This is a genomic window from Aeromonas sp. WP2-W18-CRE-05, assembly GCF_014168615.1.
Classification (GTDB): Bacteria; Pseudomonadota; Gammaproteobacteria; order Enterobacterales; family Aeromonadaceae; genus Aeromonas; species Aeromonas caviae.
Genome location: NZ_AP021917.1, coordinates 3970589 through 4020000, shown reverse-complemented (window position 1 = coordinate 4020000; position 49412 = coordinate 3970589). Strand labels below are relative to the sequence as shown.

The following is a 49412-nucleotide window of genomic DNA, read 5'->3' as shown; positions in this document are numbered from 1 at the left end:
CCTCCTCGCCGGAAGACCAAGGGTTCCTGTCCAACGTTAATCGGGGCAGGGTGAGTCGACCCCTAAGGTGAGGCCGAAAGGCGTAATCGATGGGAAGCAGGTTAATATTCCTGCACGACTTGTAATTGCGATGGGGGGACGGAGAAGGCTAGGTGGGCCAGGCGACGGTTGTCCTGGTGAAAGTGCGTAGGTGGTGTTTCTAGGCAAATCCGGAGACACAACACTGAGACACGAGACGAACGCACTACGGTGCGGAAGCCATTGATGCCCTGCTTCCAGGAAAAGCCTCTAAGCTTCAGATTACAAGTCATCGTACCCCAAACCGACACAGGTGGTCGGGTAGAGAATACCAAGGCGCTTGAGAGAACTCGGGTGAAGGAACTAGGCAAAATAGAACCGTAACTTCGGGAGAAGGTTCGCTCTTGATGGTGAAGTCCCTTGCGGATGGAGCTGTCGGGAGTCGCAGTGACCAGATGGCTGGGACTGTTTATCAAAAACACAGCACTCTGCAAACACGAAAGTGGACGTATAGGGTGTGACACCTGCCCGGTGCCGGAAGGTTAATTGATGGGGTTAGCGCAAGCGAAGCTCTTGATCGAAGCCCCGGTAAACGGCGGCCGTAACTATAACGGTCCTAAGGTAGCGAAATTCCTTGTCGGGTAAGTTCCGACCTGCACGAATGGTGTAACCATGGCCATGCTGTCTCCACCCGAGACTCAGTGAAATCGAATTCGCCGTGAAGATGCGGTGTACCCGCGGCTAGACGGAAAGACCCCGTGAACCTTTACTACAGCTTGGCACTGAACATTGAACCTACATGTGTAGGATAGGTGGGAGGCTTTGAAGGCGTGACGCCAGTTGCGCTGGAGCCGTCCTTGAAATACCACCCTTGTATGTTTGATGTTCTAACGCAGGGCCCTGAATCGGGCTCGCGGACAGTGCCTGGTGGGTAGTTTGACTGGGGCGGTCTCCTCCCAAAGAGTAACGGAGGAGCACGAAGGTTGGCTAATCCTGGTCGGACATCAGGAGGTTAGTGCAATGGCATAAGCCAGCTTAACTGCGAGACGGACAGGTCGAGCAGGTACGAAAGTAGGTCATAGTGATCCGGTGGTTCTGAATGGAAGGGCCATCGCTCAACGGATAAAAGGTACTCCGGGGATAACAGGCTGATACCGCCCAAGAGTTCATATCGACGGCGGTGTTTGGCACCTCGATGTCGGCTCATCACATCCTGGGGCTGAAGTCGGTCCCAAGGGTATGGCTGTTCGCCATTTAAAGTGGTACGCGAGCTGGGTTCAGAACGTCGTGAGACAGTTCGGTCCCTATCTGCCGTGGGCGTTGGATGATTGAAGGGAGTTGCTCCTAGTACGAGAGGACCGGAGTGAACGAACCTCTGGTGTTCGGGTTGTCACGCCAGTGGCACTGCCCGGTAGCTAAGTTCGGAATCGATAACCGCTGAAAGCATCTAAGCGGGAAGCGAGCCCTGAGATGAGTCATCCCTGACCCCTTGAGGGTCCTAAAGGGCCGTTGGAGACCACAACGTTGATAGGTGGGGTGTGTAAGCGTAGCGATACGTTGAGCTAACCCATACTAATTACCCGTGAGGCTTAACCATACAACACCCAAGAAGTGTTTCTGGCCTTGTAGCGAATGAGCGAACTACTTACGAATTCAGTGGTAATGACAACGCAAACTAGCGAAGTCGTTATACACATCAGCTTTCTGGATTAAGAATTTGCCTGGCGGCAATAGCGCAGTGGAACCACCTGACCCCATGCCGAACTCAGAAGTGAAACGCTGTAGCGCCGATGGTAGTGTGGCATTCGCCATGCGAGAGTAGGACACTGCCAGGCACCCAATACAAGAAACCCCGCTCACTCGAGCGGGGTTTTTTATTTCCTGTAATTTATTTATTAGATAATAAGTCTGGTTAATGCACAAAATCCAGTTTATTACATCGATAAACATTGCTATTCAGCCAGTATCACTGCCTTTCAAACGGCTCAATCTCTCTTTCTCACCAGGTTGAGCGTCAAGTATCTCCGGCTCAAACGCTATTCCCTTCCTTGATAATCACTATCGCCGGAAACGGGAGTGACAAGTACTTCAGGATCCATAGACTGTTTCTTTCATATACAAGGAGCTGTCTATGTTGGGGATCCACGATCTGGCGTTGTTTGTCGTTTCTGGCCTGCTGTTGAACATGATGCCTGGGCCTGACTCCCTGCTCATCATGCTGCGCAGCGGCTCCCAGGGATGGCGTGCAGGGTCCATGGCGGCATTGGGTATCGGGACAGGTACCATGGTGCATGTGTTGGCGGCGGCGCTGGGGCTGTCTGCCCTGTTGAGTGCCTCCGCCGAGCTGTTTGCCGTCATCAAGCTGATGGGGGCGCTCTATCTGGTCTACCTCGGCGTGTCCATGCTCTGGCAGAGGAGTGGCACTTTAACGTCTGTGGATGGGGCTGTGGCGCTGCCTGCGCTCTCTTATGGGCGCATCTTTCGGCAGGGGTTGCTCACCAATGTCCTCAATCCCAAGGTGGCGCTCTTCTTTCTCGCTTTTGTGCCCCAGTTCATCGATCCCGCTTCACCGCAAAAGGCGATGGCATTCATCGTGCTGGGCTGCATCTTCAATCTCAACGGCATGATCTGGTGCCATCTGCTGGCGTTTTCCACCGCGTTTGCAAGCCGCAAGGTGCGACTGCCCGCCCGGGTGGCCACCTGGCTGAATCGTGTGATGGGGGGGCTGTTCGTGGGGCTCGGTATCAAGCTGGCGGTGGAGTGAGCAGGTAAACACCGGGCATAGAAAAAGGCGTATCCCATCGCTGGGATACGCCTTCGTCTGCACTGCAGCAGAATGACCGGGATCAGTTCATGCCGTAACGCTTGAGTTTCTTGCGCAGGGTGCCGCGGTTGATGCCCATCATCACGGCGGCGCGAGTCTGGTTGCCACGGGTGTACTGCATGATCACGTCCAGCATGGGAGCTTCGACTTCGGAGAGAACCATATCGTACAGATCAATCACTTCCTGACCGTTCAACTGGGCCAGGTAGTTACGCAGGGCCTGTTGCACAGAGTCACGCAGGGGGCGTTGGGTCGGCTCGGCAGCGTGATTGTGAGTAGTTGTTACCAATGCATCAGAAGTCAGGGTTTGTTCGAACATATTCGGTCGGCTCTTTAGTTATGCGTTAACCTAATCCATCGAAATACGCTTCGAGTGCCTCGAGTTGTGCGTCTGCACAATCCAGGGCATTGAAGTGCTTACGGAATTCTCGGCCCGCCTCTTCTTCATCCAGATACCAGCCCACGTGTTTACGGGCAATGCGCGCTCCCAGATAGGCACCGTAAAACTGGTGCAGATTGGTGACATGCTCGTTCATCAGGGTGCGAACCTCTTCCCTGTCGGGAGGCGGCAGCTTGGTGCCCGTTTCAAGAAAATGGCGGATTTCCCGGAAAATCCAGGGTCGTCCTTGCGCAGCACGGCCGATCATCACGGCGTCAACACCGGTATAGTCGAGGACATACCGGGCTTTCTCCGGGCTATCGATGTCGCCATTGGCGACAACAGGAATCGATACGGCCTGCTTAATCGCCCTGATAGTGTCGTACTCCGCTTCGCCCTTGTAGAGGCAGGCACGGGTACGACCATGCACGGCAAGGGCCGCGATACCGCAATCTTCGGCGATTCGGGCGATCTCCTCGCCATTGCGGTTATCCGGATCCCATCCTGTGCGGATCTTCAAGGTGACAGGTACTTCCACCGCATCCACCACGGCCCGGCAGATGGAGCTGACCAGGTCTGGCTGACGCAGCAGGGCGGAACCTGCCAGCTTCTTATTCACTTTTTTTGCCGGACATCCCATGTTGATGTCGACGATCTGAGCGCCCTGCTCCACGTTGTAGCGGGCAGCAAACGCCATCATCTCGGGGTCGGCACCGGCAATCTGGACCGATCGCAAGCCGCCTTCAGCAGAGTGATCCATTCTCATCCGGGTTTTCTGGGTATCCCAGACATCCGGGTTGGCCAGCAGCATCTCGGAAACGGCCATACCGGCTCCCAAACGTAAACAAAGTTCACGAAATGGTCGGTCTGTTACACCGGCCATGGGGGCCACGATCAGGGGAGTTTCAAGCGTGTGGGGACCTATCTGCATTCCACGGTTACCATCGGCTTAGGGCGGCGTATATTACGCATTTTTTAGTCAGGAGAAAAGGTTAGTATTTGAGCGTCAGCCATTTTTTTCTGAAAAAAACGTCGCGCCAAGGCTTGCAAATTCAGGAGTGCTTGAAAATCGGACATATTGTCTGTGACCATGGTCAGGGGGGCGCGAGTGAGGGGGATGGTGATTTGTGAGTCTCCCTCTCAAGCCGGTTTAGGCTATGATAGCGGGCCTGAATTGAGCAAAGGCTCTACACAATTTTATTACAAACGGATCGGGGATGTATGACGGCAAAGTTCATCAAATCGCTCTGCCCATGCCTGCTGGGTGTCGTGCTGGGGTCGGCCCAGGCGCAGACGGTCAGCTTTACCGAGGCCTGGAGTCGGGTCATCCAGCAGGATGACGGCTTGGCGGCAGAGCAGGCCGGGGTGGAGAGGGCCCAGCAACTGCGGGAGGCGGCCAAGGCCATGTACCTGCCCAAGGTGGATGTGGGGGCCAGCTATACCCATCTTGATCAGCCGATGGAGCTGGACATGCTGGATCTCAACCCCATCGCCAATCATCCGGAATTCGGCAAGGTGCTGGTGCCCGTGATGCAGGCACTCAACCTCAGCCCGAGCGATTTCGTCACGCCCCTCACCAAGCAGAACGTGGTGACCAGTTCGGTCAAGATGCTATGGCCGCTCTTTACCGGCGGGCGCATCGATGCGGCCCAGGATATTCGTCAGGCCCAGGTGAGCGAGGCTGAGCAGTTGCTGGTGCTCAAACAGCAGTCCACCTTCGAGAGCCTCTCCCAGACCTACTTCGGGGTGGTGCTGGCGGCGCAGGTGGTGCAGACCAAGCAGGAGATCGAGCAGGGACTGGCACACCATCTGGATCATGCCAAGAAGCTCGAAGCCCAGGGGCAGATCGCCAAGGTGGAGCGCCTCTCGGCCCAGTCTGCCTATGACAGGGCACGCATCGATACCCAGAAGGCCAGGCGCAGCCTGGAGATCGCCCAGCTGGCGCTCGGCCACATGCTCAAGCTCAAGCAGGCTGAGCCCAATACCGCCCTCTTCATCAACGAAGGGATGCCAGCCTTGTCTCCCTTCGTGGAGGAGACCCTGTCGGTGCATCCCGGTCTCAAGCTGTTGACGGCCAAGAAGGAGCAGGCCCAGGGGATGATCAAGCTGGAGAAGGGCAAGTACGCCCCCGAGCTCTTCCTGTTCGGCAACTACAACCTCTATGAAGATGATTCCATTGTCTCCAAGACCACACCGGACTGGCTGGTTGGTGTCGGGGTCAGCATGCCGCTGGTGAGTCGTGATGGCCGCTCCGAGACGGTACAGGCGGCCAAGAGCGCTGAACTCCAGGTCAACCTGCTGCAAGCCAAGACCCGCCAGGATCTGGAGCTGCTGGTCGAGAAGACCTGGCGCGAGGCTGCCCAGGGACTGGAGGAGTATCACTCTCTCTCCTCGACCCAGGCGCTGGCCGAGGAGAACGTGCGGTTGCGTGACAAGGCATTCGGTCAGGGGCTCTCCACTTCCCTCGATGTGGTCGATGCCCAGACCCAGCTTGCCGGGGTCAAGACCCAGCGCGCCGCCGCCGCCTATCAATACGTGATCTCTCTGGCCCGCCTGTTGGCACTCTCCGGTCAGATGAACAGTTTCAACCAGTATCAGCATGGCCAGGCGATCGAGGTGAACTCATGATCGCGCGCTCTTCCACTCCGTTATTCATGTCCGTTTCGACCGTCAAGGGTCGCCCGTTTGCCGAGGTGAATTCATGAGTCATCCCCCCATCAAGAAGAAGATGAGCCAGGGCAAGCCCTGGCTGCTGCCACTGGCGCTGGTATTGCTTGTGCTCTGGCTGGGCTGGCGCTTCTGGCTGGCCTATCAGCCGGAGCCGGTGCGTCTGCAGGGGCAGATAGAGGCGCAGCAGTATTCGGTCTCTTCCAAGGTGGCGGGCCGCATCGACGAGGTGCTGGTGAAGAAGGGGGATCAACTGGCCAGGGGCCAACTGGCGTTCACTCTGGCGAGCCCGGAGATCGAGGCCAAGCTGAGTCAGGCCAAGGCCGGGCAGGCCGCGGCGGGTGCCATGGCCGAAGAGGCCGAGAAGGGGGCGCGAGTGCAGCAGATCGCGGCCGCCAAGGATCAGTGGCAACAGGCCAAGGCGGCTGCCCTGCTTCATGGCAAAACCTACGAGCGCATTGCCAGCCTGCATCGGGATGGCGTGATGTCGCTGCAAAAGCGTGACGAGGCCTGGACGGCCTGGCAGGCGGCGAAGTACAGCGAGGGCATGGCCTGGCAGCAATACCAGATGGCGCTGGAAGGGGCGCGGGAAGAGACCAAGATAGCGGCCCGCGAGCAGGCCAAGGTGGCGGCTGGCGGCGTGGCGGAAGTGGAAGCCTATCTGGCCGATACCCGCATCGCCAGCCCACACGAGGGGGAAGTTGCCCAGGTGCTGTTGCGTAGCGGCGAGCTGGCTCCCCAGGGCTTCCCTGTGGTGACCTTGCTCGACATGAAGGATGCCTGGGCCCAGTTCCATGTCCGTGAGGACCTCTTGCCAAGGTTCCCGGTCGGTACCGAGTTTGATGCCCGTATTCCCGGCCTGGGGGATCAGCTGGTGCGCTTCAAGGTGACCCATGTGGCCGTGATGGGGGATTTCGCCACCTGGCGTGCCACCGACACCCGCCAGGGGTTCGACATGAAAAGCTTCCAGGTGGAAGCGCGCCCCTTGCAGCCGGTTGACGGACTGCGGGTCGGCATGAGCGTGCTGGTCGAGCTCTGATGGGACGCGAATGGCGGTTGCTCTGGCAGGACCCGTTCGGCCGGGCGCTGGCGAGCTGGGTCCCCTTGGTGCTGATAGGGATCCTGTGCTGGATCTTTTCAGCCGGCCTGGCGCGGGATCTCAAGGTCGGTCTGGTGGATCTGGATCGCAGCACCCTCTCCCGACAACTGGCGTTCTCTCTCGATGGCTCCGCCGGGCTCAAGATAGCGCAGCAGTTTGATTCCATCGACGCAGGGGCCAGGGCACTGCGTGGGGGAGACATCTATGCCCTGGTGGTGATCCCCCATCATCTGGAGCGGGATGCCCGCGAGGGGACGCAACCCAGGGTGACCGTGTTCAACAATGGCCAGTTCATCCTGATTGCCAAGCTGGTCAACTCCGCACTGGCCCAGGTGGTGGGAACTCTCAATGGCCAGGTGGGCGTGCTCTCGGCCATGGCCGACGGCAAGACGCTGCCCGGTGCCCTGGGACAATCCGTACCCATTGCGAGCCAGGTTACCGCGCTCTACAACATCAATTCCAGCTACGCCCAGTTTCTGCTGAGCGCCCTGCTGCCTGCGGTGTGGCAGATCCTGGTGGTGCTCTATGGCCTGAACGCCCTGGCCCGCACTGATCGCCTCGGGTTGGACTGGACCACTAGAGGGGTCTGGTTCGGCCTCTGGCGAACCCTGCTACCCCACGTGCTCATCGGCTGGGGGTGGGGTCTGGCGTGGAGTCTGCTGCTGTTCAAGGGGCTTGGGTACCCCATGCAAGGCAGTTGGCTGGTGCTGACGGCGGGGCTGGGACTGGCGTCAGCCGCTTGCGTCACCATGGGGGCCTTCTTCTACGCCATCATCCGGGATCCGGCGCGGGCTCTGTCGCTGGCGGGGGCTTACACGGCTCCCGGTTTCGCCTTTATGGGGGTCACCTTTCCGGTCAGCGCCATGGGTGATGTGGCCCAGTTCTGGCGCAGCCTGCTGCCCATCTCCCACTATGTGGAGCTGCAGATCGGGCAAACCAACTACGGTCAACCGTTGACGGCGGCCCTGCCCCAGCTCGGGGCCCTGCTGCTGTTTCTGCTGCCCCTGCTGCTGGTGGTACACCGCTACCGGACGCCGTCGGGCGCGGCCCTGCCCCATGAGGAGTCCAGGCCATGATGGGATTCTGGGATCTGGTGCGCCTTGAGCTGCGCACCCTCTTGGCGGATCGCGCCATCATGCTGACCCTGTTTGGCGGCGTCTTCTTCTACTCCTTCCTCTACCCCCAGCCCTACCTGCACCAATTGCCCAGGGAAGAGCCCGTGGTGGTGGTCAACGAGGATGGCAGCCAGCTCTCCCGCCAGCTGGAGTTCATGGCCGATGCCACGGCGCAGGTGAAACTGGTGGCCCGTGCCGGTTCGCTCGACGAGGCCCGCCAGATGATGCTGACCGGCAAGGCGAGCGGCATCTTGCACATTCCCCGCCACTTCTATCGGGATCTGATGCTGGGCAGGAGCGTGACCCTGGGTTATGCCGGAGATGCCTCCTACTTCCTGGTCTATGGCACCATTGCCGAAGGGCTGGCCCAGGCGGGGGGCACGCTCGCCGCCCAGGTGAAGGTGGCCAGGCTGCTGAGCCAGGGCGAGGCGCTGCCCCAGGCCGCCATGGGCTGGAACGCGGTGGCCCTCAATGTGCTGCCGGTATTCAACCCCACCATGGGCTATGTGAACTACGTGGTGCCTGCGGTATTCGTGCTGATCCTGCATCAGGTGTTGCTGATGGGAACCGGCATCCTGGGGGCGACCCAGAACCAGCGCAGCCGCCGTGGCGAGTCAGGCTACTGGCAACATGCCCCCGTGCCGGCCTTGTTGCTGGCCCGCACCCTGGTGGTGGGGGCTCTTTTCGTCCTTCCGGTGACCTACTTCTTCGGCTTCTGCTTCGATCACTACGGTATTGCCCGCACCGCTGTACCCGGCGAACTCTGGCTCTTTACCCTGCCGTTCCTGTTGGCCACCACCTGGCTCGGGATCGTGCTCGGCGCCCTGTTCACCCGCCGTGATCTACCGACCCAGGTGGTGCTTGTCTCCTCTTTGCCGCTGGTCTTCCTGGCCGGCTTTATCTGGCCCCTTGAGCTCATCCCGGCCCCCCTCAACTGGCTGGCCCAGTGGGCGCCGAGCACGCCGGCCATCGAGGGATTCCTGCGCCTCAATCAGATGGGGGCCGACTTTGCCCAGGTCTCCCGCTACTGGTGGCAGTTGTGGGGGCTTGCACTGTTGTATGGCGCTCTGGCGTGCTGGTTGCTCCGCTGGCGTCAACCGTGCCCTGCAACGCGGCCGGATGATGGGGCGACGGCGTCTTCCACCGACTAGGCCCCTTGCAACAACACGGTCAGCCCTCGGGCTGACCGTGTTGCCATTCACAGGGATCATGGCTGATTCAGACCCGGATCGCCGATGGCATAGATCTGGCCGCACGCCTCCTGGTCGGTGAGCAGTTGCAAACCCCGTATTGCCACATCCTGGCGCCTGACCAGGCCATGCCTCTCTTGCCCCTGGCTCAGGATGGCCTGACCCGTGGGCTCCCCATCCTGCAACCCTGCGGGGCGTAAAATGGTCCATGCCAGGGGGCTTGTCTGCAGCCAGCTTTCCGCCAGACTCTTGAGGCGTACCTCGTGTCCGAAGGCGGCGCGAGCCCGCTCGGGCAGGTATTGCCAGCTGTCGCCACAACCGAGGGAGGTGACCAGCAGCAGGCGGCTGAGCCCGGCGCACTCCATCTCGTCGATCACATGGCGGTTGCCCTGATAATCCACCGGTGCACTCTGGCGAAAGCTGCCGAGGGTGGAGACTACCCGGGCATCCCTGCCCGCCAAGCGGCAAGCCTGGGCCACGGCCAGGGGGGCCAGGGCATCTCCGATGACGACCTCGACTCCCAGGGTATGCAGCTCGCTGGCCATGTCGGCATGGCGCACCAGGGCAACGACCCTGTGACCCAGTTGCAGTGCGTGGTCGGTGAAAGCGCGGCCCAGTCCGCGACTGGCACCGAAGATGAGTGTGGTTGGCATGACAGGCCCTCTCGAACAAAAGAGCAAGCCTAGAGCCTGGATGGCTCTCTGTAAATGAGAGTGGTTTTTATTTGTGAGGTGCAGGGGATATGAAGGGCCGGACATCAGGGACGCCGGCCCGACGGGATCAACCGTTGTAATGGCCGATGCTGGGACGGCGGCTGGGTCCGCTCAGGTGGATGTCCACCGGATTGAACGCCTTGATCGCCTCATAGCTGAAATCACCGATGGCCTGATGCAGGCTCTGGGGGCTGTGGTTGGTGATGATGATGACGCTTTTGGACAGGTTGCGACGACGGCGCAGCAGGTGGCCGAGGAAGCTGGACTGACTCTCGGCCATCTTGGCGCGGTTGGCCGCCACCTCGTCGATGATCAGCAGGTCCACCTCTTCCAGGGCGCGGCGGTACTGGTTGCGCTCCTCCTGATCCTGGATGACGTTGAAGAAGAGCCTGTCCACGATGGAGGCCCACTGCTGGAAGATCACCGACTTCTGGTGGCGCGCGATCAACTCGTGGGCCACGGCACCCGCCAGGGTGGATTTGCCGGTGCCGTAATCGCCGTAGATCAGCATGCAGCCCCCGCCGCTCTTCTCCCAGTGCTCGAAACCGCTGATGAAGTAGCGGGCTGTCTCGATGGGGTATTGCAGGGCCGGGTCACCGGAATCCATCTTGTCGAAGATCCAGTCCGGATTGAGGTCGGCCTGGGCGATCAGCTTCTGGATCCGCTCCTGGCGGGCGGCCTTCTGCAACTCGCGCACTTCGGCATTGGCCTTGGCGTCGTACTCCTTGCGCAGGGTCTCGTAGTCGTACTGGCTGCCGCCGGTTGCGGCCCGCAGTCGGAGAATACGTTCCTGCAGGCTGCTGACGTGACGCTTGAGCTCGGGATCATGAGCCCGTTGCTCCTGTCTGGCCTTGGCGATTTTCTGGCGTTTGGCCTCGATCTCTTCCAGTGCCTGGCGCATCGGGTCGTGCGGATCTGTCATGGAATTCTCCTTCTGCTAGGGCTGTGGCTGGATGGGCAGGGGGTCAATAGTGCACTTCGTGGCCGCCTGGTATCAATCATTCTCCGGCTCCTGAGCTTGTGCCAGCCGTTTGGCCTCATCGATCATCTCTTGCGCCCGGCGGCTCGGGCCAGCCTCTACCGGGGCTGGCGCGACCTGCTGGTACCCGGTGACCACGGTCGCCGGACGGCGGGCGTAGCGCCGACTCTTGAGGGCCCGAATAAATTTCAACATCCACTGGTGCTGGGAGTCGAACACCTCGGGGCGGCCGAGCCAATAGGCGATGAACTCCCCGAGATCCTCTTCGCTGTAGCTGGCATCGATCACCCCGCACAGGCGTGCGAGAGCAGGCAGTTCTTCGTCCGGACGCCACTGCAGGTGCATCTGGAACGGGCGTGCCGGCAGAGGGCTGCGCACCCGCTGGCTCAGCAACGGCAACTGGAAAGGGCACTGGTGGTAGTGCTCACTGTCAGCCTGGGCCTCGACCTGAAGCAGTTCGGCCTCCATCAGCTCGTCGAGCAGTTCGGTCAGCTGGCGAGCGTTGACCTGATAGCTGAAACCACCGGGATTGCCCGGATCGACGACAGCAAGTGCCCTGCCAAGCTCGGGATAGTTGAGTCGGGCCAGCCGATTTTCCAGCACCAAGCGGCGCAGTTGCAGGGTATAGAGGCTGCGGGCCGGATGGGAGAGTCTGGGATGGGCGAGGGCGCTGTATTCGGCTGGCGTCATGGTCTGCTTCACGATCTGGAGTGGAGGGCATTATCCCTCATGGCGGTGCCTCATACAATTCATGGTGCCGACCTGCGAGAGAACGGCTGCCGGGTGACGGTTGCCGACCATCTCTGCGCATGGGGGCGAGCAAAATAGTCGGACCATTTCAAACGCTTGGCAGATACCAAGGCCAGCCCGGCTCGCTGCTCGACAATATTGTGTGGCGGTATCCAGCGCCCATGATCTAGTCTTAATGCTCAAATAACCATTTGACTAATAAGAGCTTTGTCAAGATGTCAAAAGCCGGACTACGGATCTTGGTGGTAGAAGACGAAGCGGTTTTTCGCCACTCACTGGTATCTTATCTCGAGCACGACGGGGCCTGCGTCTTTCAGGCAGAAGACGGGATTGAGGGGCTCTCTGCCGCAGCGCTCTATCATCCCGATGTGGTGTTGTGTGATCTGAACATGCCGAACATGGATGGTCATGAGGTGATTGCCTGCCTCACCGCCCGCTATCCACAGGTGCCCGTCATCGTCATCTCCGGTCAGGATCAGATGGCTGCGATCGAGCGTGCGCTGCGGGCGGGGGCCAGGGACTTCTTCATTAAACCGGTGAATGACTATGAGCAGATCCGCCGCAGCATCGAGCAATGCCTGACAAACCTCGGGCATCAGAGCCAGCAACTGGAGCTGATGGAGCACATCGACTTCTTCCGTGGCCACGATCTGGCGAGCAGCCGGCTGCTCGCCTGGCTGGCCCCCCCTGGCATGCAGGAGTGGGGGCCCTGGCAGGTCACCTTTGCCGGCATGGGCAATCTCTTCATCCCGGATACCTTCAAACTGGACGACAAGCTGCTGGTACTGGTGATGGAATTGCCCATCCTCGGTGTGGATGCGGCCTTCTGTGGTGCCTTGGTGCGATCCCTGATGAACGGCCCCTATCGCCAATACCAGCAACAGGAGAGCCTGCTGTTGACCCAGCCACACCGATTGCTGGATTACCTCAATCTGCAACTGCTGGAGTCGGGCCTGCGTCACTCCTTTGCCATGGCGGCCCTGCTGTTCGATCAGGAAGATGGGCTGCTTTTTGCAAATGCCGGGCTCACCTCACCTCACTGGTTGATGCGTGCAGGGGGGTTGCCGCTCGGCTTGATGCGCAGCAGTCGCTACACGTTGCACAGGCGAAGCTGGCACGAGCCCTTTGATCTGCAGTTTCGCAGTGACAGCGGCAGCGCCCTGACGATGCAGGTTCGTCACCACTGACGCAGTGAAGTGAACCCATGCAAACAGGGCGCCCATGGGCGCCCTGTTTGGTCTCTGCTGTCCTGACCGGTCAAACGGTCGCGGACTGCAGTTTCTGCTCTTGTTCTTCGGGCTCTTTGGCCGGGCCTTCGGCACCGTGCATCCAGTAGACCAGGCGGTTGGCCATGGTCAGCAGGATGAGGGCGCTGATCACGGCGGCCAGTGCGATGCCACCGAAGATGGCCATGGCACCGGACTCGCCGACGAAGGAACCGATGAAGCCGGCGGCATAGTTGGCCAGGGCCACGAAACCGAACCAGGCACCCATCATCAGGGAGGCCAGGCGCAGCGGAGCCAGCTTGGTCACCATGGAGAGACCGATGGGAGAGAGGCAGAGCTCGCCCAGGGTATGGAACAGGTAGGCACCGACCAGCCAGAACATGGAGGTCTTGACGGCCTGATCACCACCTTGCTCCAGCACGGCACCGATCATGAACAGGAAGCCGACGGCCAGGAACAGCAGGCCCATGGCGAATTTCACCGGGGAGTTCGGCTCTTTCTTGCCGAGCTTGATCCAGATGGCGGCCACGACAGGGGCCAGGGTGATGATGAAGAAGGGGTTCAGGGACTGGAACCAGGCGGTCGGCACTTCGAAGCTGCCGATCATGCGGTCGGTATACTCCTGGGCATACAGGTTCATCAGACCACCGGCCTGCTCGAAGCCGGCCCAGAAGATGATGGTGAACAGGCCCAGTACCAGGATCACCTTGATGCGATCCACTTCCTGTTTGGTCAGGGGTGCTTTTTGCTCCTTGGAGCGCTGCAGGGCGGCACGCTGGGCGGCGGGCACACGGCCGATGTCGCCAAGGAAACGCTGGGCCATGGTGGCCTGCACGACCAGGGAGAGCAGCATGCCGATACCGGCGCTGACGAAGGCGGCTTGCCAGCCATAGGCTGTGGCGGCGGCGCCGCAGATCACGCCGGCCAGCAGGGAGCCCAGGTTGATGCCCATGTAGAAGATGGTGAAGGCGCCGTCACGACGGTGATCCCCTTCTTTATACAGGTCACCCACCATGGTGGAGATATTCGGTTTGAACAGGCCGTTGCCCACGATCAGCAAGCCAAGGCCGGCATAGAAGACGGTGTTGACCATGTCAGGGAACATGGCGTGAGGCAGTGCCAGGGTAAACTGGCCGGCGGCCATCAGCACGGCACCGAACAGGATGGCGCGGCGCTGGCCCAGGAAGGTATCGGCGAGCCAGCCGCCGATGATGGGGGTGATGTAGACCAGACCGGTATAGATGCCGTACAGCTTGAGGGCGTCGGCCTGGGTCCAGCCCATGCCACCGTTGGCGGTCAGGTCGGTCAGATAGAGGACGAGCACGGCACGCATGCCGTAATAGGAGAATCTCTCCCACAGTTCGGTACTAAAGAGCAAAAAAAGCCCTTTAGGGTGACCTAAAAAGGTCCCTTTGGACGGGTTATTCATTGGAACTTCCACCTGTGTCTTATATTTTTTTAGAAATTTTATGCAAGGGCTAGGAACAAGCCTTAATCCTTATAGAACAAGCGACTTTAAATTACAATATTATGATTTAGCGATATTTTATCTATCAATGGTTGAATATTTGTTTATAAAATGAAAAAGGGCATCGAATGATGCCCAGTTTTTTATTCTGCTTATCTTGTAAATATTCAGAGATTACAGCTCTTTGGCAAACTGCTTCAGCCAGCTGGTGAATTCTTTGCTGAGTTCCCGATGGCGCACGGCGTATTCCACATTGGCCTTCATATAACCGAGCTTGCTGCCGCAATCGTGGCTGCGTCCCTTCATGAAGTAGGCATTGACCTGCTCCTTTTCCATCAGCATGGCGATGGCATCGGTCAGCTGGATCTCGTCGCCGGCGCCGGCCGGGGTTTTTTCCAGCAAGGGCCAGATATTGGCCGAGAGCACATAGCGACCGACCACGGCCAGGTTGGACGGGGCTTCATCCCGGGGCGGCTTCTCGACGATGGCCTGCATCGGCAGGGACATGCCTTCGCTCAGGGCCTCCCCCTTGATGTCGGCGATGCCGTATTTGTCCACTTCGCTCTCGGGGACGGCTTCCACCATGATCTGGCTGATCTGCTCCTCTTCGAACAGATGCACCATCTCCGCCAGGTTGTCCTGCTTCAGATCGCTGGCCACCTCGTCGATGAGCACATCCGGCAGCAGCACGGCGAAGGGTTGATCCCCGATGAGGGGGCGGGCACACAGTACTGCATGGCCCAGGCCTTTTGCTTCCCCTTGACGCACGTGCATGATGGTCACGTCTTTGGGACAGATGTGCTGAACCTCTTCCAGCAGTTGGCGCTTGACCCGCTTCTCCAGGGTCGCTTCCAGCTCGAAGCTTTTGTCGAAGTGGTTCTCGATGGAGTTCTTGCTTGAATGGGTCACCAGGATGATCTCCTTGATGCCGGCGGCGATGGCTTCGCGCACCACATACTGGATCAGCGGCTTGTCGACCACGGGCAGCATCTCCTTGGGGATGGCCTTGGTGGCGGGCAGCATGCGGGTACCCAGACCGGCAACGGGGAGAACGGCCTTGCGAACAACGAGCGGTGTCTTTTTCATGGAGTGAGTCCGAAGATACAAAGTGGGCTCATGATACCCGAAGAAAAATAGGGCAGCCACAGGCTGCCCTTGGGATGACAGGGATTCAAACCGGTTACTTGACGATAATCATGTCCCGGTTTGCTTCCAGCGTGGCAGGTCCGATGCCACTGACGTCCGCCAGTTGATCGACGGAGGTGAACTTGCCCTGCTTCTCCCTGTGGTCGATGATGGCCTGTGCCTTCTTCTCGCCAATGCCCTTCAGGGCGGTGAGCTCGTCGGCACTGGCGGTATTGAGATTGATCTTGCCGCTCTCCTTGACTTGGGTGGTGGCCACAGGCTTGGTCGCCGCCTTGTCGGCGGCCAGCAGAGGTTGGCTCAACAGGGGGAGGCAGCCCAGCAGCAGTGCGGCGATCAGGGTCTTCTTGTTCATGTTTCACATCCTTATGAATCTGCCTTAGTGGCATATTTATCATTAGCTGTGTTGCGCCACTTTTTGTCTGTCAGTTTTGACACTGTATAAGTCAGTGCAAACGGCTATAAGCCGAAGATACTCACTCGGTTACACTGACCAACCCTTTGAGCGAGAACTCTTTTCCATGTATCTACCCGCCATTTCCGAACTGGAGCCCATCGCCCGCGCCGCCGGTGAGGCCATCATGTCCATCTATAGACAGCCCTTTGCGGTGGAGTACAAGCAGGACGAGAGCCCGCTGACGGCGGCGGACAAGGGGGCCCACGAGGTGATCGTTCAGGCGCTGGCGAGTCTCACTCCCGATATCCCGGTGTTGTCGGAAGAATCCTCCCCCGAGGTGATGGCTGCGCGACTCGGCTGGTCCCGCTACTGGCTGGTGGATCCTTTGGATGGCACCAAGGAGTTTGTCTCCCGCAACGGCGAGTTCACGGTGAATATCGCCCTGATTGAACAGGGGACCCCGCGCTGGGGGCTGGTCTATGCACCGGTACTGGACAAGCTCTGGTATGGGGGCAAGGGGATTGGCGCCTGGCGTGTGGCCGATGGCAGGCACGAGGCCATCCAGACCCGCCCTCATGACGCTGGGCAAGTGTGGCGCGTGGTGGGCAGTCGCAATCACCTGTCGCAGGAAACCCTCGAGTATCTGGCCCGTTTTGGCGAACTGGAGCGAGGCGAGATCGAGCTGGTTTCCATGGGCAGCTCTCTCAAGTTTTGCATCATTGCCGAGGGGGAGGCCGAGCTTTACCCGCGGCTCGCTCCGACCTGCGAGTGGGATACGGGGGCAGCTCAGGCGGTACTGGAAGGGGCGGGGGGCAGCGTCACCCAGCTCGATGGTTCGCCGCTTTGCTACAACAAGCCTGATATCCTCAATCCCTGGTTTGTGGCCAGGGCATGAGTCATCATCGGATACGAAAAGGCCGGACAGTGTCCGGCCTTTTTCTTGTCAGCCTCGATGGGCTCAGAAGACTTTCTTGAACGGTTTGATGGTCACCCTGGCGTAGACCCCTGCCGCGACATAGGGGTCCGCATCGGCCCAGGCCTGGGCGTCGGCCTGGCTGGCAAAGTCGGCGATGACGGTGCTGCCAGTGAAGCCCGCATCGGCCGGATCCTCGGCATCGATGGCCGGGTTGGGGCCGGCCGTCAGCAGGCGGCCCTCATCCTGCAAGGCTTGCAGGCGGGCCAGGTGGGCAGGGCGTGCCAGCTTGCGCTGGGGCAGGCTGCCCGCGACATCTTCGGAGTAGATCAGATACCACATGGAACAATCCCTTTCTGGTTGCGGTTATTTTTTCTGTTCTGCGTTCTGCTCGGCCGGCATGTGGCGATAGAGATAGACGCCACTGAGCAGGGTGAAGACCAGGGTCATGCCCAGCAGGCCGAACACCTTGAAGTTGACCCACATCTCCTGGGAGAGGTTGAAGGCCACGTAGAGGTTGAGCAGACCGCACAGGGTGAAGAAGCTGACCCAGCCGAGATTGACGTTGTCCCAGACCCGGTCGGGGGCTTGGAGCTCCTTGGCCAGCATCTGCTTGATGAGGTTCTTGCCAAAGCCATAGCGGCCGATGAGCAGGGCGAGGGCAAAGAGCATGTTGATGACGGTCACCTTCCACTTGATGAAGGCATCGTCGTGGAAGAAGACGGTGAGGCCGCCGAAGAAACCGACCAGCACGAAGGTGAACAACTGCATCTTCTCGACCCGGCGATAGCGAAGCCAGCTGTACAGGAGTTGCAGGCCGGTGACGACCACCAGGGCGCCAGTGGCGGTGTAGATGTCGTAAAACTTGTAGACCGCGAAGAAGACGATCAGGGGGATGAACTCGATAAACTGCTTCATGCTGGGCTCTAACCTCAAAATTTCACTCAGTGTACCTGCCCGTCAGACAACGGCAAATGAATAAGACCGTCCATTCTGCAGGCAGTTCCTTCCCGGGGCGGCGGGTTACTCGAACAGCTGGCTGGCAATCTGGTTGCCAAGGCGCACCTGATCGTCCAGCAATGCGCGTATGTCTGCTTCCTCGATGAGAGGGTTGAGCAGGACGGCACGCAGCAGTGTGAGCGGTTGCTCGCCATAGCGGGAGACTGCGCGCTGGGTGCGTGAGACGAAGCTGCGCCCTTCGGCGCGCTGGGCTTTTTGCAGGGCGACGTTGAAGAGATTGATCTGTTCGTTGGCCGCCACATCGGGCTCCTGACCTTGCAGGTGGGGCGGAATGCACCGGTAGGAGAGCAGGTTCATGACAGGTGCCGACATCAGCTCGAAGGCGGGGCTGGCGTCGATGAGCGCAGCCATTCGCCGCGCCCTGTCGTAGTTGGCGTCGATGAGTTGGGCATAACCCTGCTGTCCCAGCATCTGGAAGGCGGCATCCAGATAGAGCGCGTTGGCGGGACGGGTCCCCTCCAGAGTGAAGCGCCCCTGATCGAAGGAGGTGGCGCGGATGGCGTAGGGAGCCTCGCGCTTCACCGTCATCATCAGGTCCGGTTGGCGGCAGAGCAGCATGCCGGTACCGAGCGGGACCAGCAACTGCTTGTGACCGTCAAGGGTGACGGTATCGGCGTGCTCTATCCCCGTAAGCAATCCCTGATAGCGGGGCGAGAAGAGGGTCGGACCACCCCAGGCCGCGTCCACGTGGAAGTGGATTTGCTCGCGCCGGGCGATGGCGGCCAGTTCCGGCAGCGGGTCGACGGAGCCAAAATCCGTGCTGCCAGCCACGCCGACCAGCGCCAGCACCTTGAGCTTCTGCTCCCTGCATTGTTGAAGGGCCTGTTCCAGTGCCGCCAGACTGAGCCGGTTGTGCTCGTCGGTGTCGAGACGCCAGACGCTGCGAGCCCCGAGTCCCAGCAGGTCCATCCCCTTGTCGAAGGAGTAGTGCATCAGCCGCGAGCCCAGAATGACGGCGCCGCGATAGCCCTGCTCGGCGAGGGCGAACAGGTTGTCGCCACAGGCCCGGTTGCGGGCCAGCCAGAGAGCGGTGACGTTGGCGATGGTACCGCCACTGGTCATGACGCCGAGGGCCGCATCCTTGGCATGCATCTGGGCTGCATAGAAGGCGTCGTCCTGGCGGTAGACCAGACGGTGCAGTTTGGCCAGCACTTCCCGTTCCAGAAAGCTCAGCAAACGGGAGGACTCCATCTTCATCGGGTTCTGGTTGAGCATCACCAAGAGCCGGGAGAGCTCGGCGGTGAAGGCCGGCAGCGGTGCCGTCATGTGTCCCATGTAGCGGGGAGAGGTGAGGTGCGATGCCCCGGGTACCAGGGTGGCGAGCCGTGCCAGATAGTCCCGGGGAGAGATGCCGGTGGCGGGCATGCACGACTGATCGAGCTGGTGGGTGAAACTGCCCCGCTGATAGGGGGCCTGACTGTCGTCGGAATGATGGAAATGCTCCAGCAGGGCCGTCATGGCCTTGCCGAAATCAGGATCCGGTTGTGTAAACAGTTCAGTGAGCTTCATCGGGTTCTCCAGACCAGATTGTCGGGCAGACGCGGCCATCCGCATGGGCGGCGTCGGCGGCAGAGCATACACCAAAGGGGCGGGGGGCACAGCCATCTCTGGCCCTCCCTCTCCTCGCCCCTTTATTTTCAGCTAACACTTGTAGCCTGAAACGTCGGCCGCTAGAGTGGGCCGGTAATGGATTGGAGGTAATGATGGATGTGACGGGGTACTCCCCACGGGAAGAGTGGGCGAATCGCCTCAGCCATGGGCTGGGGCTGCTGCTGGGCGGACTGGGACTGGTCTTGCTGCTGCACAAGGGGTGGGATCAGGGGCCCAGGGTACTGCTGAGCTACGGCGTCTACGGTGCCAGCCTGGTATTGCTCTATCTCGCCTCGACGCTCTATCACAGCGTGAGCTCGGTGGCGGCCAGACGCTGGAGCAAGCTGTTCGATCACTGCGCCATCTATCTGCTGATCGCCGGCACTTATACCCCCTTCCTGCTGGTGGCGCTCGATACGCCGCTGGCGCAAGGACTGATGGTGGTGATCTGGGGGCTGGCCCTGGCGGGGGTCGTGTTCAAACTGATCTTCATCAATCGCTTCAAGAAGGTGTCGCTATTTACCTATCTGATGCTGGGCTGGCTGTCGCTGGTGGTCATCTACCAGCTCTATCTGCATCTGGATGGTACCGGGCTCCTGCTGCTGGGGCTGGGTGGTCTCATCTACAGCCTGGGAGTGATCTTCTATGTGGCCAAGCGCATTCCCTACAACCACGCCATCTGGCACCTGTTTGTGCTGGGGGGCAGTCTGTGCCACTTCATGGCCATTTATGGCTACATCTGATGGCTAACCCTTAATTGGTATTTTTGTGCTCATGAAAGCCTGAATTCGTGCGGCACCCCACAGTTGCCCCCTTCGTTTGCTGACAAGCTAGTGCCAGTTCAGTTTGGAAAGGATGCAAACGATGAGTGAGATCGCGCTTTCCATCAGCATGCTGTCGCTGGTGGCAGTGCTGGGGCTCTGGCTGGGAAACTGGCGGGTCTATGGCGTGGGTTTGGGTATTGGCGGGGTGCTGTTCGGCGGCATCATAGTGGGCCACTTCGCCGGCTTGTCCGGGTTGAAGCTGGATGAGCAAACACTTCATTTTATTCAGGAATTCGGCCTGATCCTGTTCGTCTACACCATAGGCATCCAGGTCGGTCCCGGCTTCTTCTCCTCCTTGCGCAGTTCGGGCCTCAAGCTCAATGGCTTCGCGGCCCTGCTGGTTCTGCTCGGCTGCCTGGTGGCGGCAGCGTTGCACCAGCTGTTCGATGTACCGTTGCCGGTGATCCTCGGGGTCTTTTCCGGGGCCGTGACCAATACCCCGTCCCTGGGGGCTGGCCAGCAGATCCTGGCGGAGCTCGGGGCGGATCCTGGATCCACCGGCCTGATGGGGATGGGCTATGCGGTGGCCTACCCGTTCGGGATCTGCGGCATCCTGCTCACCATGTGGCTCATCCGGATGTTCTTCCACATCAAGATCGAGGAGGAGGCGGTCGCTTTCGAGCAGCAGGCTGGCAAGACCAAGGAGAGTCTGCAAACCATCAACATTGCCGTGCGCAATCCCAATATGCATGGCCTGATGCTCCGCGAGATCCCGAGTCTGGACGAGGCGGACGTCATCTGCTCCCGACTCAAGCGTGGCGACGAACTGATGGTGCCAAAGCCCGACTCGCGCATCGAACTTGGCGACCTGCTGCACCTGGTGGGGGAGCGCCATGCCCTGCACAAGGTGCTGCTGGTGCTTGGAGAGGAGGTAGACACCTCCCTCTCCACCCGCGGGACCGATCTGCGGGTCGAGCGGGTGGTGGTCACCAATGAGCAGGTGCTCGGCAAGCGGATCCGCGATCTCGACATCAAGCAGAAATACGATGTGGTCATCTCGCGCCTGAATCGGGCCGGCATCGAGCTGGTGCCGACCAGTCAGACCAGTCTGCAGTTCGGTGACATCCTGAACCTGGTGGGGCGGCTCGATGCCATCGAGGCGGTCACCAGCGTGGTGGGCAACGTGCAGCAGAAACTGCAACAGGTGCAGATGCTGCCTGTCTTCATCGGTATCGGGTTGGGGGTATTGCTCGGATCCATTCCCTTCTACCTGCCGGGATTCCCGGCGGCGCTCAAGCTGGGGCTGGCAGGGGGACCGCTGGTGGTGGCGCTCATCCTGTCTCGTATCGGCAGCATCGGCAAGCTCTACTGGTTCATGCCGCCGAGCGCCAACCTGGCGCTGCGGGAAATAGGCATAGTGCTCTTCCTGGCGGTGGTGGGGTTCAAGTCCGGGGCCGGCTTCATCGACACCCTGATCAACGGCGACGGTCCCGCATGGATGATGTACGGTGTGGCAATCACCCTCATCCCGCTGCTGCTGGTGGGTGTGCTGGCACGCCATTATGGCAAGCTCAACTACCTCACGCTGTGCGGTCTGCTGGCCGGCTCGATGACGGATCCTCCCGCTCTGGCATTTGCCAACGGCATGCACCCTACCAGTGGCGCCAGCGCACTCTCTTACGCGACCGTCTACCCCCTGGTGATGTTCCTGCGGATCATCTCGCCCCAACTGCTGGCCATCCTGCTCTGGGCCGGTGTCTGACACCTCACAAGACGGGAGCCGATGAGGCTCCCGTCTTCGTTTTGTCACAATTGATGCTATTGATTTAATTAATTTTATTCATCTTCGACGTCCCTTCGTTTTCACCCCGAAACCCGGCTTCATTTCGGTCTGTTCATTCGATTTTTCTCACTGGTTTATGGCCTGATAAACGGGCACATTGGAGGCTGGAGCAATATGCCCTTCGATATTTCAGGAGAAACCATGAGCAATCAGCGCATCGTATTGGATCAGGATGTCGTCGTTACCCACTTGCAAGGCAAAATGTATCTGGTCGCCGCCGACGGGAGCCAGAGACTCGTTGCAGAAGGCGATGTACTGCCCAAGGATGCGGTATTGCTTGCGCCCGAAGGAGCCAGCTTCCAGGGAGGGGAGACTACGTTCACCCTGGGGTCCGGCGAGCGCCCCGAAGAGGGTGACGCCGTGCTGGCGAACGCGGGTACGCCCGATGACATCGCCGCCTTGCAGCAAGCGATTCTGGACGGAACCGACCCCACCAAGGCATTCGAAGCGTCGGCGGCGGGTGGAGCCCCGGCCGCAGGCAATGCGGGGGGCGTGGCTGGTGCCAGCGGCAATGGCGGTTTCGTCACCATCGATCGTACCGGTGATGCAACCATCTCCAGCGCAGGCTTTGACAGCGCGAACCCGGCTGACGCGGCGCCGCTGGTGGATGCGCAAAGCAGTGAGGATGAGCTGGTCGACCTCACCGCTCCCGTTATCACCGTCTCTGCCCCCGACAACACCAACGATCGGACGCCGACCCTGACCGGTACCACGGATGCCCCCGCTGGCAGCACGGTGACTCTGGTGGTGACCGATGCCAATGGCAATCAGCAGACCCTGACCGCTACGGTGCAACCGGATGGCAGCTTCAGCGTGGATGTCACCACACCTCTGGCCGAAGGGGGCTATCAGGTGACGGCCTCCGTGACCGATCCGGCCGGTAACACCGGCACCGCGACCGATGATGGCAGCGTGGACAGTACCGCGCCCTCGGCGCCACAAGTCGAAATCCAGGACGGCGCGGACAATGTCATCTCCGCCAACGAGCGCGAAAATGGGATGGATGTCATCATCCGGCTGCCGGGCGATGCCAAGGCTGGCGATCGTCTCGATGTGGACTGGAACGGTGATGGCGTGCCTGACTCCAGCAGAATTCTGACGACTGACGACATCGGCCGTACCCAGGTCTCCCTGACCATCCCCACTACGGATCTGCCAGTCAACGGCCCCATCACTGTGGATGCCACCCTGACCGACCTTGCGGGAAACACCTCGCCCAAGGGGACCGACAATAGCGTGGTGAATGCCGCGCCTCTGCCGGGGGACGACCAGTTCACCGTGGCGGAGGATGGCACCGTCACCATCAATGTGCTTGGCAACGACACGGATGTGGATGGTGATCGCCTCACCATTACCGCCATCAACGGCCAGACCATTGCCGAAGGTGGCTCGGTAGCGATCAGCAATGGCTCCGTCACCCTGAGCAATGGCCAGCTGATCTTTACGCCGGCCCCGGATTTCAATGGCAGCATCGCGTTTGAATACACCATCACCGATGGCCTGAACAGCGCCACAGGTGGGGTGACGGGGACTGTTACGCCTGTCAACGATGCGGCTGTCATTACCGGCACCGACACCGGTGGCGTGGTGGAAGACGAAACCAACCCGATCCTGACCGAGACTGGCACCCTGAGCGTGACCGATGTGGACGGCGCCGATGAGGCCAAGTTTGTGGCCGGCAACGGCACCCCGAGTGCGGGTGCATTGGGCAGCCTGACCATCACCGAGACCGGTACCTGGAGCTACAGCGTCGACAACAGCAAGGTGCAGTACCTGGGCGAAGGTGAGACCAAGGTCGAGACCTTCACCGTGCAGAGTATGGATGGCACGCCGCACATTGTGACCATCACCATCAACGGCACCGACGACGTGCCGACGCTGAAACCGGATGTGGGCAGCGTGACCGAAGACCGCAATGTGCAGCCGGGCAACCTGCTGCAAGCCAGCGGCACGCTGGCGGCCGGCACCGGCGGCGACGCCGGTGAAGACAAGTTCATCGCGGGCACGCTCGACGGCAAGTACGGCCAGCTGGTGCTGGGCGCGGACGGCAAGTGGACGTACAGCGCCGACAACGGCCAGGCGGTGATCCAGGGGCTGAAGGCGGGCGAGACGCTGACCGACACCCTCACGGTGACCAACGCGGACGGCAAGACCACCACCACGGTGACCATCACCATCAACGGCACCGACGACGTGCCGACGCTGACGCCGGATGTGGGCAGCGTGACCGAAGACCGCAATGTGCAGCCGGGCAACCTGCTGCAAGCCAGCGGCACGCTGGCGGCCGGCACCGGCGGCGACGCCGGTGAAGACAAGTTCATCGCGGGCACGCTCGACGGCAAGTACGGCCAGCTGGTGCTGGGCGCGGACGGCAAGTGGACGTACAGCGCCGACAACGGCCAGGCGGCGATCCAGGGGCTGAAGGCGGGCGAGACGCTGACCGACACCCTCACGGTGACCAACGCGGACGGCAAGACCACCACCACGGTGACCATCACCATCAACGGTGCCGACGACCAGTCGACCATTACCGTGACCGGCACGGACAAGGACGCTGGCGCGGTGACCGAGGACGTGGACACCAACCCGGCAGAGGCGGGGGTCCAGCTGACCGTGGGTGGTCATCTGACCATCAGCGACGCGGACCAGAACGACAAGCCGGCATTTGACACCACCAAGGTGGGCGCACCGCAGGGCGCGCTGGGCAGCCTGACCATCACCGAGACCGGTACCTGGAGCTACAGCGTCGACAACAGCAAGGTGCAGTACCTGGGCAAAGACGAGAGCAAGGTTGAAGTCTTTACCGTGTACGGCAAGGACGGCAGCAGCCATCAGGTGACGATCACCATCAACGGTGCCGACGACCAGTCGACCATTACCGTGACTGGCACGGACAAGGACGCTGGCGCGGTGACCGAGGACGTGGACACCAACCCGGCAGAGGCGGGGGTCCAGCTGACCGTGGGTGGTCATCTGACCATCAGCGACGCGGACCAGAACGACAAGCCGGCATTTGACACCACCAAGGTGGGCGCACCGCAGGGCGCGCTGGGCAGCCTGACCATCACCGAGACCGGTACCTGGAGCTACAGCGTCGACAACAGCAAGGTGCAGTACCTGGGCAAAGACGAGAGCAAGGTTGAAGTCTTTACCGTGTACGGCAAGGACGGCAGCAGCCATCAGGTGACGATCACCATCAACGGTGCCGACGACCAGTCGACCATTACCGTGACTGGCACGGACAAGGACGCTGGCGCGGTGACCGAGGACGTGGACACCAACCCGGCAGAGGCGGGGGTCCAGCTGACCGTGGGTGGTCATCTGACCATCAGCGACGCGGACCAGAACGACAAGCCGGCATTTGACACCACCAAGGTGGGCGCACCGCAGGGCGCGCTGGGCAGCCTGACCATCACCGAGACCGGTACCTGGAGCTACAGCGTCGACAACAGCAAGGTGCAGTACCTGGGCAAAGACGAGAGCAAGGTTGAAGTCTTTACCGTGTACGGCAAGGACGGCAGCAGCCACCAGGTGACGATCACCATCAACGGCACCGACGATGCACCTACCCTGAGTATCGACAAGGGGGCCGTGGTCTCCGAAGAAGGGCTTGCTGGCGGCATTACCGATACGGCAGGCAGCAGCGATACCACCGACAGAGTGGCCGCCAGCGGCAAGATCACGGTCGGCGATGTTGACAGCCATGATACGCTTACCATCAGCCTGAACGGACCGGCCGGGCTGACGTCCGGTGGGGCCAAGGTCCAGTGGAGCTGGGATGCGGGCAGCAAGACGCTGGTCGGCTACACGGGGGCGATTGACGGCGCCGATTACAAGGCGGTGGTTGAGGTCAAGCTGACGGCACCCAATGCCAGCGGCAAGGGAGAGTGGACCTATGACGTGACCCTCAAGGGCCCCCTCGACCACGGGGATACGACCTCGGAAGACAAGCTGTCGTTCCAGCTGGACGTGGAAGTCTCCGATGGCAGTGGCGTCACCAAGGGCAAGCTGGATGTCAGCGTCGAGGACGACTCCCCCATTGCCGGCAACAGCGATGCCGTTTCCGTGGTGAAGACCGATATTCCGAATGTGCTGACCGGGCTCTTCGACCTGACCAAGTACAGTGGCAACCAGAGCACCCTGAACATGGCGGGCTTTACCATCAGCGCCCTGGGCTTCAAGTCGGCAACCGATTCCTCACTGGTAACGGCGGATGTCAACGGCTCCAGCTCGGGGCTGGGGGTGGCCAGCGGTGCTGCGCCTTACCACAACCTCGCCAACGAGATTGACTTCCGTCACTTTGCCGACGGATCGTCCGCCTCCGAGCAGCTGATCGTCAGGCTGGATGCGGGCAAGGTTGCCTACGGCGCCAACATCAAGTTCAGCAAGATGTTTGGCGGCGAGCTGGAGAGCGGGGTCGTGGAGTTCTATCGCGGTGGTGTGCTGATCAGCACTCTGGTATTCAACTCCAACGCATCGGGTGGGGAGTTCAACCAGAACTTCCAGGTGCAGCAGGGTGGCTTCGATACCATGGTGATCAAGGCGACCAACAACGGCAACACCAATACCTCCGACAACAGCGACTTCACTGTACAGAGCATCGAGTTCCTCGGTGCCAACACGGCGCAGGCCATCGCTTATGGTTCCGGCACCGTGACCCCGCAGTGGGGGGCGGACGGCAAGGGCTCCATCGGGCTGGTGCTGGACCCGGCGACCTTCGAGAATGGTCTGCGGACGGCTTCCGGCTCAGCCATCGCCATCACCGCCAGCGGGGCCAATACCCTGCTCGGGAAGGATGCGGGCGGCAACCTCGTCTTCAAGCTGGAGTTCACGCCAGCCACCGGCAAGTGGGAGTTCTTCCAGTACCAGCGCATGTCCAAACCCCTGGGTGATGGTGACATCGACTTCCAGATCTGGGTGGTGGATGGTGACGGTGACGCCAGCATTGGCTCCTTTGCCACCAAGCCTCTCTTCACGCCGCTGGTTCAGGGTGTCTCCAGCGAGAGCGTGACTGAAGGGGGCAACCTGTTGCACAAGGTCACCTTGTCCGATGCGACCCAGGAAGCGACCGAATACGATTTCGCCATTCGCGGATCGGGCAACAACCCCGCCTCCAACCAGGACTGGGGCAATGCCCAGTTCAGCAACGGCGTGACTTACAACAGCACTACCGGCAAGATCACGGTACCGGCGGGCGTGACAGACTTCACGGTGACCATCCCGACGGTGAACGATCGTCTGGTCGAGACGAACGAGACCCTCTCGGTGACCATCGGTGGTCAGAGCGGGACCGGTACCATAGTGGACAACGATCGGGCGCCGACGGCGGCTGGCGGCCACAGCGTCGGTGCCGAAGATCAGCCCCAGGTCCTGACCTGGGCCCAGTTCGGTGCCAGCGACGATCAGGACGCGACTGATCTCGGGGTGCAGATCAACACCCTGCCGCTGAACGGTACCCTCGAATACCTCAATGCGGCTGGGCAGTGGGTTGCGGTGCAAACCGGATCCCTCATCTCCTATGCCGAGGTGAACGCAGGCCATCTGCGCTTCGTGCCAGGTCTGAACGAATCGAGCATCCATGCCGCCAGCGGCAACGGCGCCGTGGTCGGCAACATGAAGGGCGACTATGCCAGCATCGGCTATCAGATAAGCGACGGTGCCAACCTCAGCAACGGCAGCAAGCTGGTGATCGACGTGGCGGCGGTGGCTGACAAGCCGACCGTCAACCTGAGTCTGGTGGGCAACGGTATTCCCCTTTACAACCTGAGCTTCCCGAGCGCGGGGATCACCACGGGCCAGTTCCAGTCCGGCAGCTTCGACAAGGGGGCTCTCGGGATCACCAAGACCCTGACCGATAGCTCTTCTGGGCAGGATCAGGTCAATGGCACCAGCGGCAACGACTACATCGTGAGCCAGAAGGGAGGCGGCGACAGCCTGGTCGGCAACCAGGGGAATGACATTCTGGTGGGCAGCGATGCCATCCAGGGCGATTCCCTCTACGGCGGTGAAGGCAACGACATCCTGGTCTCCGGTCTTGGCAATGACGGCCTCTATGGCGGGACTGGCACGGATATCGCCGTGCTGCCCGGCAATCGTGCCGACTACTCCATCAAGAAGGGGGAGGGTTATTCGAACAACGACAAGTGGTTCGACTTCGTCGTGTTCGAGCGGGGCGTCGGGGTGACCAAGGCCCTGCACGACATGGAATATGTCCAGTTTGCAGACGGCATCTACCAGATCAACCAGACTACGGGTGAGCTGACCCTGGTTCCGCCGACCAAGGTGGATTACCCGGTCGAGCTGACGGCCTCCCTCACCGACAGGGATGGCAGCGAGGTGTTTGACAGCCTGGTGCTGAGCGGCATGCCCAAAGGCTCCGAGCTCTACAAGGGCAGCCAGCTGCTGGGTACCGTCGGGGACGATGGCAAGCTGACCTTCACCGCGTCGGACAAGCTGTGGAGCAGCAATGCACTGGATCTGAACCTGAGCGGCCTGACTCTGCGGGTACCGGGTGACAAGGCGGGCCTGGTCAATCTCAAGGTCGATGTCATCGCCAAGGAGGTCGGGACCGATCTGACCAGTACCGCGACCGATGACGACAGCATCCGCCTGAGCTACTTCAACGCCACCGAAGGGGAGCCGGGGGACCAGAACCGGACCTATGGCAGCGAGCACAATATCGTGGTGGGGGATCTGGATGGCAGCGTGATGCTGCCGGGCCAGAACTACAACCTCGCCTTTATGGTCGACAGCTCCGGCAGTATCGGCAGTGACGCCATGGCGACCATCAGAACCCAGCTGTCCCAAGTGTTTACCAGCCTCAAGAACTCTGCGGGGGCAGCCGGTGCGGGCAAGGTCAATATCTTCCTGGTGGACTTTGATACGTTGGCCAACAAATCGGTGAGCGTGAACCTCAAGGATTCGGATGCGTTGACCAAGTTGCAGGCGATCCTCGACAGCATGGATGGCAGCAAAGACAGTGGCGGCGGGACCAACTATGAAGATGTGTTCCAGACCACGGCCAACTGGTTCAACAGTTCGACCGCACAAGGTAATACGAATGCCAAGAACCTGACCTATTTCATTACCGATGGCAAGCCGACCTTCTATCTGGACAGTGAGGGAGGCAATCCGATCGTCAATGATAAGTTCTGGGATGATGATGTTCGTCTTAACACGGTGCTTAAGGGCAGCTATGTGGCGGGCAAAATCTATAACAATGATGGGAAGACCATCATTGATGCTCAGGGCAGGGTCTACTCCTACGACTGGCGGGGTACCCAGAGCACCATCGGAGCCATGCGACCAGATGGTAAAGGCGGTTACGTATACTGGTCTCTTGGCGGCAATGGGCAGGACTCCTCTGACACAACCATCACCAACTCGGTAGCTGGCTTCGGCCTGCTGACCGGCATGGGAGTGACCGTCGAGGCGATCGGACTGGGAGCGAATATCTCCTATAACGACCTCAAGTCTTATGACTCCGATGGCGTTATCAAGACAGGGGTCAATGCCTCCGATCTCGCCAATGCCATCCTGGGGACGCCGGTCAGCAACCTGCCCGGCGCTGACAGGCTGGATGGCGGTGCGGGCGACGACATCCTGTTTGGCGACGCGGTACGCTTCACCGGCATCAGCGGGGAAGGGTATGCGGCCATCAAGCAGTATGTGAGCGGCAAGCTGGGGGCCGGGTCGGTGACCGATGCCCAGGTGCACGCCTACATCACGGATCACGCCAGCGAGTTCGATCAGTCGTCGGCCAATGACAAGGGTGACACCCTCCTCGGCGGTGATGGCAATGACATCCTGTTCGGTCAGGGGGGTGATGACTTCCTGTACGGCGGTGCCGGCAACGACACCCTGTTCGGTGGTAGCGGCAACGACACCCTCTATGGGGAGAGCGGCAACGATCGCCTCTATGGTGGCAGTGGCAACGACACCCTCTATGGCGGTACCGGCAACGACATATTGAGCGGCGGGCTGGGCAACGACATCCTGATCGGGGGGGCCGGCAACGACATCCTCATGGGGGATGCAGGTGCCGATACTTTCACCTGGCTGAAGGGGGATACCGAGGCTGGCAAGGTGGCCAAGGACTACATCGTCGATTTCAGCAAGTCGGAAGGGGACAAGCTGGATCTGAGCGACTTGCTCGACAGCGATGGCAGCAAGAGCGAGAGCTCCCTGAAGAGCCTGCTCTCGGTGTTCCAGGACAGCGAAGGGGTGCACCTGCAGGTCAAGGAGAGCAGTGCGGCGCCGGTGACCCAGGAGATAGTGCTGATGAACCACACCTTCGACACCCTGACGGGCGGTTCAGGGACGACTGCCAACCAGGTGATCGACTTCATGTTGCAAAACAACATGTTGGATATCAACAAGTAACAGCCAAGCGGGCTGGACAAAAGCGGCAGAGCAATCTGCCGCTTTTTTTTATGGGGGATTTTCGGGCGGATGGGCGTAGACGAGGGGGAGGGCAATGCAAGGAGAAGGTAAAAAAGGGCGCCCTTCAAGAGAAGGGCGCCCGGGGTAGACGGGATGATTACCAGAGGATCAGGCGTTGACCCCTGCCAGGCGGGAGCCGCGCTGGAAGCAGTTGGCCAGCAGCAGCAAGGTGGTGACACCGACGGTGCCGAGCACCAGCCAGGGCAACCAGGGTTGCCCCTGGGCCATGGCGTAGTCGTGCAGGGCGCCGCCCCCCACGTAACCCGTCATGCCCCCGAGCGCCAGCCCCAGTCGGCTGAAGCCCATGTAGCTGCCCCGCGCCCCCGGTTGTGCCAGCTTGGTCATCAGGGTTTCCCGCGCCGGCTCGGCGATGACGATGCCGAGATAGAAGCAGGCGAGCAGCAGGAAGACGGCGGGCAAGGTGGTGGCAAAGGCCACCAGCCCGATCCCCGTGGTCATCAGCAGCACCCCCGCCATCAGGCGGTTCTCCAGCTTGAAGTGGCGCTCGCCGAACCGGGCAAGGGGGTAGAGCAGGGCCAGGGAGATGGCCGTCTCCAGGGTATACATCCAGCCCACCGCCGTGGTGCTGCCCGCCATCTGTTTGACCAGAATGGGGAAGATCAGCATGACCTGCACCCAGAGCGCGTAGTAGCCGCTCAAGATCAGCACCAGTCGGCAGAAAGCCTTGTCCGCCAGCACCTGGCCGAGGCCGTCCCGGATCGGCGTCGGGCGCACCGAAAGCTTGTAGGGGGGCAGGATCAGCAGGTTGCACAGGGCGGCGCAGACGAAGAGACCGGCACCCAGCAGGCAGACATATTCAAAATCGAAGTTGAGCAGCCAGCTGCCGAGCAGGGCTCCCACCACGGCGCCGGCGCTCTCCAGCATCATCAGCAGGGAGATGTAGCGACCCCGCTCCCGTGGCCGGGTGAACTTGATCACCAGGGCGGCGCGGGGGGGATCGAACAGGCAGCCACCCAGCCCCGAGATGATGCAGGAGAGGATCAGCTCCAATCCGCTCTGGGCATAGGCCAGGCTGGCAAACCCCAGCGCCCGCAGCAGCATGCCGCAGACGATGAGGGGGCGCGCCCCGAACTTGTCGGCGAGGGAGCCGCCAAAGACCCCCAGCCCCTGCTGGGTAAGCTGACGCAGCCCCAGTGCCAGTCCGACCACACCGGCGGCCCAGCCCAGTTGGTCGACGAAGCGCAGGCTGATCATGGGCATCACCACGAAGAAGCCCAGGATCACCAGCAGGGAATCCAATGCCAAGAACCACCGCCCCAACCGCCTCGCCCGATCCACCATGACCCTGATACCTCTGTTTGCTTCGCTGATATTGTTGTCTTTCTTGCCCGAACGGCGCCGTCACCAAACAGAGCCAAGGAGGATGACAACTCCCTGGCTCGGTGGCGTTCAGCCGGTTCATGACGATTGATGCTGCTATTCTGGTGGGGCTCCAGATATAGTGGTAGCCGACAACTGGCTATATTTCATATTGGATTTGGTTATGGCTATGACCCTCGACGATTTGCAACTGCTGCTGGATGTGGCCAACCGTGGCAGCTTCAGCAAGGTGGCCGCCATTCGCGGCTGGTCACAACCCATGGTGAGCCAGCGCATTGCCGTGCTGGAGCAGGAGCTGGGTCAGTCCCTGTTCCGTCGCCATCGTCGGGGGGCCACCCCGACCCCGGCCTGCGAGCAGTTTCTGCCTGCCGCGACTGCGGCCCTGAGCGCACTGGAAGGGGGACGGCTGGCGATGCAGGGAGCGCCTGCATTGCCGCGGATCCGGCTCTCCTGCCTCCCCTCCCTGACCACGGCGGTGTTCGGCCCCCTGCTGCTGGCCCTGGTGGACGAGACCTTCGAGATCCGCTGCAACACGGATCACTCTGGCATCATCATGCAGGAGTTGCTGACCGGCGAGACCGACGTGGGCTTCATTCTCAAGTGCCCTGCCATCGCGGGCATCCAGCTCGAACTGCTTTACCGTTCCCCCATCATCGCCGTGGCCTGCGCCACCCACCCGCTGGCCGGGCGGCAGGGGCTGACCCTGCAGGACATTGCCAACGAGCGGCTGGCGCCCCAGCAGTGGGGGACGGGCTGCGACGAGCTGATCCTGCAGTTGCGTCTGCTGCGCCAGGTGGCGAGCCCGCTGCACGCCATCCAGCCAGCGAGTGCGGCGCGGGAGCTGGCGCTGGAGCACGGCTTCATCACCCTGATGCCGGCGCTCGCCATCACTCGGGATCTGGAGTTCGGTCGCCTGGTGAAGCTGGACGTGGTGGATCTGCCACCGGATCACTGGGACGTGATGATGGCCTGGCGCAGCGGCAAGCGCCCCAATCCCGCCAAGGAGCGGGTGCTGGAGGCGGCCCGTACTCTTGCCCGGCGCTGGTCGGGCAAGCGGACATAAAAAAGCGCCGGACCAGGCCGGCGCTCTTCGCTTATTCCCCTTGATGCCTGCTCAGACTCAGTAGCTGGCCTTGAGGGTGACGCCGGAGAAGGCGCTGAACCCGCTCAGCTGCACGTGCCAGGTCCCCGCCTTGGGGGCGTTCAGGGTACAGGTTTCGGCATTGCCGCTCTTGTAGGGGCGGCAGTCATAGCTGCTGGCGGTCGGTGCGCTGCCGAACTTCACGTAGAGATCCGCATCCCCGCTGCCGCTGCTGCTGGTCACCACCAGCTGGCTTCTGCCGGCGGGCACCTCGACGGTGAAGTTCAGCTTGCCCCCCTTGGCGGCGGTGAGATTGCTCACCGGTACCCCGTTTTGCAGCACGCTGCCCGGTTGGGGCGTGGTGCCGCCGCAGGTGGCATTGACCCCGACGGCGGTGAAGGCGGCTGCCACGTCGCTCACGCTGTAGCCGAGATCCGTGGCGGCCCTGGTTACCCCGCACGCCCCCTGATCGAAGGTGGTATTGGGGCCCCAGTAGAGGCGGTTGGCCAGCACGAACACCTCGAACGCCTTGCGGGTTTGCCAGCCGCTGGTGTTGGCCAGCAGGTAGAAGGCGCGGTTGTAGACCCCGGAACTGTGGTGCACGTCGATGCCGTCATAGTAATCGCTGGCGTGGCCGATGGACTTGCCGTCCCGGGCCGGGTCCTCGAAGTAGCGCAAGGAGCCGTTGCCCTTGAAGATCTGGGCCCCCACCAGCCAGTCGTTGCTGCCCTTCATGTAGTATTCGGCCGCTTCCCCCGCCATGTCGGAGAAGGCCTCGTTGATGCCGCCGGACTGACCGGAGTAGACCAGCCCTGAGTTCTGCTCGGTGAAGCCATGGCTCACCTCGTGGGCCGCCACATCCAGGCTCACCAGTGGATAGAAGGTGGTGGCCCCGTCGCCGAAGGTCATCTGGCTGCCGTCCCAGAAGGCGTTCTCGTAGTTGCGGCTGTAGTGCACCCGCATCTTGAGCTTGAAGCTCAGCGGTGCCGTGTTGTACCAGTTGCGGTACATGTCGAACACCACGTTGCCGAAGTAGTGGGCATCGTTGAGAGGGGAGTAGGCACCGTTGATCTCCTTGACCGTGTTCTCCGGGCAGGTGAACTGGTGGATGGTGCCCCCCGTGGTGCCGTGATTCATGTTGAGGGTGTCCACGTTGGTCCCCGTCATGCGGCAGTTGTCATCCACCTGGAGGGGGCCAAAGTCGGCGCCGTAGAAATACTTGCCGGTCTTGACGTTGCCCCCCGGGCCGGTGGCGTCCTTGTGGTTGATCCCCTCCCAGCGTTTGAGCTCGCTGCCGGTCTGGGCGTCGATCATCACGAAGGGGCGGCTCGGTTCCTTGCTGGCGGCGAGCCAGGAGACCAGATAGACCAGTCTGGCCTGGCCGGTCTCATCCTGCATCACGAACAGCTTGACCTGTTCGTTGCTCCCCTTGGCACCGCTGCGAGCCTGGCGTGCGGCGTCGCTGGCGGAGAGGGCAACGGCCGGGCCCGTCAGGTCGGCATCGATCTTGCGCAGCATGGTGCCGGACACCTGATTGACCTGGCCCCCCAGCGCCTGATCGGCCACCAGGACCTGGCCCCACACCGGAATCCCCTGCCAGGTCTGCTCATAGCGTATCCGCTGCTGGCCATTGGGCAGCGTCACCGCCCGCACCTTGCGAAACTCGCCATCCCCGGCGCCAAGGGCGCCAATCTTGGCGGCGCCACTCACCGCACCGGCCAGGTCGGAGACCTGGTTCACTTCCACCTGTTCTGCCGCCATGGCGGCGCTTCCCCAGCAGGCCAGCATGACGGCCAAATAGACTTTGTTCATCTCGTCTTTCCTTAGTCGATGAAGATTACACGCCGGGTCCGTTGCCCGGCGCTCTTACACTAGTGGGAAGGGGGAAAATAACGGCCTGTCATTTGTCACAGGGCAGCGAAAACAGGTAGCACGATTCACTTTTACAGCGCCAATCATCCACAAATACTGGTAATGGCAGCATGTTGAACCGCTGTGAGGGGTGATTGATGACCTTGGTAGCAAGGTGCCCGCATGGGGATCGCCATATGGGGGTTGCCAGCGGGGAAGCCGGTTGAAAAGTCCTTGGCAAACAAGGGATTGATTGACTACATTGGCTCCCATGACGGCAGATGGCCGGAGCGGAACCGGGGAGGAGTGGCGATGTTTTCATGGCAACTGGATGACGAGCTGGCGCTCCTGTTCCTGCAACCCGACATGGCCAGCGAGCTGTTTCGCCTCTGCCAGCGCAATCGCGACTACCTCTCCCAGTGGCTGCCCTGGGTGCCCCACATCCAGCAGCCCGCCGACAGCGCCACCTTCATTCGCCACGCCATCGAGAAGTTTGCCCGGGGGGAGGGGCTGACCACGGCCATCGAGTATCAGGGGGAGGTGGTCGGCGTCATCGGTTACAACCAGATCGATCAGGATCTCGGCAAGGTGACCATCGGCTACTGGCTGGCGGAGCGCTGGCAGGGGCACGGCATCATCACCCGGGCCTGCCAGGCCCTGATCCATCACGCCTTCGAGGAGATGGGGATGGAGAAGGTGGAGATCAGCGCCGCCCTCGAGAACGAGGCGAGCCGGGCCGTGTGCGAGCGGCTGGGAATGACCCAGGAGGGGATGACCCGGCGGGCGGAGCGGCTGGCGGACAGGGTGGTGGATCATGTGCACTACGGCCTGCTGCGGGACGAGTGGCTGAGGCTGAGGGATCTCTGATGACCCTTCTGTCCGCTTCCAACCTCCTGAGGGCGAGATGACGACGCTGCCCCACATTGTCACCCCCCGTACCCGGCTGACCGTGCTGACCCCGGAGCGGGCCTGCCTGATGGTGGATTTCTATCTGCGTAATCGCGCCCACCTCTCCCCCTGGGAGCCCAGGCGGGAGGAGAGCTTCTACACCCTCGCTCACTGGCAGACCCGCTTGCGCGACGGTTACGGCCACTATTTCGAGGGCAGTGCCGTGCAACTGGTGGCGCTCGATCCCAGGGGGGAGCGGGTGCTCGCCACCTGCAATTTCACGAACATTGTGATGGGCATGTTCAAGGCGTGCCACCTGGGCTATGCCATCGACAAGGAGCACGAGGGGCAGGGCCTGATGCAGGAGGTGGTGGCCGCAGGCATCGATCACCTGTTCCGGGAGCGGGGCCTGCATCGCATCATGGCCAGCTACATGCCCGCGAACCTGCGAAGCGGCGCGCTCCTCGAACGGCTGGGGTTCGAGCAGGAGGGGTACGCTCGGGACTATCTGATGATCAACGGCCGCTGGGAGGACCACGTCCTCACCGCGCTCATCAATCCCGCTGGCTAGCAAAGCCGTTGTCGAAAGGGGGGCTGGCGGGTGACCGCCATCGCTTTTTCACTGCAAGATCGCACTATCTGTACACCTCTCATACCCCTGGGGATAAAAGCGTGTAAAATTGCGCCCTGAATTTTCCCGGCCGGCAGACGCAGGCCGCGACTCCATACATGCAAGGCAGACATTGTGACAGAAGTAGATAGATTCGCGGACATTCGCCCCTATCGCGATGAAGAAGTGCCGGCTGCCATCGAGCGGCTGATCCAGGATGACGAGTTTATCGGCGCCATCGCCAAATACCGCTTCGGTTCCCTGATGAGCTGGCTGGGCTGGGCCATTCGCCCGCTGATCCGCCAGTTCCTGCGCCACAAGTGGGCCAAGGTCAGCACCATCCATCAGGTACAGATGGGGGTGACCCGCTACATGACCAGGATGATCGCCACCTCCACCCAGGGAGTGAGCTTCTCCGGGCTCGAACACCTCAAGAAGGAGCAGGGCTACCTGTTCGTCTCCAACCACAGGGACATCGCCATGGATCCGGCGTTCGTCAACTGGGGACTGCACACCCACGGTTTCGATACCGTGCGCATCGCCATCGGCGACAACCTGCTGCGCAAGCCCTGCGCCACCGAGCTGATGAAGCTCAACAAGAGCTTCATCGTCAAGCGCTCTGCCAAGGGACCGCGGGAGATGATGAAGGCCCTCGGCGAGCTGTCGGCCTACATCGGCCAGTCGGTGCACGAGGGGCACTCCATCTGGATCGCCCAGAAGGAGGGGCGCGCCAAGGACGGGGATGACAAGACGGATCCGGCCATCCTCAAGATGTTCTACGTGGACGGCAAGAAGCAGAAGATCGAGTTCGTCGACTACATGCGCAGCCTCAACATCGTGCCGGTGAGCATCAGCTACGAGCTGGATCCCACCGACAAGGCCAAGGCGCGCGAGCTCTACGAGAAGTCGGTCAACGGCAGCTACGAGAAGGGCGAGTTCGAGGACATCGAGAGTATCGTCGCGGGCATCGTCGGCCAGAAGGGGCGGGTACATGTCTCCTTCGGCGCCCCCATCACCGAGGGCTTCAGCGATCCGGACGAGCTGGCGGCGCTCATCGACAAGGCGATCTGGAGCAGCTATCGCCTCTTCCCGGGCAACTACCTCGCGGCGGATGTGCCCGGCAAGGCCAGCACCATAGAGCAGAGTGCCTTCCTGACTCGCCAGTCCGAGGTGCCACAAGAGCACAAGGCCATCTGGCGCGCCATGTACGCCAAGCCGGTGGAAAACGCCGGCAAGGTTTGAATGGCACCGCTTTGAGCGGGTTATGGAAAAAAAACGGGAGCAGATGCTCCCGTTTTTGCGTCTGGTCAAAGTCGGGGGAGATTGGGTAGTGAATAATATTGTTTCAACTGGTACGATCATCGGGTGAATGGGCGAGTATCTCTTGGCAGGGGCAGACGAGTATGCAACAGTGACTCGGCGCCATCGGCTTGGAAGCGACAGCGCCCCCGTCTGCACGGATGGCAGACGAGACGATAAAAGGACCTTCAATGGTCCTTTTTCATTGGTGCACAAAGATAGACCACAGATATATCTAAGGATGCGAACCTCATGATCACCGGCAGTCTGGATACCTTGCAACGCACCCCCTTGCCTGCACCCCTGAACCGTATCGTGGCCGAGGTGGTGCAAAGCGTCGAACGCTGGCTGCACGCCCCCCTCGGCAAGCAGGAGGTCGACGGCCTCATGCTGTTCTGCCTGGTGAGCGAGGATCTGACAGAGTCGGTGGCGGATCGCCGGGGCGAGTTTCATGAGCAGTATCTGGACATCCAGCTGCTGCTGCGCGGCGAGGAGTGGATCGGCGTAGGCCCTCACGCCTACAGCCGGGACGGTGCCGACCATCCTCACTCCGATCTCTGGTTCGTCGATGACGAGCAGACCAGTTATCTGGCGTTGCAGCCCGGCGACTTCGCCATCTTCTGGCCGGGAGAACTGCATCGCCCCCTCTGTACCCTGACGACCCCAGGTCCGGTCAAGAAGCTGGTCGTCAAGGTTCACCAGTCGCTGCTGACCGGCGCCTGAGTGGCATTCGGGGCCTGGAGTCCCGAGTGATTGGGCCAACAGAGGCCCGTTGCGAATCGCTGATTCGACGCGCGCGCCAGACGAACGGTCTGCGCCCAACGATTTGAAAAATTGGACGCACCCTCCTGCGACCATAAGCCCCCGGCAGGGGAATCCCATCCATCGCTGGATGACACGACACTGTCGGCGTAAAGCCGAAGCACAGGAAGATGTAGAACATGAGCAAGTTGGTATTGATCCTTAACTGCGGTAGCTCTTCCCTGAAATTTGCCGTAATGGACGCTGAAACGGGCGAGGACATGCTGTCCGGCCTGGCCGAATGCTTCAATCTGGATGACGCACGTATCAAATGGAAACTCCACGGGGTCAAGGGCGACGCCATGCTGGGCGCCGGTGCCGCGCACCAGGAAGCCCTCGACCACATCGTGGGCCACATCCTGCCCCAGGATCCCGCCCTGGCCGATCAGCTGGTCGCCATCGGCCATCGCATCGTGCACGGCGGCGAGCAGTTCTCCCGCTCCGTGCGCATCGATGAGGGCGTGATTGCCGGCATCGAGGCCGCCATTCCGTTTGCCCCCCTGCACAACCCGGCGCACCTCATCGGCATCCGTGCCGCCCTCAAGGTGTTCCCGGCCCTGGCCGACAAGAACGTGGCCGTGTTCGACACCGCCTTCCACCAGACCCTGCCAGAGGAAGCCTACCTCTACGCGCTGCCCTACAAGCTCTATCGCGAGAATGGTATCCGTCGTTACGGCGCCCACGGTACCTCCCACCGCTTCATCGCCGAAGAGACCGCCAAGGCGCTGGGCAAACCGCTCCATGAGCTCAACATCATCAACTGCCACCTGGGCAACGGTGCCTCCGTCTGCGCCATCAAGAACGGCGAGTCCGTCGACACCTCCATGGGGCTGACCCCGCTGGAAGGGCTGGCGATGGGCACTCGCTCCGGTGACATCGACCCTGCCATCGTCTTCTTCATGCACGACAACCTGGGTTACAGCGTGGACAAGATCAACCAGGTGCTGACCCGCGAATCCGGCCTGCTGGGCATGACCGAGGAGAGCAGCGACTGCCGCTACGTCACCGGCAACTACGCCACCGACGCCGGTGCCAAGCGTGCGCTGGACGTCTTCACCTATCGCGTTGCCAAGTACGTCGGTGCCTATGCTGCCGCCATGGATGGTCGCCTGGACGCCCTGGTGTTCACCGGCGGCATCGGCGAGAACGCCGCCATGGTGCGCGAGATGGTGCTGGCCCGACTGGCCCTGCTCGGCTTCAAGATCGACAAGGAGGCCAACAACGCAGCCGTACTGGGCGGTGAAGGCCCCATCACCGTCGAAGGCAGCCGTCTGGCCCTGGTGATGCCCACCAACGAAGAGCTGGTGATCGCCCGTGATGCCCTGAGCCTGGTCGGCTAAGGCACCCTCTGGTGACGACAACGCCCGGCCCCTGCCGGGCGTTGTCGTTTCGGCAATAGTGATCGGCCTGTCATTTGACATGGGGGACCAGATGCGTACCCTGACCGCTGTGTGATATTGCGGAGGTAACGATGAAAGAGATGTTTTTCAACTGGTTGTCAGGCCTGGGGGTCGATGTAACCCCCATGATGGCCCTGGTGATTGCCCTGGGGTTCATCGTGCTGACCGCCATGGTGCTGCACCTGGTGCTGCACCGCATCCTGCTGGTGCGCCTGGTGGGGCTGCTTGGCAAGACCAAGCAGATGTGGCTGCCTCCCCAGTTGCAGCAACGCCTCTTCTACCGGCTCGCCTTCGTGTTCCAGGGCGCCGTGCTGCTCGGTCAGGCGGAGATCTGGCTGCCCAAAGCGTCCGAGAGCCTGGCGCTTATCGAGTTGCTGGCCCAGCTCTGGATCCTGCTGTTCCTGCTGCTGGCCCTGTTCGCCCTGCTCGACTGCCTGCTCTCCCTGAGCCGCCATACCCGGCTTGGGCGGGATCTGCCCCTGCGCGGCATCTTCCAGGGGGTGAAACTGGTGGCCAGCATCCTGGTGGGCATCCTGATGATCGCCCTGCTGCTCGGCAAGTCGCCGCTCTTCCTGTTCAGCGGCCTGGGGGCCATGACCGCGGTCCTGATGCTGGTGTTCAAGGACCCCATCCTCGGCCTGGTGGCGGGTATCCAGCTCTCCGCCAACCGCATGCTGAGCGTCGGTGACTGGCTGCAGATGGACAAGTACGGCGCGGACGGCGAGGTGACCGACATCGGCCTCACCACGGTCAAGGTGTCGAACTGGGACAAGACCATCACTACCATCCCTACCTATGCCCTCATCTCCGACTCCTTCAAGAACTGGCAGGGGATGACCGAATCCGGCGGGCGCCGCATCAAGCGCAGCGTCAACATCGATATGACCAGCGTGCGCTTCCTCACCTCGCAGGAGCAGTTGCAGCTCAAGCAGGCCAGGTTGCTGGCGCCCTACCTCAGCCGCAAGGAGCAGGAGCTCAGCAGCTACAACCAGCAGCTCAGCGATGCCATCAGCTGCCCCATCAATGGTCGCCACCTCACCAACCTCGGCACCCTGCGCGCCTATCTGGACGCCTACCTGCGGGCTCATGCGGGCATTCGCAAGGACATGACCCTGATGGTGCGCCAGTTGGCACCGACCACGGACGGCCTGCCGCTGGAGATCTACTGCTTCACGGCGACCACCGCCTGGGCCGAGTATGAAGGGATACAGGCTGATATTTTCGACCACATATTTGCGATAATTGAGCAATTCCATCTGCGTTTGCATCAGTCACCAACCGGTTATGATATGCACAGTTGGAAAAACGGCTGATCCCGCTTATGACAAGGTGCCGTGGCGCAGCGCGGCACCGTATTTAATCACCGACCCGTCAGCACGTGGCGGTTGAAATTTGCATGGCAGAGGAGAAAAATGGCGGCCTTCTCTTCGCCCCGGGCGCGCCTGTCGCCTCCGCGCTGGCCAGAGTGCTGAACCACCCCCTTTATCACAGGAAAGTTATGAAGCTCCTCCACAACACGGCGGCCGCACTGTGCTGCTCCCTGATCCTGGCCGCCATGCCCGCCCTCGCCATCGAATATGCCCTGCCCGCAGCCAACAGCCGCCTGGTGGGGGAGAACCTGGACTACGTGGTGTCCCCGGAAGAGGCGGGCCAACCCCTGGAAGCGGCAGCGGCCAGATTCCAGCTCGGCTTGACCAACATGCTGGAAGCCAACCCCAAGGCAGACCCCCTGCTGCTGCAGGCGGGCGAGAAGCTGGTCGTGCCGCATCAGCTGATCCTGCCGGATGCCCCCCGTGAAGGCATCGTGCTGAACGTCGCCGAGATGCGCCTCTACTACTACCCCAAAGGCAAGAAGGTGGTGGAAGTGCTGCCGATTGGCATCGGCCAGCTCGGCACCGACACCCCGGAAGACTGGGTGACCAGCGTGCAGCGCAAAAAGGCGGGCCCGACCTGGACCCCGACCGCGAAGATGCACGCCGAGTACGCCGCCCGTGGCGAGACCCTGCCTGCGGTCTGGCCGGCCGGTCCGGACAACCCCATGGGGCTGTTCGCGCTCTACATTGGCAAGATGTACGCCATCCACGGCACCAACGCCCAGTTCGGCATCGGCCTGCGGGTGAGCCACGGCTGCGTGCGTCTGCGCAACGACGACATCGAGTACCTGTTCAAGCAGGTCCCGGTCGGTACCCGCGTCCAGTTCGTGAACCAGCCCATCAAGGCCTCTGTCGAGCCGGATGGCCGCCGCTATCTGGAAGTGCACCAGCCTCTCTCCCGCAACCAGGAGGAGTTCAACTCCAGCCTGCCGGCCCCGCTGCCCATGTCCACCGCCGTGACCCGCTTCATCGCCCACGCGGACAGCGACTCCCAGCTGGTCAAGCAGGCCCTGGAGCAGCGCAGCGGCATGCCCATCGCCATCAACCGCTGATCCCGCCCGTCGGTATTCCGAGCCCCGGCCACTGTCGGGGCTTTTTTATGGCGCGGGGGAGGGGATCATCAGGGTAAACCCTTGGCAGGTCGGGATAAAATCCGGCCTTATTGCAATTGAGTGGTTGCTTGGTTAGGTGTTAAACGTTTTCCATGTGTTTTTTATTTGTTAAAAGTGGTTGTGGTCCGGCGATCTGCTGATTACTCTAGGCCGGTTTTTTTAAGGAAGAGTCCGTCGCAAGAACGGGCACAGACGTCACATAACGGAGTTTTGAATGACAGCTAGCACCCCCATGCTCATCACCTTTCTGGTGTACATCCTCGGGATGGTGTTGATCGGCTTCATCGCCTATCGCGCCACACGTAACTTTGACGACTACATTCTCGGCGGCCGCCGGATGGGGAGCTGGGTGACCGCCCTCTCCGCCGGTGCCTCCGACATGAGTGGCTGGCTCCTGATGGGCCTGCCTGGCGCCGTCTTCATCGGCGGCATCTCCGAGAGCTGGATCGCCATCGGCCTCATCGTCGGCGCCTACTTCAACTGGCGCTGGGTGGCCGGTCGGCTGCGGGTTCACACCGAGAAGAACCGCAACGCCCTGACCCTGCCGGACTACTTCACCTACCGCTTCGAAGACAAGAGCCGGGTGCTGCGCATCCTCTCCGCCCTGGTGATCCTGCTGTTCTTCACCATCTACTGCGCCTCCGGCGTGGTGGCCGGTGCCCGCCTGTTCGAGAGCACCTTCGGCATGAGTTATGACACCGCCCTCTGGATCGGTGCCGCGGCCACCATCACCTACACCTTCTTCGGCGGCTTCCTCGCGGTAAGCTGGACCGACACCGTGCAGGCGACCCTGATGATCTTCGCCCTCATCCTCACCCCGGTGTTCGTCATCATCGCCGTGGGCGGCATCGACACCGCCATGGTGCAGGTGGCGGCGCAGAACGCCAGCAACCTCGACATGTTCAAGAACCTGGACTTCATCGCCATCATCTCCCTGATGGCCTGGGGCCTGGGCTACTTCGGCCAGCCCCACATCCTGGCGCGCTTCATGGCGGCGGACTCCCACCACTCCATGGCCAGCGCCCGTCGCATCAGCATGACCTGGATGGTGCTGTGCCTGGGCGGCGCCGTGGCCATCGGTTTCTTCGGCCTCTCCTACTTCTCCACCTTCACCGAGCAGGCGGGCGGCGTGACCACCAACCCGGAGCGCGTCTTCATCGAGCTCTCCAAGATCCTGTTCAACCCCTGGATTGCCGGCGTGCTGCTCTCCGCCATCCTGGCGGCGGTGATGAGTACCCTCAGTTGCCAGCTGCTGGTCTGCTCCAGCGCCATCACCGAGGATCTCTACAAGCCCTTCCTGCGCAAGAACGCCTCCCAGAAAGAGCTGGTGTGGGTCGGCCGCGCCATGGTGCTGCTCATATCCCTCATCGCCATCGCCGTGGCCGTGAACCCGGAGAACCGGGTGCTGGGGCTGGTAAGCTACGCCTGGGCCGGCTTCGGTGCCGCCTTCGGTCCCGTGGTGCTGCTCTCCGTGCTCTGGTCCCGCATGACCCGCAACGGCGCCCTGGCGGGCATGCTGACCGGTGCCCTGACCGTCATCATCTGGAAGCAGTTCGGCTGGCTGGGTCTGTACGAAATCATCCCGGGCTTCCTGTTTGCCACCCTGGCTATCGTGCTGTTCAGCTTGTTGGACAAGGCCCCCTCCAAGGCCATGCAGGATCGCTTCGCAGAAGCCGAGCAGGAGTTCCAGAGCCCCATGGCCGACGCCATTGCGGCAAAATAACCCCCGCCTCGACGACAAAAGCCCCGCAACTGCGGGGCTTTTTAATGGGTAAAACATGCCCATGGCAGGGATTAGGCGGGGTGCCTGCCCAGCCGCCGCACATCCTGGCGGGCGGCGGCTCCGGCCTGGCTGAGCCAGCGCTGGCGGGCCCCCTCATCCGAGGTGTGGACGGGCCCCAGATGCTGGCGGTGGGTCAGCCGGATGCCGCACAGCCCCAGCACCGGCTTGTCCAGGGTGCGCTCCAGGGGGGCACCCTGCCACCAGCGGTAATACCAGGGGGGGCTGTCCATGGTGAGCAGCAGGCGCGCCGTCTTGCCGGCGAGCAACTGCTCCGGGTGCGCCTTCCCCGGCTGGTAGCGAAAGGCGAAACCCGGCAGCAGGGTGCGATCCAGCAGCCCCTTGAGCCGGGCTGGCAGGTGGCCCCACCAGACGGGGGCGACGATCACCAGATGGTGGGCTTGCGTCAGGCTCTGCTGCACCGCCTGCAGATCCGGTTCGAGGGGTTGCACCTCGTCATAGCCATGGTGAAGATCCGGCGCGAAGGCGAGCTCCCCCACGTGATGCAGGGTGACGCGCGCGCCCCCTTGCTCGGCACTGCGGGCATACTCTCGGGCGAGGGCGTGGCAGAGGCTGTCGGGTTTGGGATTGCCGTTGAGAACAAGCAGGTTGGGGGTCATGGTATGGCTCCTTGAAGTGAGCCCCCATTACACCCCTTGTCCCATGGGACAGAGTCAAGCCACCTTTTGTCCCCGATCCGCGGCGGCGGGATGATCCCGCCCGTCGGGGGATTGCAGCGCCGGGGCGCCATAGCGGCAGGGGTGCTGCGCCAGCAGCGTGGCGCACTGGCTCAAGCCCTGATGCTGGCGTTGCAGCCTGGCGACCTCCGCCTCGATCTGCGCCAGCTTGTCCGCGATAAGCTGCTCCACCTTCTGCCAGGGGAAGTGGTCGAGGCTGGTGACGCCCGCGAGCAGGGGAACCAGCTCCCCGAGCTTGCAGCCAAGCCGCTGGGCCTCGCGAATAAAGCCGACCCACTCCAGATCCTCGGCCCGGTAGACGCGATACTTGCCGCGCCGCCTGGGCTCGGGCAGCAGCCCGAGCTGCTCGTAGAGGCGGACTGCCTTTGGGGTCGTGCCCGCCAGCCGGGCAAATTCGCCGATATACATGGTGCTGCTCGCAAAGGTTGTTCGAGTAGGGGCTCACTATAGGTTAGTGGCAGGGGGGAATGCATCCCCACGGAGGAGGGCGAGCAGTCGGCGCGGCGCAGGGAGGATAGCTGACGGTATCGCCACCCCTCTGGAACGGCGCAGAGGCAGGCTCAGTGCATTGCGCCGACTGCACTCTGGATATGGCGTTGTCCCATCGAATGGGAGGACACTGCCCTCGGGTCGCCAACCCGTCCGGCCGGGGCGGGAAATGGCCGCTTTGACCCCTGGTGGGGCCAGAACAGCCGTCAATGGACAGGTGAACGCTACTATAAGCAAATATGTGGTCATTGTCGGAAAACCAATAAATTCAGCTCATACTGGCTCTGGAACGCCAGACAGAGCCATCAGGTGGCCGAAAAGGGCACTCCAAGGGGATTTCCCGATCCTGGTTTATGTCGTGGCTGGGTTATATGCGATGGTATGAATGCGCTTCTCTCATCACATCTACGGGCTGACACTTGAGCACTTTTTGATGGCTAGTTGCTAACACCCGCCTAAGGAACTGACAACGCCACGCGAAGACAGTCCCTCTTGAGGCCTTTGTTATTAATTTTCATCTACAAACTCTAATAACTTATAAACGGTTCGCTCTGGACGGCGCAATGGTTTTATTGATTTTGTCAACAAGTTAACTCTAACCTGCTTACCGATTAACTCTGATCTAAACTGTTCAGCGGCTAGCCTAGTTGTTGAACCATAGATAATGTTTCCTTCTCTTGTTACAGCCTCAAACTTACAGTGCTCCGGAAGCAAACCTAAAACTTTCAGCTCCACCAGTTCTTCATCTTCATCAATTTCTGTTGCCTCTGTTCTTTGTCTTGCTCGATGAATCCAGTTGGAATCGAGGGAATATTCTTGAGTATCACCAACTAAACGCATTGTTGAATGGGCTTTATCAAGGGTAATGAAAAAATCTTTCAGCGACTGTAATACTCTCTTATCAAGTGATTCAATCAGTTTTTCAAAAGTTTCATCGTCTGGCTGAGCTGATGCGTTAATTAAATCTAAAACATAATCAACAGTATGCTTAAGAGCAGTTTCTGTGATTTCTAATTGATCTGAAACTTCATCAAGAATAAATCCAAATGAGCCTTTGGCTACTTGTGTAACCATAAGGTTCGAATTGGCTTTTAACGGGATCTTACCCCGCTCACCTAGGCTACCATTTTCTTTACTTGCAAAAGCTTTATTTATTAATTCTTGGAAGTTTTCTAAAACATTGCCCGCAAAGCTAGCAAGTATTCCTTGAGAACCTAATACTGGTTCGCCACCAAAAAATAGGGCGACACTGGCATTAGTTTCATTGGCATTTTTTAGCAAGGAAATTTCTCTATCAAGTTTCTCTAACTTTTCACGATACTGTAGCTCCCCGACGATATCTCCATACTCAATGGTTTCAGAGATCAACTGCTGTACTGCGTGCTGATCAGACGTCAAACTATTCAGTTTCAATTTACGAGGCATTGTAACCTCCGTTTATCAGCTTATTAAGAATATCTGTTTCATTATAGGAAAGATCTATTTCAAGCATTCCTTTCCACAAACTTGTTTCTCTTTGATGAGAAAACAAACCAAACCAGTATTTTGTATGGGAAACAATAGCCTTAGTGGGCAAGTCTAAGTCTACAAAATATGCATCACATTTATATGATGCTTTCGCCATTTCAGGAGAAAACAAGCCTATATTGGCTTCTACAAAATTTTTCCAATCATCAAGAATAAAACCTACAGGTCTATGAGCGAATGTTACTAAATCAATATCATTGGGTGCTCTTCCTCTGGTTTTTTCAACATTCTCAACAAAGCTACCATCAAGCCATTGAAAACCATTTTTAATACCTAAGCATCTCAAATCATAGCGGTACTTAAGAAACCCAATTAAAATTTCAATTCTTTCCTTACTTGTTGCAAAGTGCTCGACAAAAGCCTCCAAAGAAACTTTGTAAGGAGCTTGATTTGCTGATTTGGTTGGACAAGCTCCAATGAAAGGAGGAAGCACTCCTGACTCTTCAAAGTTTGGAATCAAATCCCGTCTCCTTTAGAATTTATTACAGTGATTAGATGGAGGATGATACTAATACTCTAATATTGCTTTCTATTTAACCCTGCTTCACCTTAATTAAGGGAATTGTAAATGATATTTTAAATAAATGGTTTACTTTCTTGCCTCTGAAGTGGACGATATTCGCTTGCCCTCTTCTTTTGCACAACTTTTTCGATTGCATAGAAAAGTCGTGTGACATAGGCATGGCAAATTCCGGGATGGCTACCGCACTGGATCTCAGCCTCCAGTCTGCTGCGCGTTACCCGGGAATTCAGATAATAAGTGCGACACTCATGGATGAATGGCGAGAGGTGGCCAACTGCTGATTGGTGGTACCCTTCTGCTCGCCAAAGTAAAAGCAGTATCACCATGAGCTATCAGCAGTTGACCGAGGGGCAACGATACCAGTTATCGGTGCTTCGCGCACAGGGGATGTCCATCCTTGCCACCGCACGCGCCATTGGCGTTCATCGCTCCACCCTCTACCGGGAGCTGCGTCGTAACGCCGGGCCGCAGGGCTACCAGCCAGACAATGCGCATCAGCACGCCACCCACCGACGGGCCAGTGCGGCCAAATCTCGGCTATCTGCCGATGTCATCCAGTTTGTCGAGCTGACACTCGCCTGGTGGTGGAGCCCGGAGCAGATAAGCGCGGTGGGCAAGCAGATAGGCCTCATGGTGAGTCACGAGTGGATATACCGCCATGTGGCCGCCGACAAAGCCCGGGGTGGCCAGTTGTACCGCCATCTGCGCCAGGGCCACAAGCGCTACCGCAAGGGGGCGAGCAGCCTGCGTTCTCCCATCAAGGAAGCCCGCTCTATTGATGAACGGCCGGCTATCGTCGATAGCCGGGAGCGGCTCGGTGATTGGGAGGCGGACACGGTGCTGGGCAAGCAAGGCACAGGTGCACTGGTCACCCTGGTGGAGCGCAAGAGCCGGCTCTATCTGGTCAAGCGGGTCGCGAGCAAACAGGCTGGGGTGGTGCGGGATGCGATAATCGAGATGTTAACGCCCTACATCGAGCAGGTGCATACCATCACCTTTGACAACGGCGGCGAGTTTGCCGAACACAAGGCGATAGAGGAAGCGCTGGGTGCCGAGACTTACTTTGCGCACCCTTACTCTTCGTGGGAGCGCGGTCTGAACGAGAACAGCAATGGGCTGTTGAGGCAGTTTATCCCAAAGGGAACAGACCTGAGAGAGGTCACGGACGAGGATGTCAGGAGAGCGGAGCAGTGGCTCAACCTACGACCTCGGAAATGTCTCGGATTCAGGCAGCCTGTCAAGGTATTCGAAGAGTACCGTCAGGCGGCATAGGCGAGTGTCGCACTTCGAAGTTGAATTCGCGACCTGCGTGAGGGTTGGCATGGCTCATGGGAGACTCCGACGAGGCGTGTGTTGCCAATTGGCTATATTAACGGCCCGCGAGCGAAGGGAAAGGAGGAAATGGCGAATTGCCGGGCAAGATCAACAAATGGAGGCCAGCCCGAAAGCCTGGCGCCCGGGCTGGATTGGCGAGAGGGGGCTGGGCATAGGTAAAAGGGGGCGAGTGGTCATCTGTTGGTGGCCCTCTTGCTGCCTGTACGGGAGTGGTTGCCCGGCCTCTGGCCGGGCGGGGGATCAGTTGCCCGGGATCTCGATGCAGTTAAGGGTGGGCTGACCGTAGCGCTCCAGCATGGCGTCGCTCCCCTTGGTCCAGAAGGTGAGGTTTTGTCCCTCGTACCGGGCGCCGCTGGCGCTGGGGGTCTCATAGGCGAGCACCTGCTGCTGGTCGTTCCCCTCGCTCAAATTGATCATGGCGGCGGGCCGCTTGGCCTCGTTGTAGAAGTAGGTGGAGAGGGTGAGGCTCTTGCCGCACTGGTAATCAATCGGCGTCGGCACCCTCAGTTGGCCGCCTTTTATCTGCAACTCGGTGATCCGCAACTGGTAGCTCTCTTCCACGCACTGGCGCAGGTCGCCCGCCTTCCAGCAGTCGTTACGCCCCTTGATCCAGCCGCGCTGGATGGCGCGCTCGCTCTTCTGCTGCTCGGGGGAGAACCCGGCAATCGCCTTGGGATAGAGGGCTGACAGCTCGTTATCCAGCGCAGCCAGTCCGGCATCCTTGCAGATGAGGGTTTCGGCGGCGCCTTTCGCCTTGGCGCACT

The 49412-nt window shown here is 60.6% G+C and carries 38 protein-coding genes and 2 rRNA genes (2 of these 40 running past the window's edge); 22 read left to right on the top strand and 18 right to left on the bottom strand.

Translation table 11 applies throughout. From position 1 onward, the window contains the following. From H7R73_RS18690 to H7R73_RS18680, 3 genes are all read left to right on the top strand, one after another. A 23S ribosomal RNA gene (locus H7R73_RS18690) occupies nt 1-1615 on the top strand (it extends 1274 nt beyond the left edge of the window). Between the two features lie 123 nt (nt 1616-1738). Further along, a 5S ribosomal RNA gene (rrf, locus tag H7R73_RS18685) occupies nt 1739-1853 on the top strand. 296 nt (nt 1854-2149) lie between these two features. Next, nucleotides 2150-2782 carry a LysE family translocator gene (locus H7R73_RS18680; protein ID WP_103259585.1) on the top strand — a complete coding sequence of 211 codons (633 nt, stop codon included), beginning with the start codon at nt 2150-2152 and terminating at the stop codon, nt 2780-2782. Nucleotides 2783-2864: 82 nt separating this feature from the next. Here H7R73_RS18680 and fis read toward each other — a convergent pair whose 3' ends face one another. Together fis and dusB are read right to left on the bottom strand one after the other, a co-directional pair. Further along, nucleotides 2865-3161, bottom strand: coding sequence for a DNA-binding transcriptional regulator Fis (gene fis, locus H7R73_RS18675; protein ID WP_005309538.1), 297 nt, complete (start codon nt 3159-3161; stop codon nt 2865-2867). Nucleotides 3162-3186: 25 nt separating this feature from the next. Next, nucleotides 3187-4152 (bottom strand): tRNA dihydrouridine synthase DusB, encoded by a 966-nt coding sequence (gene dusB, locus H7R73_RS18670; protein WP_103259586.1) that lies wholly within the window; start codon nt 4150-4152, stop codon nt 3187-3189. A 290-nt stretch (nt 4153-4442) separates the two neighbouring features. On the opposite strand from dusB, the gene H7R73_RS18665 reads away from it, so the two are divergent. From H7R73_RS18665 to H7R73_RS18650, 4 genes are all read left to right on the top strand, one after another. Then, nucleotides 4443-5849, top strand: coding sequence for a TolC family protein (locus H7R73_RS18665; protein ID WP_182951362.1), 1407 nt, complete (start codon nt 4443-4445; stop codon nt 5847-5849). Nucleotides 5850-5922: 73 nt separating this feature from the next. Further along, entirely contained in the window at nt 5923-6927 is a 1005-nt protein-coding gene (locus H7R73_RS18660; RefSeq protein WP_109112327.1) for an HlyD family secretion protein, read from the top strand. After that, complete coding sequence (locus tag H7R73_RS18655; RefSeq protein WP_182951361.1) at nt 6927-8063, top strand: ABC transporter permease; 1137 nt, start codon at nt 6927-6929, stop codon at nt 8061-8063. Before H7R73_RS18660 ends, H7R73_RS18655 begins: the two co-directional genes overlap by 1 nt. Next, entirely contained in the window at nt 8060-9253 is a 1194-nt protein-coding gene (locus H7R73_RS18650) for an ABC transporter permease (RefSeq protein ID WP_103259588.1), read from the top strand. Before H7R73_RS18655 ends, H7R73_RS18650 begins: the two co-directional genes overlap by 4 nt. Before the next feature lie 56 nt (nt 9254-9309). Here H7R73_RS18650 and H7R73_RS18645 read toward each other — a convergent pair whose 3' ends face one another. The 3 genes from H7R73_RS18645 to H7R73_RS18635 form a co-directional block, all read right to left on the bottom strand. Continuing rightward, nucleotides 9310-9945 carry an SDR family oxidoreductase gene (locus H7R73_RS18645; protein WP_103259589.1) on the bottom strand — a complete coding sequence of 212 codons (636 nt, stop codon included), beginning with the start codon at nt 9943-9945 and terminating at the stop codon, nt 9310-9312. A gap of 127 nt (nt 9946-10072) precedes the next feature. After that, a complete protein-coding gene (locus tag H7R73_RS18640; protein ID WP_103243669.1) occupies nt 10073-10927 on the bottom strand; it encodes a DnaA ATPase domain-containing protein in 855 nt (284 codons plus the stop codon). Nucleotides 10928-10999: 72 nt separating this feature from the next. Continuing rightward, entirely contained in the window at nt 11000-11674 is a 675-nt protein-coding gene (locus H7R73_RS18635) for a DnaT-like ssDNA-binding domain-containing protein (RefSeq protein WP_039041329.1), read from the bottom strand. A 275-nt stretch (nt 11675-11949) separates the two neighbouring features. Here H7R73_RS18635 and H7R73_RS18630 point away from each other — a divergent pair, with 275 nt between their 5' ends. After that, nucleotides 11950-12921, top strand: coding sequence for a response regulator (locus tag H7R73_RS18630; RefSeq protein WP_029314797.1), 972 nt, complete (start codon nt 11950-11952; stop codon nt 12919-12921). A 70-nt stretch (nt 12922-12991) separates the two neighbouring features. On the opposite strand, the gene H7R73_RS18625 is transcribed toward H7R73_RS18630, so the two are convergent. From H7R73_RS18625 to H7R73_RS18615, 3 genes are all read right to left on the bottom strand, one after another. After that, nucleotides 12992-14389 carry a peptide MFS transporter gene (locus H7R73_RS18625; RefSeq protein WP_041212400.1) on the bottom strand — a complete coding sequence of 466 codons (1398 nt, stop codon included), beginning with the start codon at nt 14387-14389 and terminating at the stop codon, nt 12992-12994. A 213-nt stretch (nt 14390-14602) separates the two neighbouring features. Further along, the gene (galU, locus tag H7R73_RS18620) at nt 14603-15514 is read right to left on the bottom strand and encodes a UTP--glucose-1-phosphate uridylyltransferase GalU (RefSeq protein WP_010675542.1); all 912 of its coding nucleotides are present in this window, start codon (nt 15512-15514) and stop codon (nt 14603-14605) included. Nucleotides 15515-15608: 94 nt separating this feature from the next. Continuing rightward, nucleotides 15609-15926 (bottom strand): ComEA family DNA-binding protein, encoded by a 318-nt coding sequence (locus tag H7R73_RS18615; protein ID WP_103259590.1) that lies wholly within the window; start codon nt 15924-15926, stop codon nt 15609-15611. A 166-nt stretch (nt 15927-16092) separates the two neighbouring features. Between H7R73_RS18615 and cysQ the strand changes: the two genes are divergently transcribed. Beyond that, nucleotides 16093-16863, top strand: a complete 771-nt coding sequence (gene cysQ, locus H7R73_RS18610) for a 3'(2'),5'-bisphosphate nucleotidase CysQ (protein ID WP_103259591.1) — start codon at nt 16093-16095, stop codon at nt 16861-16863. A gap of 63 nt (nt 16864-16926) precedes the next feature. Here cysQ and H7R73_RS18605 read toward each other — a convergent pair whose 3' ends face one another. The 3 genes from H7R73_RS18605 to H7R73_RS18595 all read right to left on the bottom strand — a co-directional run bounded on the left by H7R73_RS18605 (nt 16927) and on the right by H7R73_RS18595 (nt 19410). Then, a complete protein-coding gene (locus tag H7R73_RS18605; RefSeq protein ID WP_010675539.1) occupies nt 16927-17223 on the bottom strand; it encodes a YciI family protein in 297 nt (98 codons plus the stop codon). A gap of 24 nt (nt 17224-17247) precedes the next feature. Next, a complete protein-coding gene (locus H7R73_RS18600; RefSeq protein ID WP_103259592.1) occupies nt 17248-17799 on the bottom strand; it encodes a septation protein A in 552 nt (183 codons plus the stop codon). A gap of 105 nt (nt 17800-17904) precedes the next feature. Then, on the bottom strand, nt 17905-19410 hold the full coding sequence (locus H7R73_RS18595) for an aminotransferase class V-fold PLP-dependent enzyme (RefSeq protein ID WP_103259593.1): 1506 nt from the start codon (nt 19408-19410) through the stop codon (nt 17905-17907). Between the two features lie 191 nt (nt 19411-19601). Here H7R73_RS18595 and trhA point away from each other — a divergent pair, with 191 nt between their 5' ends. The 3 genes from trhA (at nt 19602) to H7R73_RS18580 (ending at nt 30480) form a co-directional block, all read left to right on the top strand. After that, the gene (gene trhA / locus H7R73_RS18590) at nt 19602-20234 is read left to right on the top strand and encodes a PAQR family membrane homeostasis protein TrhA (protein ID WP_039041319.1); all 633 of its coding nucleotides are present in this window, start codon (nt 19602-19604) and stop codon (nt 20232-20234) included. A gap of 121 nt (nt 20235-20355) precedes the next feature. Next, complete coding sequence (locus H7R73_RS18585) at nt 20356-22017, top strand: putative transporter (RefSeq protein ID WP_010675535.1); 1662 nt, start codon at nt 20356-20358, stop codon at nt 22015-22017. A gap of 222 nt (nt 22018-22239) precedes the next feature. Then, nucleotides 22240-30480 (top strand): retention module-containing protein, encoded by an 8241-nt coding sequence (locus tag H7R73_RS18580; RefSeq protein ID WP_103259594.1) that lies wholly within the window; start codon nt 22240-22242, stop codon nt 30478-30480. Between the two features lie 168 nt (nt 30481-30648). Here the strand turns inward: H7R73_RS18580 and mdtH are convergent, their stop codons facing one another. Further along, nucleotides 30649-31842 carry a multidrug efflux MFS transporter MdtH gene (mdtH, locus tag H7R73_RS18575; protein WP_029314794.1) on the bottom strand — a complete coding sequence of 398 codons (1194 nt, stop codon included), beginning with the start codon at nt 31840-31842 and terminating at the stop codon, nt 30649-30651. Nucleotides 31843-32044: 202 nt separating this feature from the next. On the opposite strand from mdtH, the gene H7R73_RS18570 reads away from it, so the two are divergent. Next, nucleotides 32045-32944 carry a LysR family transcriptional regulator gene (locus tag H7R73_RS18570; protein ID WP_029314793.1) on the top strand — a complete coding sequence of 300 codons (900 nt, stop codon included), beginning with the start codon at nt 32045-32047 and terminating at the stop codon, nt 32942-32944. Nucleotides 32945-33001: 57 nt separating this feature from the next. Here H7R73_RS18570 and H7R73_RS18565 read toward each other — a convergent pair whose 3' ends face one another. After that, nucleotides 33002-34774 (bottom strand): M4 family metallopeptidase, encoded by a 1773-nt coding sequence (locus tag H7R73_RS18565; protein ID WP_103259595.1) that lies wholly within the window; start codon nt 34772-34774, stop codon nt 33002-33004. A gap of 351 nt (nt 34775-35125) precedes the next feature. Between H7R73_RS18565 and H7R73_RS18560 the strand changes: the two genes are divergently transcribed. The 8 genes from H7R73_RS18560 (at nt 35126) to putP (ending at nt 44019) form a co-directional block, all read left to right on the top strand. Then, on the top strand, nt 35126-35680 hold the full coding sequence (locus H7R73_RS18560) for a GNAT family N-acetyltransferase (protein WP_042016040.1): 555 nt from the start codon (nt 35126-35128) through the stop codon (nt 35678-35680). Between the two features lie 37 nt (nt 35681-35717). Continuing rightward, on the top strand, nt 35718-36272 hold the full coding sequence (locus tag H7R73_RS18555; protein ID WP_042016041.1) for a GNAT family N-acetyltransferase: 555 nt from the start codon (nt 35718-35720) through the stop codon (nt 36270-36272). Between the two features lie 174 nt (nt 36273-36446). Beyond that, nucleotides 36447-37553: a 1-acyl-sn-glycerol-3-phosphate acyltransferase gene (locus H7R73_RS18550; RefSeq protein ID WP_010675527.1), complete on the top strand. Its 1107-nt coding sequence runs from the start codon at nt 36447-36449 to the stop codon at nt 37551-37553. 309 nt (nt 37554-37862) lie between these two features. Continuing rightward, entirely contained in the window at nt 37863-38333 is a 471-nt protein-coding gene (locus H7R73_RS18545) for a YhcH/YjgK/YiaL family protein (RefSeq protein WP_103259596.1), read from the top strand. Nucleotides 38334-38551: 218 nt separating this feature from the next. Beyond that, nucleotides 38552-39751 carry an acetate kinase gene (locus H7R73_RS18540; protein ID WP_041215759.1) on the top strand — a complete coding sequence of 400 codons (1200 nt, stop codon included), beginning with the start codon at nt 38552-38554 and terminating at the stop codon, nt 39749-39751. Between the two features lie 131 nt (nt 39752-39882). Next, nucleotides 39883-41124, top strand: a complete 1242-nt coding sequence (locus H7R73_RS18535; RefSeq protein WP_010675524.1) for a mechanosensitive ion channel family protein — start codon at nt 39883-39885, stop codon at nt 41122-41124. Between the two features lie 185 nt (nt 41125-41309). Beyond that, nucleotides 41310-42236 (top strand): L,D-transpeptidase family protein, encoded by a 927-nt coding sequence (locus H7R73_RS18530; RefSeq protein WP_010675523.1) that lies wholly within the window; start codon nt 41310-41312, stop codon nt 42234-42236. 274 nt (nt 42237-42510) lie between these two features. After that, nucleotides 42511-44019, top strand: coding sequence for a sodium/proline symporter PutP (gene putP / locus H7R73_RS18525; protein WP_103259599.1), 1509 nt, complete (start codon nt 42511-42513; stop codon nt 44017-44019). Between the two features lie 71 nt (nt 44020-44090). On the opposite strand, the gene H7R73_RS18520 is transcribed toward putP, so the two are convergent. From H7R73_RS18520 to H7R73_RS18505, 4 genes are all read right to left on the bottom strand, one after another. After that, the gene (locus H7R73_RS18520; RefSeq protein WP_103259600.1) at nt 44091-44696 is read right to left on the bottom strand and encodes an NAD(P)H-dependent oxidoreductase; all 606 of its coding nucleotides are present in this window, start codon (nt 44694-44696) and stop codon (nt 44091-44093) included. Nucleotides 44697-44750: 54 nt separating this feature from the next. Continuing rightward, nucleotides 44751-45182, bottom strand: coding sequence for a MerR family transcriptional regulator (locus H7R73_RS18515; protein WP_103259601.1), 432 nt, complete (start codon nt 45180-45182; stop codon nt 44751-44753). Nucleotides 45183-45770: 588 nt separating this feature from the next. After that, nucleotides 45771-46688: a hypothetical protein gene (locus H7R73_RS18510; RefSeq protein ID WP_182951360.1), complete on the bottom strand. Its 918-nt coding sequence runs from the start codon at nt 46686-46688 to the stop codon at nt 45771-45773. Continuing rightward, nucleotides 46678-47250 carry a DUF6932 family protein gene (locus H7R73_RS18505; RefSeq protein ID WP_182951359.1) on the bottom strand — a complete coding sequence of 191 codons (573 nt, stop codon included), beginning with the start codon at nt 47248-47250 and terminating at the stop codon, nt 46678-46680. The genes H7R73_RS18510 and H7R73_RS18505 overlap by 11 nt, the downstream gene beginning before the upstream one ends. A gap of 387 nt (nt 47251-47637) precedes the next feature. Between H7R73_RS18505 and H7R73_RS18500 the strand changes: the two genes are divergently transcribed. Beyond that, nucleotides 47638-48585 carry an IS30-like element ISAs2 family transposase gene (locus tag H7R73_RS18500; RefSeq protein WP_019706001.1) on the top strand — a complete coding sequence of 316 codons (948 nt, stop codon included), beginning with the start codon at nt 47638-47640 and terminating at the stop codon, nt 48583-48585. 303 nt (nt 48586-48888) lie between these two features. On the opposite strand, the gene H7R73_RS18495 is transcribed toward H7R73_RS18500, so the two are convergent. Next, a protein-coding gene (locus H7R73_RS18495) for an MliC family protein (RefSeq protein WP_103259602.1) crosses the window boundary here: on the bottom strand, nt 48889-49412 show its 3' portion. Its footprint extends 70 nt past the window's final position; the window shows 524 of its 594 coding nt (coding positions 71-594); its start codon lies beyond the right edge, outside the window; it ends in the stop codon at nt 48889-48891.

Coding starts and splice junctions, on each gene's coding strand:
- H7R73_RS18680 (WP_103259585.1), top strand. CDS start 2,150: ATGTTGGGGATCCACGATCTGGCGTTGTTTGTCGTTTCTGGCCTGCTG.
- fis (WP_005309538.1), bottom strand. CDS start 3,161: ATGTTCGAACAAACCCTGACTTCTGATGCATTGGTAACAACTACTCAC.
- dusB (WP_103259586.1), bottom strand. CDS start 4,152: ATGCAGATAGGTCCCCACACGCTTGAAACTCCCCTGATCGTGGCCCCC.
- H7R73_RS18665 (WP_182951362.1), top strand. CDS start 4,443: ATGACGGCAAAGTTCATCAAATCGCTCTGCCCATGCCTGCTGGGTGTC.
- H7R73_RS18660 (WP_109112327.1), top strand. CDS start 5,923: ATGAGTCATCCCCCCATCAAGAAGAAGATGAGCCAGGGCAAGCCCTGG.
- H7R73_RS18655 (WP_182951361.1), top strand. CDS start 6,927: ATGGGACGCGAATGGCGGTTGCTCTGGCAGGACCCGTTCGGCCGGGCG.
- H7R73_RS18650 (WP_103259588.1), top strand. CDS start 8,060: ATGATGGGATTCTGGGATCTGGTGCGCCTTGAGCTGCGCACCCTCTTG.
- H7R73_RS18645 (WP_103259589.1), bottom strand. CDS start 9,945: ATGCCAACCACACTCATCTTCGGTGCCAGTCGCGGACTGGGCCGCGCT.
- H7R73_RS18640 (WP_103243669.1), bottom strand. CDS start 10,927: ATGACAGATCCGCACGACCCGATGCGCCAGGCACTGGAAGAGATCGAG.
- H7R73_RS18635 (WP_039041329.1), bottom strand. CDS start 11,674: ATGACGCCAGCCGAATACAGCGCCCTCGCCCATCCCAGACTCTCCCAT.
- H7R73_RS18630 (WP_029314797.1), top strand. CDS start 11,950: ATGTCAAAAGCCGGACTACGGATCTTGGTGGTAGAAGACGAAGCGGTT.
- H7R73_RS18625 (WP_041212400.1), bottom strand. CDS start 14,389: ATGAATAACCCGTCCAAAGGGACCTTTTTAGGTCACCCTAAAGGGCTT.
- galU (WP_010675542.1), bottom strand. CDS start 15,514: ATGAAAAAGACACCGCTCGTTGTTCGCAAGGCCGTTCTCCCCGTTGCC.
- H7R73_RS18615 (WP_103259590.1), bottom strand. CDS start 15,926: ATGAACAAGAAGACCCTGATCGCCGCACTGCTGCTGGGCTGCCTCCCC.
- cysQ (WP_103259591.1), top strand. CDS start 16,093: ATGTATCTACCCGCCATTTCCGAACTGGAGCCCATCGCCCGCGCCGCC.
- H7R73_RS18605 (WP_010675539.1), bottom strand. CDS start 17,223: ATGTGGTATCTGATCTACTCCGAAGATGTCGCGGGCAGCCTGCCCCAG.
- H7R73_RS18600 (WP_103259592.1), bottom strand. CDS start 17,799: ATGAAGCAGTTTATCGAGTTCATCCCCCTGATCGTCTTCTTCGCGGTC.
- H7R73_RS18595 (WP_103259593.1), bottom strand. CDS start 19,410: ATGAAGCTCACTGAACTGTTTACACAACCGGATCCTGATTTCGGCAAG.
- trhA (WP_039041319.1), top strand. CDS start 19,602: ATGATGGATGTGACGGGGTACTCCCCACGGGAAGAGTGGGCGAATCGC.
- H7R73_RS18585 (WP_010675535.1), top strand. CDS start 20,356: ATGAGTGAGATCGCGCTTTCCATCAGCATGCTGTCGCTGGTGGCAGTG.
- H7R73_RS18580 (WP_103259594.1), top strand. CDS start 22,240: ATGAGCAATCAGCGCATCGTATTGGATCAGGATGTCGTCGTTACCCAC.
- mdtH (WP_029314794.1), bottom strand. CDS start 31,842: ATGGTGGATCGGGCGAGGCGGTTGGGGCGGTGGTTCTTGGCATTGGAT.
- H7R73_RS18570 (WP_029314793.1), top strand. CDS start 32,045: ATGGCTATGACCCTCGACGATTTGCAACTGCTGCTGGATGTGGCCAAC.
- H7R73_RS18565 (WP_103259595.1), bottom strand. CDS start 34,774: ATGAACAAAGTCTATTTGGCCGTCATGCTGGCCTGCTGGGGAAGCGCC.
- H7R73_RS18560 (WP_042016040.1), top strand. CDS start 35,126: ATGTTTTCATGGCAACTGGATGACGAGCTGGCGCTCCTGTTCCTGCAA.
- H7R73_RS18555 (WP_042016041.1), top strand. CDS start 35,718: ATGACGACGCTGCCCCACATTGTCACCCCCCGTACCCGGCTGACCGTG.
- H7R73_RS18545 (WP_103259596.1), top strand. CDS start 37,863: ATGATCACCGGCAGTCTGGATACCTTGCAACGCACCCCCTTGCCTGCA.
- H7R73_RS18540 (WP_041215759.1), top strand. CDS start 38,552: ATGAGCAAGTTGGTATTGATCCTTAACTGCGGTAGCTCTTCCCTGAAA.
- H7R73_RS18535 (WP_010675524.1), top strand. CDS start 39,883: ATGAAAGAGATGTTTTTCAACTGGTTGTCAGGCCTGGGGGTCGATGTA.
- H7R73_RS18530 (WP_010675523.1), top strand. CDS start 41,310: ATGAAGCTCCTCCACAACACGGCGGCCGCACTGTGCTGCTCCCTGATC.
- putP (WP_103259599.1), top strand. CDS start 42,511: ATGACAGCTAGCACCCCCATGCTCATCACCTTTCTGGTGTACATCCTC.
- H7R73_RS18520 (WP_103259600.1), bottom strand. CDS start 44,696: ATGACCCCCAACCTGCTTGTTCTCAACGGCAATCCCAAACCCGACAGC.
- H7R73_RS18515 (WP_103259601.1), bottom strand. CDS start 45,182: ATGTATATCGGCGAATTTGCCCGGCTGGCGGGCACGACCCCAAAGGCA.
- H7R73_RS18510 (WP_182951360.1), bottom strand. CDS start 46,688: ATGCCTCGTAAATTGAAACTGAATAGTTTGACGTCTGATCAGCACGCA.
- H7R73_RS18500 (WP_019706001.1), top strand. CDS start 47,638: ATGAGCTATCAGCAGTTGACCGAGGGGCAACGATACCAGTTATCGGTG.